The 57,671-nt window shown below is 55.9% G+C and carries 55 protein-coding genes, 1 tRNA gene and 2 riboswitches (2 of these 58 running past the window's edge); of the genes, 16 read left to right on the top strand and 40 right to left on the bottom strand.

Translation table 11 applies throughout. The annotated features are described in order from the left end of the window. On the bottom strand, window positions 1–1,485 hold the 5' portion of the coding sequence (gene secD, locus ACFOWX_RS05170; protein WP_381421981.1) for a protein translocase subunit SecD. 105 nt of this gene lie to the left of the window's left edge; only the first 1,485 of its 1,590 coding nucleotides appear in the window; it begins with the start codon at window positions 1,483–1,485; the stop codon falls past the left edge of the window. A gap of 65 nt (window positions 1,486–1,550) precedes the next feature. Next, window positions 1,551–1,886, bottom strand: a complete 336-nt coding sequence (gene yajC / locus ACFOWX_RS05165) for a preprotein translocase subunit YajC (protein WP_381421979.1) — start codon at window positions 1,884–1,886, stop codon at window positions 1,551–1,553. 202 nt (window positions 1,887–2,088) lie between these two features. On the opposite strand from yajC, the gene ACFOWX_RS05160 reads away from it, so the two are divergent. The 11 genes from ACFOWX_RS05160 (at window position 2,089) to ACFOWX_RS05110 (ending at window position 11,040) form a co-directional block, all read left to right on the top strand. Further along, window positions 2,089–2,165: transfer RNA gene (locus ACFOWX_RS05160), tRNA-Pro, on the top strand. A 146-nt stretch (window positions 2,166–2,311) separates the two neighbouring features. Next, a complete protein-coding gene (locus ACFOWX_RS05155) occupies window positions 2,312–2,860 on the top strand; it encodes a glycoside hydrolase family 108 protein (RefSeq protein WP_381421978.1) in 549 nt (182 codons plus the stop codon). Window positions 2,861–2,880: 20 nt separating this feature from the next. Next, on the top strand, window positions 2,881–3,294 hold the full coding sequence (locus ACFOWX_RS05150) for a holin family protein (protein WP_381421976.1): 414 nt from the start codon (window positions 2,881–2,883) through the stop codon (window positions 3,292–3,294). A 90-nt stretch (window positions 3,295–3,384) separates the two neighbouring features. Further along, window positions 3,385–3,642, top strand: a complete 258-nt coding sequence (locus tag ACFOWX_RS05145; RefSeq protein WP_381421974.1) for a hypothetical protein — start codon at window positions 3,385–3,387, stop codon at window positions 3,640–3,642. Beyond that, window positions 3,593–3,868, top strand: coding sequence for a hypothetical protein (locus ACFOWX_RS05140; RefSeq protein WP_381421972.1), 276 nt, complete (start codon window positions 3,593–3,595; stop codon window positions 3,866–3,868). The genes ACFOWX_RS05145 and ACFOWX_RS05140 overlap by 50 nt, the downstream gene beginning before the upstream one ends. A 7-nt stretch (window positions 3,869–3,875) precedes the next feature. Beyond that, on the top strand, window positions 3,876–5,030 hold the full coding sequence (locus ACFOWX_RS05135; RefSeq protein ID WP_381421970.1) for an O-antigen ligase family protein: 1,155 nt from the start codon (window positions 3,876–3,878) through the stop codon (window positions 5,028–5,030). Beyond that, the gene (locus ACFOWX_RS05130) at window positions 5,027–6,031 is read left to right on the top strand and encodes an SDR family NAD(P)-dependent oxidoreductase (protein ID WP_381421968.1); all 1,005 of its coding nucleotides are present in this window, start codon (window positions 5,027–5,029) and stop codon (window positions 6,029–6,031) included. The genes ACFOWX_RS05135 and ACFOWX_RS05130 overlap by 4 nt, the downstream gene beginning before the upstream one ends. Window positions 6,032–6,102: 71 nt before the next feature. After that, a complete protein-coding gene (locus tag ACFOWX_RS05125; RefSeq protein WP_381421966.1) occupies window positions 6,103–7,404 on the top strand; it encodes a UDP-glucose dehydrogenase family protein in 1,302 nt (433 codons plus the stop codon). Window positions 7,405–7,493: 89 nt separating this feature from the next. Beyond that, window positions 7,494–8,405: a sulfate adenylyltransferase subunit CysD gene (gene cysD / locus ACFOWX_RS05120; protein ID WP_381421964.1), complete on the top strand. Its 912-nt coding sequence runs from the start codon at window positions 7,494–7,496 to the stop codon at window positions 8,403–8,405. Beyond that, window positions 8,405–10,303, top strand: a complete 1,899-nt coding sequence (cysN, locus tag ACFOWX_RS05115; RefSeq protein WP_381421962.1) for a sulfate adenylyltransferase subunit CysN — start codon at window positions 8,405–8,407, stop codon at window positions 10,301–10,303. The genes cysD and cysN overlap by 1 nt, the downstream gene beginning before the upstream one ends. Beyond that, the gene (locus ACFOWX_RS05110) at window positions 10,300–11,040 is read left to right on the top strand and encodes a 3'(2'),5'-bisphosphate nucleotidase CysQ (RefSeq protein ID WP_381421960.1); all 741 of its coding nucleotides are present in this window, start codon (window positions 10,300–10,302) and stop codon (window positions 11,038–11,040) included. Before cysN ends, ACFOWX_RS05110 begins: the two co-directional genes overlap by 4 nt. Window positions 11,041–11,367: 327 nt before the next feature. Here ACFOWX_RS05110 and ACFOWX_RS05105 read toward each other — a convergent pair whose 3' ends face one another. Then, window positions 11,368–13,242: an ABC-F family ATP-binding cassette domain-containing protein gene (locus tag ACFOWX_RS05105; RefSeq protein WP_381421958.1), complete on the bottom strand. Its 1,875-nt coding sequence runs from the start codon at window positions 13,240–13,242 to the stop codon at window positions 11,368–11,370. 93 nt (window positions 13,243–13,335) lie between these two features. Here ACFOWX_RS05105 and ACFOWX_RS05100 point away from each other — a divergent pair, with 93 nt between their 5' ends. Continuing rightward, a complete protein-coding gene (locus tag ACFOWX_RS05100; protein WP_381421956.1) occupies window positions 13,336–14,895 on the top strand; it encodes a fatty acid--CoA ligase in 1,560 nt (519 codons plus the stop codon). Window positions 14,896–14,911: 16 nt separating this feature from the next. On the opposite strand, the gene ACFOWX_RS05095 is transcribed toward ACFOWX_RS05100, so the two are convergent. The 28 genes from ACFOWX_RS05095 to purT form a co-directional block, all read right to left on the bottom strand. Next, window positions 14,912–15,553 (bottom strand): DUF938 domain-containing protein, encoded by a 642-nt coding sequence (locus ACFOWX_RS05095; protein ID WP_381421954.1) that lies wholly within the window; start codon window positions 15,551–15,553, stop codon window positions 14,912–14,914. Further along, window positions 15,550–17,169 (bottom strand): aminomethyl-transferring glycine dehydrogenase subunit GcvPB, encoded by a 1,620-nt coding sequence (gene gcvPB / locus ACFOWX_RS05090; protein WP_381421952.1) that lies wholly within the window; start codon window positions 17,167–17,169, stop codon window positions 15,550–15,552. Before gcvPB ends, ACFOWX_RS05095 begins: the two co-directional genes overlap by 4 nt. Then, the gene (gene gcvPA / locus ACFOWX_RS05085; protein ID WP_381421950.1) at window positions 17,166–18,524 is read right to left on the bottom strand and encodes an aminomethyl-transferring glycine dehydrogenase subunit GcvPA; all 1,359 of its coding nucleotides are present in this window, start codon (window positions 18,522–18,524) and stop codon (window positions 17,166–17,168) included. Before gcvPA ends, gcvPB begins: the two co-directional genes overlap by 4 nt. A 57-nt stretch (window positions 18,525–18,581) precedes the next feature. Next, window positions 18,582–18,953: a glycine cleavage system protein GcvH gene (gene gcvH / locus ACFOWX_RS05080; RefSeq protein WP_381421949.1), complete on the bottom strand. Its 372-nt coding sequence runs from the start codon at window positions 18,951–18,953 to the stop codon at window positions 18,582–18,584. Next, window positions 18,950–20,062, bottom strand: a complete 1,113-nt coding sequence (gene gcvT, locus ACFOWX_RS05075) for a glycine cleavage system aminomethyltransferase GcvT (RefSeq protein ID WP_381424916.1) — start codon at window positions 20,060–20,062, stop codon at window positions 18,950–18,952. Before gcvT ends, gcvH begins: the two co-directional genes overlap by 4 nt. 71 nt (window positions 20,063–20,133) lie before the next feature. Continuing rightward, window positions 20,134–20,234: riboswitch (glycine riboswitch) on the bottom strand. After that, window positions 20,235–20,326, bottom strand: a riboswitch (glycine riboswitch). Between the two features lie 52 nt (window positions 20,327–20,378). Continuing rightward, the gene (locus ACFOWX_RS05070) at window positions 20,379–21,065 is read right to left on the bottom strand and encodes an NAD-dependent epimerase/dehydratase family protein (protein ID WP_381421947.1); all 687 of its coding nucleotides are present in this window, start codon (window positions 21,063–21,065) and stop codon (window positions 20,379–20,381) included. Then, a complete protein-coding gene (locus ACFOWX_RS05065; protein ID WP_381421945.1) occupies window positions 21,062–22,225 on the bottom strand; it encodes a deoxyguanosinetriphosphate triphosphohydrolase in 1,164 nt (387 codons plus the stop codon). The genes ACFOWX_RS05070 and ACFOWX_RS05065 overlap by 4 nt, the downstream gene beginning before the upstream one ends. A 44-nt stretch (window positions 22,226–22,269) precedes the next feature. Next, the gene (locus ACFOWX_RS05060) at window positions 22,270–24,279 is read right to left on the bottom strand and encodes a tetratricopeptide repeat protein (protein WP_381421943.1); all 2,010 of its coding nucleotides are present in this window, start codon (window positions 24,277–24,279) and stop codon (window positions 22,270–22,272) included. Between the two features lie 147 nt (window positions 24,280–24,426). Then, a complete protein-coding gene (gene ftsZ, locus ACFOWX_RS05055; RefSeq protein WP_381421941.1) occupies window positions 24,427–25,905 on the bottom strand; it encodes a cell division protein FtsZ in 1,479 nt (492 codons plus the stop codon). Between the two features lie 107 nt (window positions 25,906–26,012). Beyond that, the gene (gene ftsA / locus ACFOWX_RS05050; RefSeq protein WP_381421939.1) at window positions 26,013–27,278 is read right to left on the bottom strand and encodes a cell division protein FtsA; all 1,266 of its coding nucleotides are present in this window, start codon (window positions 27,276–27,278) and stop codon (window positions 26,013–26,015) included. Continuing rightward, window positions 27,275–28,285: a cell division protein FtsQ/DivIB gene (locus ACFOWX_RS05045; RefSeq protein ID WP_381421937.1), complete on the bottom strand. Its 1,011-nt coding sequence runs from the start codon at window positions 28,283–28,285 to the stop codon at window positions 27,275–27,277. Before ACFOWX_RS05045 ends, ftsA begins: the two co-directional genes overlap by 4 nt. Further along, window positions 28,242–29,174, bottom strand: a complete 933-nt coding sequence (locus ACFOWX_RS05040) for a D-alanine--D-alanine ligase (protein ID WP_381421935.1) — start codon at window positions 29,172–29,174, stop codon at window positions 28,242–28,244. The genes ACFOWX_RS05045 and ACFOWX_RS05040 overlap by 44 nt, the downstream gene beginning before the upstream one ends. Beyond that, the gene (gene murB / locus ACFOWX_RS05035) at window positions 29,171–30,064 is read right to left on the bottom strand and encodes a UDP-N-acetylmuramate dehydrogenase (RefSeq protein ID WP_381421934.1); all 894 of its coding nucleotides are present in this window, start codon (window positions 30,062–30,064) and stop codon (window positions 29,171–29,173) included. The genes ACFOWX_RS05040 and murB overlap by 4 nt, the downstream gene beginning before the upstream one ends. Further along, complete coding sequence (gene murC, locus ACFOWX_RS05030) at window positions 30,061–31,479, bottom strand: UDP-N-acetylmuramate--L-alanine ligase (protein WP_381421932.1); 1,419 nt, start codon at window positions 31,477–31,479, stop codon at window positions 30,061–30,063. Before murC ends, murB begins: the two co-directional genes overlap by 4 nt. After that, the gene (gene murG / locus ACFOWX_RS05025) at window positions 31,476–32,690 is read right to left on the bottom strand and encodes an undecaprenyldiphospho-muramoylpentapeptide beta-N-acetylglucosaminyltransferase (protein ID WP_381421930.1); all 1,215 of its coding nucleotides are present in this window, start codon (window positions 32,688–32,690) and stop codon (window positions 31,476–31,478) included. Before murG ends, murC begins: the two co-directional genes overlap by 4 nt. Window positions 32,691–32,706: 16 nt before the next feature. Further along, on the bottom strand, window positions 32,707–33,924 hold the full coding sequence (locus ACFOWX_RS05020; RefSeq protein WP_381421928.1) for an FtsW/RodA/SpoVE family cell cycle protein: 1,218 nt from the start codon (window positions 33,922–33,924) through the stop codon (window positions 32,707–32,709). Then, complete coding sequence (gene murD / locus ACFOWX_RS05015) at window positions 33,921–35,228, bottom strand: UDP-N-acetylmuramoyl-L-alanine--D-glutamate ligase (protein ID WP_381421926.1); 1,308 nt, start codon at window positions 35,226–35,228, stop codon at window positions 33,921–33,923. Before murD ends, ACFOWX_RS05020 begins: the two co-directional genes overlap by 4 nt. After that, on the bottom strand, window positions 35,225–36,301 hold the full coding sequence (gene mraY / locus ACFOWX_RS05010) for a phospho-N-acetylmuramoyl-pentapeptide-transferase (protein ID WP_381421924.1): 1,077 nt from the start codon (window positions 36,299–36,301) through the stop codon (window positions 35,225–35,227). The genes murD and mraY overlap by 4 nt, the downstream gene beginning before the upstream one ends. Further along, a complete protein-coding gene (locus ACFOWX_RS05005; RefSeq protein ID WP_381421922.1) occupies window positions 36,301–37,686 on the bottom strand; it encodes a UDP-N-acetylmuramoyl-tripeptide--D-alanyl-D-alanine ligase in 1,386 nt (461 codons plus the stop codon). Before ACFOWX_RS05005 ends, mraY begins: the two co-directional genes overlap by 1 nt. Continuing rightward, window positions 37,683–39,116: a UDP-N-acetylmuramoyl-L-alanyl-D-glutamate--2,6-diaminopimelate ligase gene (locus ACFOWX_RS05000; protein ID WP_381421920.1), complete on the bottom strand. Its 1,434-nt coding sequence runs from the start codon at window positions 39,114–39,116 to the stop codon at window positions 37,683–37,685. Before ACFOWX_RS05000 ends, ACFOWX_RS05005 begins: the two co-directional genes overlap by 4 nt. After that, complete coding sequence (locus tag ACFOWX_RS04995; protein ID WP_381421918.1) at window positions 39,116–40,852, bottom strand: peptidoglycan D,D-transpeptidase FtsI family protein; 1,737 nt, start codon at window positions 40,850–40,852, stop codon at window positions 39,116–39,118. Before ACFOWX_RS04995 ends, ACFOWX_RS05000 begins: the two co-directional genes overlap by 1 nt. Continuing rightward, window positions 40,849–41,451, bottom strand: a complete 603-nt coding sequence (locus ACFOWX_RS04990; protein ID WP_381421916.1) for a hypothetical protein — start codon at window positions 41,449–41,451, stop codon at window positions 40,849–40,851. Before ACFOWX_RS04990 ends, ACFOWX_RS04995 begins: the two co-directional genes overlap by 4 nt. Beyond that, window positions 41,448–42,404: a 16S rRNA (cytosine(1402)-N(4))-methyltransferase RsmH gene (gene rsmH, locus ACFOWX_RS04985; RefSeq protein WP_381421914.1), complete on the bottom strand. Its 957-nt coding sequence runs from the start codon at window positions 42,402–42,404 to the stop codon at window positions 41,448–41,450. Before rsmH ends, ACFOWX_RS04990 begins: the two co-directional genes overlap by 4 nt. After that, on the bottom strand, window positions 42,401–42,895 hold the full coding sequence (locus tag ACFOWX_RS04980) for a division/cell wall cluster transcriptional repressor MraZ (protein ID WP_381421913.1): 495 nt from the start codon (window positions 42,893–42,895) through the stop codon (window positions 42,401–42,403). The genes rsmH and ACFOWX_RS04980 overlap by 4 nt, the downstream gene beginning before the upstream one ends. 324 nt (window positions 42,896–43,219) lie before the next feature. After that, the gene (locus ACFOWX_RS04975; protein ID WP_381421911.1) at window positions 43,220–44,035 is read right to left on the bottom strand and encodes a Gldg family protein; all 816 of its coding nucleotides are present in this window, start codon (window positions 44,033–44,035) and stop codon (window positions 43,220–43,222) included. A gap of 43 nt (window positions 44,036–44,078) precedes the next feature. Next, window positions 44,079–44,402, bottom strand: coding sequence for a hypothetical protein (locus ACFOWX_RS04970; protein WP_381421909.1), 324 nt, complete (start codon window positions 44,400–44,402; stop codon window positions 44,079–44,081). Window positions 44,403–44,441: 39 nt separating this feature from the next. Continuing rightward, window positions 44,442–45,431 carry a cysteine synthase A gene (locus tag ACFOWX_RS04965; protein ID WP_381421907.1) on the bottom strand — a complete coding sequence of 330 codons (990 nt, stop codon included), beginning with the start codon at window positions 45,429–45,431 and terminating at the stop codon, window positions 44,442–44,444. Between the two features lie 45 nt (window positions 45,432–45,476). Next, the gene (purT, locus tag ACFOWX_RS04960) at window positions 45,477–46,655 is read right to left on the bottom strand and encodes a formate-dependent phosphoribosylglycinamide formyltransferase (protein WP_381421905.1); all 1,179 of its coding nucleotides are present in this window, start codon (window positions 46,653–46,655) and stop codon (window positions 45,477–45,479) included. A gap of 239 nt (window positions 46,656–46,894) precedes the next feature. Here purT and ACFOWX_RS04955 point away from each other — a divergent pair, with 239 nt between their 5' ends. Both ACFOWX_RS04955 and ACFOWX_RS04950 read left to right on the top strand, forming a co-directional pair. Beyond that, window positions 46,895–49,003, top strand: a complete 2,109-nt coding sequence (locus ACFOWX_RS04955; protein WP_381421903.1) for a TonB-dependent receptor — start codon at window positions 46,895–46,897, stop codon at window positions 49,001–49,003. Window positions 49,004–49,055: 52 nt separating this feature from the next. Beyond that, a complete protein-coding gene (locus ACFOWX_RS04950; RefSeq protein ID WP_381421901.1) occupies window positions 49,056–49,181 on the top strand; it encodes an entericidin A/B family lipoprotein in 126 nt (41 codons plus the stop codon). 34 nt (window positions 49,182–49,215) lie between these two features. Here the strand turns inward: ACFOWX_RS04950 and tatC are convergent, their stop codons facing one another. The 9 genes from tatC to ACFOWX_RS04905 form a co-directional block, all read right to left on the bottom strand. Beyond that, a complete protein-coding gene (tatC, locus tag ACFOWX_RS04945) occupies window positions 49,216–49,986 on the bottom strand; it encodes a twin-arginine translocase subunit TatC (RefSeq protein WP_381421899.1) in 771 nt (256 codons plus the stop codon). Continuing rightward, complete coding sequence (gene tatB, locus ACFOWX_RS04940; protein WP_381421897.1) at window positions 49,983–50,324, bottom strand: Sec-independent protein translocase protein TatB; 342 nt, start codon at window positions 50,322–50,324, stop codon at window positions 49,983–49,985. The genes tatC and tatB overlap by 4 nt, the downstream gene beginning before the upstream one ends. Before the next feature lie 38 nt (window positions 50,325–50,362). Further along, complete coding sequence (locus ACFOWX_RS04935; RefSeq protein ID WP_381421895.1) at window positions 50,363–50,587, bottom strand: twin-arginine translocase TatA/TatE family subunit; 225 nt, start codon at window positions 50,585–50,587, stop codon at window positions 50,363–50,365. A 110-nt stretch (window positions 50,588–50,697) separates the two neighbouring features. Next, a complete protein-coding gene (scpB, locus tag ACFOWX_RS04930) occupies window positions 50,698–51,318 on the bottom strand; it encodes an SMC-Scp complex subunit ScpB (protein ID WP_381421893.1) in 621 nt (206 codons plus the stop codon). Continuing rightward, complete coding sequence (locus ACFOWX_RS04925; RefSeq protein WP_381421891.1) at window positions 51,318–52,121, bottom strand: segregation and condensation protein A; 804 nt, start codon at window positions 52,119–52,121, stop codon at window positions 51,318–51,320. The genes scpB and ACFOWX_RS04925 overlap by 1 nt, the downstream gene beginning before the upstream one ends. Beyond that, window positions 52,114–53,175: a glycoside hydrolase family 3 N-terminal domain-containing protein gene (locus tag ACFOWX_RS04920; protein ID WP_381421889.1), complete on the bottom strand. Its 1,062-nt coding sequence runs from the start codon at window positions 53,173–53,175 to the stop codon at window positions 52,114–52,116. Before ACFOWX_RS04920 ends, ACFOWX_RS04925 begins: the two co-directional genes overlap by 8 nt. Window positions 53,176–53,336: 161 nt before the next feature. Further along, entirely contained in the window at window positions 53,337–53,990 is a 654-nt protein-coding gene (locus ACFOWX_RS04915) for an SPOR domain-containing protein (RefSeq protein ID WP_381421887.1), read from the bottom strand. Between the two features lie 16 nt (window positions 53,991–54,006). After that, a complete protein-coding gene (gene argS / locus ACFOWX_RS04910) occupies window positions 54,007–55,731 on the bottom strand; it encodes an arginine--tRNA ligase (RefSeq protein WP_381421885.1) in 1,725 nt (574 codons plus the stop codon). Between the two features lie 100 nt (window positions 55,732–55,831). Beyond that, a complete protein-coding gene (locus ACFOWX_RS04905) occupies window positions 55,832–56,482 on the bottom strand; it encodes a hypothetical protein (protein WP_381421883.1) in 651 nt (216 codons plus the stop codon). 145 nt (window positions 56,483–56,627) lie between these two features. Between ACFOWX_RS04905 and ispH the strand changes: the two genes are divergently transcribed. Both ispH and thrB read left to right on the top strand, forming a co-directional pair. Next, window positions 56,628–57,617, top strand: coding sequence for a 4-hydroxy-3-methylbut-2-enyl diphosphate reductase (gene ispH / locus ACFOWX_RS04900; RefSeq protein ID WP_381421881.1), 990 nt, complete (start codon window positions 56,628–56,630; stop codon window positions 57,615–57,617). Continuing rightward, on the top strand, window positions 57,617–57,671 hold the beginning of the coding sequence (gene thrB / locus ACFOWX_RS04895) for a homoserine kinase (RefSeq protein ID WP_381421880.1). It continues 899 nt past the right edge of the window; only the first 55 of its 954 coding nucleotides appear in the window; it begins with the start codon at window positions 57,617–57,619; its stop codon lies beyond the right edge, outside the window. Before ispH ends, thrB begins: the two co-directional genes overlap by 1 nt.

Raw genomic sequence — 57,671 nt, 5'->3', positions numbered from 1 at the left:
CACCACGGCAAATCCGCGAATGGGGCCAGAGCCAAAAAGGAACAGCAATACCGCCGCGATCACGTTGGTGATATTGGCATCAAAAATCGCGCGGCTGGCTTCCTTATAACCATTCTCAATCGCCTGAACGATCCGCCTGCCTCGCCTACTTTCCTCCCTGATCCTCTCGTTAATCAGGACGTTCGCGTCCACCGCCGCGCCGATGGTCAGCACAAATCCAGCGATACCGGGTAGAGTTAGGGTCGCATGAGCCAGCGCCATGATTGCTAAAATCATGGCTATATTGATCAGCAAAGCGGCATTGGCATAGAGGCCAAAACGGCCATAGGTGACAAACATCAGTACCAAAACAGCTGTCGTTCCAATGACCGCTGCCAATGCGCCCCGTTCAATAGAATCGCGACCGAGATCAGGACCGACTGATCGCTCTTCTACCACTTTCAGATCAACCGGCAATGCACCGGAGCGGAGCGATATTGCAAGCTGATTGGCTTCGTCCGACGTGAAGCTACCCGAAATTTGCGACACACCTCCCAAAATCGGTTCATTGATGCGCGGCGCAGAAATCACTTGTCCGTCCAATATGATCGCGAACAGCTTGCCCGTATATTGCTGCGTCATACTGGCAAAACGCTTGCCGCCCTCGCTATCAAACTGGATCGTGACGGCAGGTTGGTTATTTTCATCAACGCTGGGATCAGCTTTCAGCAGCTTGTCGCCGCTAATGCCGCCAAGTCGGCGCACCGCAATCGAACCGCCGCCCTCGGGGTAAGGCAATATTTGGCTGCCAACGCGCGCTTTACCGGCCGCTGTTTCTTCGGGATCAGCCTGATCATCAACCAGTTTAAATTCCAGCTTCGCAGTTTTACCAATCAACTCTTTCAATGCTTCGGGATCCTCAATGCCGGGCACCTGCACCACAATCCGATTATCACCTTGGCGAATAATTGTCGGCTCTAGCGTTCCGACCGCGTTGATCCGGCGATCAATTACATCTTTGGCAGTATCCATCGCCTGATCCAACGCGGCCTCATCACCTTCGCTTGCCGGGGACAGAAGGAAACGGTTGCCGTCCACAACTTGAATATTCCAATCGCGGCTGCCGGTGGCATTATTGGCAATGATGGGCAAAAGCTGTTCGCGCGCCAAATCAATCTGCGAGCTGTCTGGAACGATGAAGCTCAAGCGCCCTTCACTGCGAGACATATTTTCAATAGATATTCTGGGTTCCGCTCGGCGCATGGCTTTGCGTACACTGTCCTCCAGCGCCTCCAACCGGGCCACGGCCAATTGCGACCCGTCGGCTTCCAGCAAGATATGGCTACCGCCGGCAAGATCGAGACCCAGATTGATGGTTTCTTTCGGAAGAAAATCGGGAAGCTGGTCGAGATAGGTTTTCGGCAACAGGCTGGGTATCGCCAGCAAGACGCCGAGCACCAACAAGGCGCTCAGCATGAATTTGCGGGCGGGTGAGAAATCAAGCATAGGTTGGTTCCAAGATTAAATCAGGCCGTGATTTGGGGCGCGGCCATTAAATGCACAAGGGCTGGTTAATCATTCGCCGGTTTTTTGATCCGCGACTCAACATGCGACAATGTCGACTTGACCGCCTTGACACGCAAACCCTGCGCCAATTCAACCTCAACATACTCGTCGGTCACTTTGGTGACCTTACCCATCAATCCGCCGCCGGTAATGACCTCATCATTTTTCTGCACAGCGGCGATCCGCGCCTCATGCTCCTTCGCTCGGCGCTGCTGGGGCCGGATGAGCAGGAAGTAAAATACCGCAAAAATCAATAACAGCGGCAGAATATTGCCAACAAAAAATGCGGTGCCATTGGACGCAGCAGGCGCAGCGGCGGCGAACATCAAATCCAAACTCATCGAAAAATCCCTTAAACTCGCGGTTTTTGAGCGCCTAGCGATAGAGCGCTTTCCATTGACCGGCGCGATTATCACGCCATCATATAGGAAGCAACGGCAAAGCGGCTTGCAATATCAATTACACAGCCATATAGGCGCTGTCGCAGTTATCGTGCGGCTGCGGGTTATACCATGAACCCGCCAATATAAGCCGCACACCGGTCGGGACGTAGCGCAGCCTGGTAGCGCATCACACTGGGGGTGTGGGGGTCGCAGGTTCGAATCCTGTCGTCCCGACCAAATTTTCACACATTCTTTATCAATAAATAACCTCGATTTCTGCGCTGACCACATTTGGTCCGCGCCGCATTTCCGGTGCGCGTGTCAGATATCCCTTTCCTACAGATAACCTATTTGGTTATTCCGAATCAGAAAGTGAGGTAAATATGACCAACAAGACGATTGATGAGTTAATTGAGGATGTGATTGAGCGGGAGGGGGGTTATGTCAACCATCCCGATGATCGCGGCGGTGCGACCTGCTGGGGCATTACCGAAGCGGTTGCCCGGCGTAACGGATATCACGGCCCCATGCGGCAATTCCCCGTTCGCGAGGCCGCCGCCATTTACAAAAAGCTATATTGGGCCGCACCGCAATTTGATCAAATCGCCAAAATCGCCCCTCAGGTTGCGGCCGAATTATTCGATACGGGGATTAACATGGGCACCGGAACCGCCACCGGCTTTTTGCAGCGGGCGCTCAATGCACTTAACCGGAACGCCCGCGACTATCCGGATTTAACGGTCGACCGGCGGATTGGCCCCAAAACAATTTTCGCCGTCAGCAGTTTTATACGCAAACGCGGAAGCAATGGTGAAACGGTATTACTCAAAGCGCTCGAGGCACTGCAAGGCAGCCATTATCTTCGCCTAGCAGAAACGCGGCCATCGCAAGAGGCCTTTTTATACGGTTGGCTTGCCAACCGTATTGGTTAAATTTCTATAAGGATACTATCATGTCATTGATCGAAGGATTAATCGGCCCTGTCGCCAAATTGATCGACAAAATCATCCCCGACCCGCGCGCACGCGATGCCGCCAAATTGGAATTGCTGCGCCTGCAGGGTAGCCACGAAATGGAAATATTGCGTACGCAAATGGCCGCTATACTGGCCGAAGCAGGGTCGGCAGACCCATGGACCAGCAGGGCGCGGCCAAGCTTTCTCTATGTCATGTATGCCATCATCCTTTGGGCAATTCCGATGGGGTTCATTGCCGCATTCCAGCCTGATGTCGCAAAGGGCATATCGGATGGCATGACAGGATATCTTGCCAGCATACCCGATGCCTTATGGGGCTTATTTGGAACGGGCTATTTAGGCTATACGGCCGCCCGCCAATGGGGCAAGGTTAAGGGCGTGGATAAATAGCGCGATTTATGTGCCGGGGAAGGTTGCGATGCTATTGCCCTTCCCCGGCGCATTTGATTACATAGCGATCTATTTATATGGAGGGTGATTATGAATTTGGCAAAATCTGGGCTATTCACTGGGGCGATGCTGATGTCTCTTGGCTTTTTGTCTGCCTGCGGGGCGGGTGAAGACAATAGCCAGCGCCAACCCGGCAACGCGCCAGAAGCGAGCACAGCGACGACCGCACCACCCGAGGCAGGATCAGAAATTGACGCTGCCGCCGAAGAAGCGATGAAAGCGGCGGAAACCAAATTGGATGATGAAGCACAAAGCGCCGCCCCCGCAAAATCCGCAACAACGCAGTAATTGCGGGAAGCTCAACCATTTTTCATCAATAATTAACTATAATCCGCCAACGCTGCTCATATTCGCTCTCACAAGGCCCGAAGGACAGCATTTTGCAGCAGTCATCATCCGTGCAGCTTACTCAATCGCCCACAAGGTTTATGAACGCCAACGAGAGCTGGAAAGCCGCAGCATTGTTGAGCGCTTTTCTACCTTTTTTTCAAGCTGTAATAACTTGGGATTATGATGGCCGAATGACCGGCGGCTGGTTCGCGATGCGCCATTTTTCGATACCAGCAATGATCGGGGAAATATGTGTGATCGTCATCGCGCTGCGTTGCGGGATGCTGCCCAGCAAGTTTATCTCGGCGATGGGAAAATCCGCAAAACTCCTGCTAGGCGTATGGGCGATATTAGCAATTTTCAGCAGTTTGGTCATTGCACAGGATCATGCGACTTCCCTCCTGACGCTGTTACGGTTTATGCTCCACGGTTTGTTTCTGGCAGCCCTGATCCACTTGATACGGAACGGCAAGGGATTTGATCCCAACATCTGGTTTTTGATTATAACGGCCGGGATATTGGGTTATATTATGACCTTGACTGCATTTGCTCTAACGGTTCCGGATCCAGCAAATTTCCCTTGGATGTTGCGGCTTCCGTCGGCAACCAACATACGTCAAATTGCCAATATTATCGCCATCCCTGCTCTTGCTCCTTTTGCGTTACTCTTTTTTGGTAATGACAAATATCGTTGGCGCTATGGGGCCGCGATTTTTCTGATTACGATGTTCATCGCTTGGAGCGGCAGCCGTGGCGCATTATTTGGCATGGTAACTGGTATTTTAGCATCGCTTTTCATTATGCGAAAATGTCCCGCTCTGCGGCAATTGGCTGCGGCGGCTATCTGCTTTTTAGGCGGATTGGCGGCATCATTAACTCTACCGTTACCAAACGCCTCGTTCGGGTTATTTCGTTTTGCCGATAAGCTCCAGGCACCCGGAAATGTGACCAGTGGCCGCATGGAAATTTGGATGAACACTATCACAGAGATTGGCAGAGCCCCCTGGGCCGGGCATGGCGCTGGTACCTTTAACGCCAATATGAACGCTGCCTACGGTATTGACTTTAATCATCCTCACAATTTCATCCTTCAGTTCACTTATGATTGGGGCGTGATTGGAGCAGCATCCGCGGGCGGCTTAATGATATTATTTATGTTGGCCATCCTGAAACGCAGCAGTAAGACTCCGCTGTCTGGATATGCCGGATTAGCAGGATTTTTGACGCTGATAACAATCGCAATGGTCGACGGGGCGCTTTTCTATCCATTGACAATAATCATGGCGTTGACGATGGTCGCCCCCATATTTGTAACCGTCAAACAATCGGATTATAGCGGCCAGTGACCAAATCCTCCATCCTTGTCACCGGCTGCGCGGGGTTTATCGGCTATCATATATGCCACCGGCTATTGTCTGATGGACGCGCGGTCGTGGGTATCGACAATCTGAATGATTATTACGATCCCCAGCTGAAGCTGGACCGGTTAACTCAATTGGAAAAATTGGGCGGCGATTTTACGTTTTTGAAATGTGACTTTGCCGATCATGAAGCATTAGAAACAGCGCTTGCACCTCATAAATTCGATCACATCATCCATCTGGGTGCGCAAGCCGGCGTGCGATATTCGCTGGAAAATCCGCGGGCCTATATACAGGCCAATCTGGTCGGTCATTTAAATATACTGGAATTGGCCCGCCACCGGGGGACGGAACACATGGTCTATGCCTCTTCGTCGAGCGTGTATGGCCAAAATGCCAAAATCCCGTTCAGCGTAACGGACCGAGTGGATCAACCCGTTTCCCTCTATGCCGCGACAAAAAAGTCGGATGAACTGATTAGCGAAAGCTACGCCCATCTGTACCGCATCCCGCTCACCGGATTGCGGTTCTTCACCGTCTATGGCCCTTGGGGCCGACCGGAAATGGCGCCTTGGCTGTTTACCGAGGCGATATTGAACAACAAACCGATCAAAGTTTTCAACCATGGCAAAATGCGCCGCGATTTCACCTATATCGACGATATTGTAGGCGGATTGCTGGCGGTATTGGGCAACCACCCGCGCGACGATGGGGTCATCAAGCCTGGAGGCAGCCAATCCCCGCATGCGATCTACAATATCGGCAATAATCAGGCGGAGGAATTGGGACGGTTTATTGAGATTATTGAACAATCATGCGGCAAAATAGCGGAAAAGGTCATGATGGATATGCAAGCCGGTGACGTTCCCGCGACCTATGCCGATATTGAGGATATCAGCCGCGATATGGGTTACCAGCCGCGCACCAGCATCGACACGGGTATTCCGGCTTTCGTCAACTGGTATCGCAGCTATAAAGGCCTTTGATAGGCTTGCCGAAAAGCGCCAAGCTTCCTAAAGCGCAACCACCCTATTATTGAAAAACAGATTGGTACATTATGAAAATCGCAATGATTGGATCGGGATATGTCGGCCTTGTTTCGGGGGCGTGTTTCGCCGACTTTGGACATCAGGTCATTTGCGTCGATAAAGATGAAAGCAAAATCGCTCGGCTGAATGACAATATCATGCCGATATATGAACCGGGCCTCGACAATCTGGTAAAAACCAATGTCGATGCGGGGCGACTGAGTTTCTCAACTGATCTGGCGGCCTCTGTGAAAGGGTGCGACGCCGTCTTTATCGCTGTCGGAACACCGTCGCGCCGGGGGGATGGCCATGCAGATTTAAGCTATGTCTATGCCGCTTCCGAAGAATTGGCCGGGGCCATTGATCCAAAAACCGTCATTGTAACCAAATCGACTGTACCAGTAGGAACAGGCGATGAGGTGGAGCGGATTATTAAAGAAGCCAATCCATCACTGGAATTTGCTGTTGTATCTAATCCCGAATTTTTGCGTGAAGGCGCGGCCATTGGTGATTTCAAACGCCCCGACCGAATTGTCGTCGGCAGCGAAGAAGACTGGGCCAAAGACGTTATGCACGCCATATACAGGCCGCTATTCCTAAATGAATCGCCGATATTATTTACCAGCCGCCGGTCGTCGGAACTGATTAAATATGCGGCGAATGCATTTCTCGCGACCAAGATCACATTCATCAATGAAATGGCAGATTTATGCGAAAAATTGGGTGCTAACGTCCAAGATGTATCGCGCGGAATCGGTCTCGATGGACGGATCGGCGCAAAATTCCTGCATGCGGGCCCCGGCTACGGCGGCAGCTGTTTTCCCAAAGACACGTTGGCGCTTTTGAAAACCGCGCAGGATAATGAAAGTCCGGTACGAATCGTCTCTGCGGTCGTCGAAGCGAATGATTTGCGTAAACGCGCGATGGGCCGAAAAGTCATCGCAGCCATGGGCGGCGATGCCCGCGGTAAAAAAGTCGCGCTGCTTGGTTTGACCTTTAAACCCAATACCGATGACATGCGTGATGCACCGTCGATAGCCATTGTGCAAACCTTGCTGGATGCAGGCGCTCATATTGCCGCACATGACCCCGAAGGCATGGAAGAAGCCGCGAAAATCATGCCTGAAGTCGAAATGGTAAATAGCGCCTATGACGCGGTCGCCGATGCAGATGCAGTAGCGATTGTTACGGAATGGGATGCCTATCGTGCGCTGGATCTTCAAAAATTACGCAGCGTTATGAAAGGCAAGGCCTTGATCGATATGCGTAACATTTACAATCAAGCACAGGCCGAAGAAGCTGGTTTTAGCTATAGCAGCATCGGACGATAGCCTTACCACCGCCCGGCAAAGTTAAACTAACAAGTGGCAAAGCCATTTCTGCTTGTCGCCGATAGCGAGAGGCGGCAATGACCGGGAATATGACTCAGACACTGACCCACTTGCAGCGGCTTGAAGCCGAGAGCATCCATATCATGCGTGAAGTCGTAGCGCAGGCTGAAAAGCCAGTTATGATGTATTCCGTGGGCAAGGATAGCGCGGTTATGCTGCACCTTGCCCGGAAAGCCTTTTATCCCAGCCCGCCGCCATTTCCTTTACTCCATGTCGATACCACTTGGAAATTTCAGGACATGTACCGGTTGCGCGACAAAATGGCTGCGGAATCGGGTATGGAACTGTTGGTCTATCAAAATCCAGAAGCCCACGAGCGCGGTATCAATCCATTCGACCATGGCGCTCTTCACACCGATATGTGGAAAACCGAAGGCTTAAAACAGGCGCTCGATAAATATGGCTTTGATGCGGCCTTTGGCGGAGCACGGCGCGATGAGGAAAAAAGCCGGGCAAAGGAACGCGTTTTCAGCTTTCGGTCGGCCAATCACCGGTGGGATCCCAAAAATCAGCGCCCCGAACTTTGGAACCTGTATAATGCGCGCAAGGCAAAGGGCGAGAGCATACGTGTGTTCCCCATCTCCAATTGGACCGAGCTCGATATTTGGCAATATATTCAGTTAGAAGATATTCCCATTGTACCGCTCTATTTCGCCGCACGGCGTCCAACCTACGTCCATGAAGGACAGCTATTTATGGCGGACGATATTGAACGGTTGGAGCGTGTGATGGGGCAAATGCCTGAGATTACCGAGCGCTCGGTGCGGTTCCGCACGTTGGGATGCTTCCCGCTGACCGGGGCGGTGGAAAGCGAAGCGGCAACTCTATCCGAAGTGATCCAAGAAATGCTGCTGACCACGACATCCGAACGGCAAGGCCGCGTGATTGACCATGACCAGGCCGCAAGTATGGAGAAGAAGAAGCAGGAGGGCTATTTCTGATGTCATCCTCGTATCAAACCGAAGAATTGATTGCGTCCGATATCGATGCCTATCTCGAACAGCATCAGCATAAATCTCTGCTCCGCTTCATCACCTGCGGCAGCGTTGATGACGGCAAATCGACGCTGATTGGACGGTTGCTCTATGACAGCAAAATGATCTTTGAAGACCAGCTGGCGGCATTGGAGGCCGACAGCAAACGGGTCGGTACACAAGGTCAGGAGATTGACTTTGCTCTTCTCGTCGATGGTTTGGCGGCGGAGCGCGAGCAAGGTATCACGATCGATGTCGCTTACCGTTTTTTCTCCACCGAAAAGCGCAAATTTATCGTCGCTGATACGCCGGGGCATGAGCAATATACCCGCAATATGGTCACCGGCGCGTCAACCGCCGATCTTGCTATTATCTTGATTGACGCGCGCAAAGGCGTGCTGACGCAAACCCGGCGGCACAGCTATCTGGCGCATTTGCTCGGTATCCGCAACATCGTGCTGGCGGTCAACAAAATGGATTTGGTCGATTATAGTCAGCAGGTTTTTGACGACATTGTCGCCGATTACCGCGAATTTGCGAATAGCATCGGTATCGCTGATTTTACCGCTATGCCAATTTCGGGTTTTAAGGGCGATAATATCACCGCCCCCTCGCCCAATACCCCTTGGTATTCCGGGCCTTCACTGGTTCCACATCTTGAAAATGTTGAGATTAACGTCGATGCGGATCAGGCGAAGCCTTTTCGGATGGCGGTGCAGTGGGTCAATCGGCCCAATCTGGATTTCCGGGGTTTCTCTGGTCAGATTGCTAGCGGCGAAGTTGCCAAAGGGGACGCGGTGCGTGTGGTGCCTTCGGGCAAGACAAGCCGGATCAGCCGCATCGTCACAATGGACGGCGACCTCGATAAAGCCGTTGCAGGTCAATCAGTTACGCTGTGCTTTGAAGATGAAATCGATTGCAGCAGAGGCGATGTTATCGCCGCCGCTCACAATCCGCCGCAAACCGCCGATCAGTTTGAGGCTAGTATCGTATGGATGTCCGACGATGATTTGATCCCGGGCCGTGCCTATCTGTTGAAGCTAGGCCCACAATTGGTCAGCGCAACCGTGAAAGAACCCAAATATAGTATAAATATCAACACGATGGATCATCTCGCCGCAAAGACACTGGACCTGAATGCCATTGGCGTTGCGGAGATTACCACCGACAAACCCATCGTTTTTGAAAGCTATGCCGCCTCCCGCAGCTTGGGCGGATTTATCCTGATTGATAAGGTTACCAATGCCACCGTTGGTGCCGGTATGCTCAATTTCTCCTTACGCCGCGCGCAAAATGTCCATTGGCAAGCGCTCGACGTTAGCCGCGAAGCCCATGCCAATTTGAAGAATCAGAAGCCCGCTGTGCTATGGTTTACTGGGCTTTCCGGCTCCGGCAAATCGACGATCGCCAATCTGGTTGAGAAAAAACTGCACCGGATGAACCGGCATACATTCTTGCTCGATGGTGACAATATCCGCCATGGACTGAATAAAGATCTGGGCTTTACCGAAGCCGACCGTATCGAAAATATCCGCCGCGTGGGCGAAGTGGCGAAGCTGATGGCCGATGCCGGATTGATCGTCGTCACTGCCTTCATCTCGCCGTTTCGCGCAGAACGGAAAATGGTACGCGACATGATGCAAAGCGGGGAATTTATCGAAATTTTCATCGACACCCCGCTGGCGGAGGCAGAGCGCCGCGATGTGAAGGGACTGTATAAAAAAGCACGGTCGGGCCAGCTGAAAAACTTTACTGGTATCGATAGCCCTTATGAAGTCCCGGAAAACCCAGAATTGCGGATAGACACGATGGCGATGACACCCGAACAAGCGGCGGATATGATCGTCGATCGGCTATTGGCATGACCATCGAAGAATCGGATGTCCGGCTCGCCGAACGGCTGGCGCGCGAGGCGGGCGAAATATTGCTGGCACTGCAAAATCAGGGGGACCTGTCTGGCAAGGAATTGGGCCAAGCCGGCGATGCACGTGCCAATGAATTGTTGATGCGCGAGCTGAAAATCGCTCGGCCCGAAGACGCGATATTATGCGAGGAGGAAAAAGACAGCGACGCGCGGCTATCGGCCAGCCGCGTGTGGATTGTCGATCCGCTGGACGGCACCCGCGAATATAGCGAGGGCCGCAGCGACTGGGCCGTCCATGTCGCGCTTTCCATTGGCGGCATTGCCACGGTGGGCGCGGTGGCCCTGCCCGCTTTGGACCTCACGCTTACCTCGGCTGGTCCGCCCAAGCTGAAAGCGCTGAACACACCCCTCAAAATGCTGGTCAGCCGTACGCGCCCCGCCGCCGAAGCCGTGGCGGTGGCCAAAATACTCGGCGCGGACCTATTGCCGATGGGCAGCGCAGGCGCCAAAGCGATGGCGGTGGTACGCGGTGAAGCGGATGTCTATTTGCATACCGGCGGCCAATATGAATGGGACAATTGCGCCCCCGTCGCCGTGGCCGAAGCCGCCGGCCTATATTGCGCCCGCATCGATGGGTCGCCGATGCGGTATAATGCGCCCGACGGCTACCTGCCCGACCTGGTCATTTGCCACCCAGAATTGGAAGATGCGGTCAAAGCCGCGATAGCAGCGTTGTAGGCTCCGGATCTGTAGCGGTTCGTTTAATTAGATTTTTGTTTAAGAACATAGTCACCCCCGCAAAGGCGGGGGTCCATCACCTAGGCTATAGGTTTATACTATAACCCCGCGCAAAATTCGGCATCTGCTGATGGGCCGACTTCACCGGCCAAATGGACGGCATGATCGTGCGTATGCCCGCCGAAAGCCGCAATATGCACGGGTTTAACCAGGGGGATTGCAGAAGATTGCCATTACCCTCACCCCGTCATTCCGAACTCGTTTCAGGGTGACGGGAGGCGGCAACTCAAACTCTTTGAGCTCAACCGACCGTCAGTCACATCACCTCTATTGGCTCAACACGTCGCTGGCTTCCATCCATCTCGCTTCGGCGGCATCGATTTGTTTTTGCACTTCACCGCGCAGCTGCGACAATTCGCTCATCGTGCGCTTTGCATCATCGCCTACGGCACTGGCAGGATCAAACATGGCGCGGTCAATTTCGGAGCGACGCTTGGTTAGCTTTTCCATTTCCGCTTCCACTGCATTCAATGTCTTGCGGGCGGTTTTTTGCGCCTCCCGTGCGGCAGCGGCCAGCCGCCGCTCCTCTTTCTTGTCGCGCTTAGCTGGTTTTGCCTTATCCCCGCCCGCTGATTTATCAGAACCGCTGAGGATGAAGTCGGTATAATCTTCCAGCGTTCCGGCAAATTCATTCGCTTCCCCGCTTTCGACCAACACCAGCCGGTCGGCGGTCATTTCGATCATATGCCGGTCGTGGCTGACAATCACAACGGCGCCGTCATAGGCATTGAGCGCCTGAACCAATGCTTCACGGGCATCGACGTCCAAATGGTTCGTGGGCTCGTCCAGGATCAGCATATGGGGCGCATCGCGGGTAATCAACGCCAGCGCAAGCCGCGCGCGTTCGCCGCCCGACAGCTTACCAACGAGCGTTTCTGCTTTTTGCCCGGAAAAGCCGAACCGGCCAAGCTGCGCCCGCACCGCACCGGGTGTTGCGCCCTTCATCTCCCGCGTCATATGCTCCAGCGGCGTGTCACCTGTGTCCAGCTCCTCCACCTGATATTGCGTGAAATAGCCGACCCGCATTTTACCCGAAACCGCAATATTGCCCTCCATCGGCGGCAATTGCGCGGCAATTAGCCGGGCCAATGTTGTCTTTCCATTGCCGTTGCGGCCCAACAACGCCACCCGCTCATCCGGGTCGATGCGCAGGTTGAGCCGCTGCAACACCGGCTGACCGGGCGTATAGCCAACCGCCGCAAGGTCCAGCGTCACCAATGGCGGTTTTAATTCGTCCGGGCTGGGAAAATCAAAAGTGAGCGACGGGTCTTCGGCAGCAGCAGCAATCGGCTGCATTTTTGCGAGTGCCTTGGCCCGGCTTTGCGCTTGCTTTGCCGTCGATGCACGGGCGCTGTTGCGTGCGATATAATCCTGCAGCTTTGCGCGCTGCGCCTCTTGCGCGGCCCTTGCCGATTCCAGTTGCGCCAGCCGTTCGGCCCGCTGCTTTTCAAAGGCATCATATCCGCCGACATAAAGCGTCGTCTTGCCGCCCTCCAGATGGCAGATATGATCCACTACATTGTTCAGCAAGTCGCGTTCGTGGCTGATCAAAACCATCGTTGCCCGCGTGCTTTTCAAAAAATTTTCCAGCCACATCGTCGCTTCTAAATCGAGGTGGTTCGAAGGTTCATCGAGCAATAATATATCTGGCTCCGAAAAAAGCAGCGCGGCAAGCGCAACCCGCATTTTCCAACCACCCGAATAGCTGTCGAGCGGCCGGTGCTGCATTTCTTCGTCAAAGCCCAGCCCGACCAATATGCGGGCGGCGCGCGCGGGCGCGGTATGCGCGTCAATCGCAATCAACCGTTCATGAATATCGGCAATGCGGTGATGGTCATCGCTACCTTCTTCCTCGGCCAGCAATGCAGCGCGTTCGGTATCGGCGGCCAGCACGGCTTCAAACGGCGTTTGGTCACCGGCTGGTGCCTCTTGCGCAATATAGCCAATCCGCGCCGTTTTCGGCATTTCGATGCTGCCATCATCGGGTTCAGACAAGCCGGCAATCACTTTCATCAAGGTTGTTTTGCCCGCACCATTGCGCCCGATCAGGCCGACGCGCGCGCCCGTCGGCAGCGCAGCGGTCGCGCGTTCCAATATAGTGCGCCCGCCAAGACGCACGGTGATTCCCGAAATATTCAGCATGGTTTGAGCGCGTAGCCGAGCAGGCTGTGCGTTGCAATGCGCTCTGGCGCTGTAAATGAATTTATGTATGCTCGATTTCCAGAGGAGAAAATCATGATTGCTGAGAAATTGCCATTTCTGTCATTTGACGAATTTATCCGCCATTGGGCCGCCGATCGTCCGAATAGCCCCGCGTTGACCGAAGAAGACAGGGTGTGGACCTTTAGCGATCTCGAACGGCGCACCGCGCAGGTCGCGGGGATGCTTCAGCATTTGGGGTTGGAAAAAGGCGACCGGATTGCCTGGGCCGGGAAAAATAGCGACCTTTACTTCACGTTATTTTACGGCGCGGCGCGGATGGGCGTTGTCATGGTGCCAGTGGGGTGGCGGCTTGCGCCTGCCGAATGGGCCTTCATCATCAATGATACCGGTGCCAAAGCGGTCTTTACCGGACGCGGGTTTGACGGCGCGCTGGACTCCATTCGCGAACAGACGCCCGGTGTCGGCCATATCATCCCGGCGGAGACAGCCGAGCAAATGATCACAAGCATCACGCCCGCAGAATTCGAGCCCAGCGGCCATGATGATCCGGTTTTGCAGCTTTACACCAGCGGCACCACCGGCAATCCGAAAGGAGCCGTGCTGTCCAATCGCAACCTATTTGCGCTCAGGCTCAACGATAATTACGGCGACATCGCCTATTTGCAGCTGGCCGATGATGAAGTAATATTGATCGCCATGCCCTGCGCCCATATTGGCGGAACCGGGCTTGGCGTCATGGCCATTGCGGCGGGATTGCCTGGCCATGTGCTTGATGAATTTACGCCAGATGGATTTTTCGATGCGGTGGAAAATAACGGCATCACCCGGTTATTCATTGTGCCCGCGGCGCTGCAAATGTTGATCAACCATCCGCGCTGCAAGATGGTGGATTATAGCAGGCTGAAATATATCCTATATGGCGCGGCGCCCATCCCGCTCGAACTGCTGCGCCAATGTTTGGCGATATTTGGCAGCGAATTTATTCAAGTTTACGGCATGACCGAAACAACGGGCACGATTATCTGCCTGCCGCCGGAGGACCATGATCCGCAGGGTAATGACCGGATGCGCGCCGCCGGAAAGGCGTTGCCGGGCGTGGAATTGAAAATTGCGGATGACGCAGGCAACGAAGTGCCGCGCGGCACCGTTGGCGAGTTAATGACCCGCTCGTCCAATAATATGCTCGGCTATTGGAACCTGCCCGACGAAACGCGCAGCACCATGGGACAAGATGGATGGATCCGCACCGGCGATGCCGCCTATATGGATGATGACGGCTATGTCTTCATCCACGACAGGGTGAAGGATATGATCATATCGGGCGGCGAAAATGTCTATCCGGCACAGGTCGAAAGCGCGATTTACGGCCATCCAGATATATTGGAGGTCGCCGTAATCGGCATCCCTGATCAAAAATGGGGCGAAGCGGTGAAGGCGGTCTGTGTGCCCAAAGCGGGCCATGAGATCGATCCGGACAGTGTGATCGCGTGGACCCGTGAGCGGCTGGCGGGATTTAAGGTGCCCAAGTCGGTCGATGTGATCGGCGCCCTGCCCCGCAACGCATCGGGCAAAATATTACGCAAAGACCTGCGCGCGCCTTATTGGGCGGGCTATGACCGGCAGGTTAACTGATCGCCCACAGGGGCGGTCAAGCCCCGCGCCGGAAAATCAGGCTGAGATTATTGGCGGGCATTTCGGTCCGCTGATCCAGCGTCAGGCCATGCTCGGCGGCGAGCGCGGTGATTTGCTCCAGCGACCGCAGGCCCCAGCGCGGATCGCGGCTTTTTAACGATTGATCAAATTCGGCATTACTCGGCGCCAGCGGCACAGCCGCTTCGATAAACGGACCATAAAGATAGAGCGGCGCGCCCGGCGGCAATATCCGCCCCGCCCCGCGCATCAGGCCCGCTGCAGCTTCGATGGGCGCGATATGGACCATGTTGATGCAGATGATCGCGTCCGCCCCCACCACTGGCCAATCCTGCGCCGCCGCATCCAATTGCAACGCGGGCGCGATATTGGTCAGCGCCGCTTCCAACTGCCAAGCGGCTATCGACGCGAGCGCCAGCGGATCGGGATCGCTGGGTTGCCATTGCAGGGCGGGAAATAACGCAGCGAAATGGACGATATGCTCGCCCGTTCCGCTCGCAATTTCCAGCACGCGGCCCTTGGCGGGCAATATTGGCCGCAGAATATCGGCTATCGCGTCCCGGTTGCGCAAAGTGGCAGGAGCAAAGCGTTTCGCCTCCCCGCTTTCGTCAAAGACAAAGGGGCGGGGCCCGCCGCTCACTCCGCTGCGACCGCTTGCTCCGGTTCTTGCCATACCAGCACGGGTTTACGCGCAGCCTGTGTTTCGTCGAGCCGGCGGCGCGGGGCAAAATGCGGTGCGGATCTGAGCGATGCATCGCCTTTCTTTGCGCGGCTGACGACGCTGCGCATTGCTCCGATAAACTGATCCATCACCGCCTTGCTTTCCGTTTCGGTCGGCTCCACCAACATTGCGCCGTGCACCACCAGCGGGAAATAGACCGTCATGGGGTGATAGCCCTCGTCGATCAGGCCCTTGGCAATGTCGAGCGTTGAAAAGCCCTCGGCCAGTCCCTTATCGCTAAACAAGGCTTCGTGCATACATGGCCCGGACGCCGCGAACGGCGCGTCCAAAACATCTTCCAGACTGCGCAGCAGATAGTTGGCGTTGAGCACTGCATCTTCCGCCACTTGCCGCAGGCCATCGGCGCCATGGCTCATAATATAGGATAGCGCCCGCGTGAACATGCCCATTTGCCCATGGAATGCGGTCATCCGGCCAAAGCTTTGCCCATGATGCTGTCCGGCAATTTCCTCTTCGATCAGGATATATTGATCGCCCTGCTTTTCGACAAAAGGAAGCGGCGCAAAAGGCGCGAGCGCTTTCGATAAAACGACAGGGCCGCTGCCCGGACCGCCGCCGCCATGCGGGGTGCTGAATGTTTTATGCAGGTTGATATGCATCGCATCGACGCCCAAATCGCCCGGACGCACCCGCCCGACAATCGCATTGAAATTCGCGCCATCGCAATAAACAAAGCCGCCCGCCGCGTGGACAAGATCAGAAATAGTCTTAAGATCACGCTCGAACAGTCCGCAAGTATTGGGATTTGTTATCATCACAGCAGCCACATCAGGCCCCAGCCGCGCCTTCAACGCCTCCAGGTCCACCCGTCCTTCGGGGGTCGCTGGGATATTTTCGGTTTCATATCCGGCAAAGGCCGCAGTCGCTGGATTGGTGCCATGTGCGCTTTCGGGGCACAGGACCACCGAACGCGCATCGCCGCGTGCCTCCAATGCCGCACGTATCGCCAAAATACCGCAAAGCTCGCCATGCGCGCCCGCCTTGGGCGACATCGCGACGCTTTCCATCCCGGTCAGGGTGACGAGCCAATGGGCCAATTGGTGAATCACCGCCAACGCGCCCTGCACGCTTTGCACCGGCGCGAGCGGGTGAACATCGGCAAAACCCTTCATCCGCGCCACTTTTTCATTGAGGCGCGGGTTATGCTTCATCGTGCAGCTGCCCAATGGGAAAAAGCCCAGATCGATGGCGTAATTTTGGCGGCTGAGCCGGGTATAATGGCGCACTGTCTCTGGCTCGGACAGTCCCGGCAGGCCAATGTCGCGATTGCGTTCCAACCCGCCGAGCCTGTTCCCCTCCCGCCTGCGGGAGGGGTTAGGGCTTTCTCGCCCACCCCCGGCCCCTCCCGCAGGCGGGAGGGGAGAAATATCAACGCCGGTCGTTTGCATGCTACCAATCTCAAAAATCAGCGCTTCTTCGAGCATCAGCGCCCGGTTGCCGGTGTAAGTCATCGGCGCTGCCGATCCCGCCTCACCCATTTCAGGACGCCAGCCGCTTTCGTTGATACCGCTCATGCCAACAACTCCTCTAAATTCTGCGCCAACGCCTCGATCCCCTCTTCGGTGGCAAGTTCGGTCACAGCGATCAGCAACCCGTTTTCCAGTGCTGCCTCACCCGGATATAACCGGCCCAGCGACACACCGCCGAGGATTTTTCGGTCGGCCAAATCGCGGACAATGTCCCGAGACGGTTTATTAAGTTTCACCGTAAATTCGTTGAAAAAGCTTTTATTTATGACCTCGACACCATCAATCTGCGCCAAACGGTCGGCGGTTTGCACGGCGAGGCCATGATTGAGCGTCGCAAGATCGCGAAGTCCCTTTTCACCCAGCAAAGTCATATGCACGCTGAAGGCCAATGCGCACAGCCCGCTATTGGTGCAGATATTCGATGTCGCTTTTTCGCGGCGAATATGCTGTTCACGGGTCGATAGCGTCAGGACAAAGCCGCGTTTGCCCTCGGCATCGACCGTTTCCCCGCACAGGCGGCCGGGCATTTGCCGGACAAATTTTTGCTTACAGGCAAATAACCCCACATAAGGTCCACCAAATTGCAGGCCGACACCAATCGATTGCCCTTCACCCACGACAATATCCGCGCCCATTTCGCCCGGCGACTTAATCGCGCCCAAAGCCACTGGCTCCGTCACCACCGCGATCAGCAGAGCGCCATATTCATGCGCTTTTGCGGCGATGGCGGACATATCCTCTATCCGTCCTAATATATCGGGATATTGCACCACGACGCAGCTGGTGTCGCCGTCGATTGCCGCCAATAGCCGGTCTGCATCACCTTGCGCCGTCATTTCGGGCTGGGCCGAAAGCAAGGTATCGCCGGTGAAACGCGCCATGGTGCCCGCGACGCTGACATAATGGGGATGGAGGCCGGATGACAGCACTGCCTTGCTGCGTTTCGTCACGCGTCCCGCCATGCTGATCGCTTCCCAGCATGCCGTCGAACCATCATACATCGATGCGTTGGCCACATCGCAGCCAAATAGCCGCGCGACCTGTGTCTGAAACTCAAACAGCATTTGCAGCGTGCCTTGCGCAATTTCGGGCTGATACGGGGTGTAAGCGGTCAGGAATTCTCCGCGTTGAATGATATGGTCAACGCTGGCCGGAACATGATGCTTATAGGCCCCTGCGCCCAGAAAGAAGGGATGATGCCCCGCCGCCATATTTTGACGGGCCAATGCGGAGAAATGCCGCTCGACCGCCATTTCACTGGCATGCATGGGCAATCCTTCGATCGGCCCAGACAGCCGCGCAGTTTCGGGTACATCCACGAACAGGTCATCTATATTCTTTGCGCCAATCACGCCCAGCATCGCGCTGCGGTCGGTATCGGTCAGGGGTAAATAACGCATTTTCAATTCCTTATGGGTGATTATTCAAACAATATCGAATAATATCCGCCCTTCCTATTACAGCCCGTCAACAAATGCCTTATACGCATCTGCACTCATCAAACCTTCCAGCTCCGACGGATCGCTCAGCGTCAGTTTGAAGAACCAGCCTTCGCCTTCGGGATCGCTATTGACCAGTGCCGGGTCGCCTTCCAGCGCGTCATTCCCCTCCAGCACTTCACCGCTGACCGGCGCGTAGACGTCGGATGCGGCCTTTACCGATTCGACCACTGCAGCATCGCCGCCTTTTTTCAGCTGTGTGCCGGATGCGGGAACCTCTGCAAAAACAATATCGCCTAATTGTTCCTGGGCATAATCGGTAATGCCAACGGTGGCGACATCGCCGTCCACATCAATCCATTCATGTTCTTCGGTAAAATAGCGGCTCATTGGGCTTTTCCTCTTCTGTGATAATTATGAGCGATGAAAGGCATTTTGGCGACGGTCACGGCAATTCGCTTACCTCGCACCTCCGCCTCTAATTCGGTGCCCGCTTGGCTATGCGCGGTTGCGACATAGCCCATGGCGATGGGCGCGCCAACGGAGGGGGCAAAACCGCCCGATGTCATCACGCCGACCTGATTGCCCTCTGCGAATATCGGCGCTCCTTCGCGCACTGGCATACGGCCTTCCACGGCAAAGCCCACGCGTTTCTTGTCAGCACCATCCGTCAACGCTGCCAATATCCGCTCGCACCCGCAAAATCCGCCCTCTGCGCGGCGGGTTTTAGATATCGCAAAGGCCAGATCGCCCTGCACCGGATCAATCGCGGGATCAAGATCATGCCCGTAAAGCGGCAGCCCCGCCTCCAGCCGCAGCGAATCGCGCGCGCCAAGGCCGATGGGCTTAACCTCCGGCTGCTCACACAGCGCCTCGGTCAATTGCTGCACAATATCGGCGGGGACGGAGATTTCAAAACCATCCTCGCCCGTATAGCCCGAACGGCTGATCCACAGGGGGTGCTCGCCCCAAATGAAGCTGTCTGCTTCCATAAAATACAGGCCCGCCGCGCGTGGGATCAGGCGAGCGAGCGCATCCACCGCCTTTGGCCCTTGCAGCGCCAATAGCGCCCGGTCATCCATATAATTGATGGTAACTTCATCGGGTAACTCACTGCGAAGATAGCCCATATCTTCGTGTTTCACTGCGCCGTTGACGACCAGATACAAACCCATCGGCGTGTTGGTCACCATCATATCGTCCAAGATCCCGCCATCCTCGGCCAGCAGCAGCGAGTAGCGCATTCGCCCTTCGCCCAGCGCGCTGATATCGCCAGGGACCAACCGTTCCAGCGCCTGCGCCGCGCCATCGCCCGACAGCATCAACTGCCCCATATGCGATACATCGAACAGTCCAGCATTGGTCCGCGTCCAGCTATGTTCGGCCATGATACCTTCATATTGGATCGGCATATGATAGCCCGCAAACTCGACCATCCGCGCGCCCTGCGCCCGGTGCCAGTCATTTAAGGGCAGATCGAGTATTTCGATGGGAGGCATTTCATCGTAGTCGTGCACATCATTCTCCGGGCATAAGAGTAACAGCCACGCAGGGCGGAAATGCCCAGCGCGCTGCCCCCTCTGTCACTTATACCTGAGAGCTTTCGCTTGCCTTGCGGCGCACTTACCCCTTCGGTGGCCCCAACTTGGAGCGCTTTCCAGAGAATCGCACGTGACAGCAGCGGTCCGTTTGCCTGAGAGATTCCGGGGCGGTTGCTCCTTCGGCGCTGCGGACAAGGCCGCAGGCTCTCCCGCACTGCCTGCGATTGATTCGGCAATGACGCCTGCCGCCGCGAGAGTCAATTAGGCGAAAGCCTTATCCCCCGATTTTTGCTGCGAAGCGCACTATATCGTCATGGGTGTGGATGAAATCGCCTGCGCCTTCTTCCGCCAATAACGCCGCCATCGCCCTGGCCACATCGCGCCCCGCAATGGAACGATATTTGCGCATCGCTCCCCATAGCATCATATCGGACAGCGGGCTGATGATTGCGGCAAAATTTTCGGCATAGCGCACCGGTCCTCGCCGGTCCCCGCGCAGCAGGCCGGGCTGCATTATATCGGTGCGGGCAAAACCGCAGGCGCGGATCGCATCCTCCGCCTCACCCTTGGTGCGCATATAGAATAGCGCCGCCTTGCTATTGGCGCTCAGCGAGGAGACGGACAGGAAATGCCCGCATCCGGCGGTTTTCGCGGCTTGCGCAACATCGGCAACCAGTTCCAGATCAACCGCGCGAAATGCCGCCTGCGACCCTGCATCGCGGATCGTCGTGCCAAGGCAGGATGCCGCGGCGTCCGGTTTAATCTGTGCTATTTGCGCGCTCCATTCTTCGGGCGGGGCGATATGCACGGTGATATTCACCGGAAAAGCGGGCTCATCTGGCCCCAAAGCGCGGCGGATGAGGATATGAATGTCATATTGCGGCCGATATTGCGCCAGGATTTCCGTCAAATGCCGCCCGACCAGGCCAGTTGCACCGACGATCAATATCCTCTTGGTCACGGCTGCTCTCCAAATAGTTCACAATAGCGATTTTCGGCATAACGGTCGGTCATCCCCGCAAGGAAATCCGCGATATAGCGGCTGCGCTTTGGCTCATCCGTGGGCAGGCCAGCTCGCCATTCGGCTGGCAAGCAATCGGCGCGCTCCATATAGGCACCATAAAGCGCCTCTATGATCTTGCGCGCCCGTGCGGCGGCATCGACCTGCGTGGGATGATGATATAGATTTGCATACATAAATTTTTTCAACGACCGCTCCTGCTCGGCCATTTGCGGGGAAAATCCTCCGATCATTTGTCCGGCTTGGCGAATATCATCGGCGTTGATCACGCCGGTTTCGGATATACGCTGCTGCGTCGCGGCGATCACATCATTGACCATCACACCAATTTGTTCGCGCACCAATTCGGGTAGCAACCGGCCTGCTGCAACGCCCGGATAACGGGCCAATATCCCCTGCCACCTCTCTGCAACAAAGGGCAGTTCGCATAGCTGTTCCACCGACAGCAGCCCGGCGCGGATGCCATCGTCAATATCGTGATTATCATAGGCAATATCATCGGCCACCGCCGCAATCTGCGCCTCCAGCGACGACCATTGGGATAGGTTCAGGTCAAAGCTATCATTCGCCTCTTTCAGCGCCCATCCCGGATTGTCCACTGGCCCATTATGCTTGGCCAACCCCTCCAGCAATTCCCAGCTGAGATTTAACCCCGGCCATAACGGATAGGGCGAATCCAGTTTCATCAAGGTGCGCAGCGTCTGCGCATTGTGGTCAAACCCGCCATACGGTTGCAGTGCTGCTTCCAGGGCATCTTCACCCGCATGGCCGAAAGGCGGATGGCCAATATCGTGGGCAAGGCACAGCGCCTCGGTTAAATCCTCGTTCAAACCCAGCGCCCGTGCGATCGTCCGGCCAATCTGCGCGACCTCCAAACTATGGGTCAGGCGCACGCGGTAATGGTCACCATCGGGCGAGACGAACACCTGCGTTTTGTGGCGCAAACGGCGAAAAGAAATGCTGTGAATAATCCGGTCACGGTCGCGTTGGAATATATTGCGAGGGCCGCGCACATCGCTGCCCGCTTCCCGGTGCGGCCGTCCCCGGCTTTCATCGGGGTGACAGGCATAAGGGGCGGTCGCAAGGGTCGTGGGCGTCATAATAGCCAAAGCCTATGCCGCAATGACGGTGTAGCGGCTAGAGCCTATTTCAGCTTTTCGACAACCGTGCCGTCACCGCTTTGCCAGACAAATCCATCGCCGCCCGCCGCCCGGAAATCGGACTCCCATTTGCGAGCCGCTTTCAAATCATCAAACGGACCGATAACGAGCCGATTCAGATTTTTCCAAGGCGACGACCATCCTGCCATACCTTTGAATAAATCCGGATTTTTTCCGGTATGACGGCGCATATCGCCCTTAAATGCCGACACTTCACCAGTCGCAATCTGTACCCAGGTTCGCGCCGGATATGTTTCGGCAGGTGATTTGGTATCTTTGGACTTTGCCGGTTCAGCCGGTTTTACCGCCGGTTTCGGGTTGGGCGGCGGCGCGCTCGCCACTTTAATTTTGCTGAGATCAACCGGAGTTACGCTTGGCTTTTTCTCGCTTGCGGGCACTTCGATGGCATCCACAATCGCGCCCAAGTCAAATGATTTTGGTACGTCCGCCGGCTTTTCGCTCGCAACGGAAGGCGGAGCGGCCAGTGTTGGGGCGTTACCAACGGGTGAGCTTTCAACTGGCGGTGCAGCGGGAAGCTGTGCCGGTGCCGGTGCCGGTATCTCTGCCTGTGCCAATTTCGGCTGAAAATTATCGACCGAAGGAACGCTGTCGGTTGACGGTGCCGATGCGGCGATCGGCGCCGGCGGCGATGCAGCTGTGGATGGCAGCGGCGATGCAGCTATGGACGGCGCTACCTCTGCGGCTTGCGGAAGCGCGTTTTGGGTATTGGCGGCAGGAGCAGCTTGCGGGGCCGCTGGCGCAGCATCATTGGTCCTGACCGCAACGCCATTTTGGATGACCGGCATGCGCGGCAAGATCAACCGGCCATTGCTTGGGCCGACCGCAGCTATATTGCCGCCCTGCGTTCCTGGCGCACTGCCAAATGGCGGCGGCGTTTGAACGAGGCTTAGGCTATTTGCGGCCTGTTCGGCGGCCAATATGCGCGTTCGGGCCACATCATTTTTGAAACTACCGCCCGCCGCCGAAGTGATCGCACCTGAACGGTTATTGGCAGGCAGTGTAGCCACTTTCGGCGCAGCGGCGGCTGGAGATATTGAAGGCACAGTAGCGGCAGCAGCAGGGCTGGTCGCTGCCGCCTGAACCGGCGCAGCTTCATTTTTTCCGAGCGGCTTTCCTGCTGGGATCAAGCGATTATTACCCTTTGGCTGCGGATCGGCTGCGGCATAACGCGACGCTGTATCCCTAATTTCGGGGCTGTCCCGGCCAATATTACGTGCCGGAAAATGGCCAAAATAGATGGCGGCTGCTTGCTGCGCCCCGGTCAGTTCCGGCATTTTGCGCAAAAAGGGCTCAAACCGGCTCGCCGAATTAGGATCCATAAACCCTTGTGTTACCCGTACCGATTCGCGGGTGTCACCGCGCGCCGCCAACATAAATGCCCGCGCCCGCCATGCCTCACCAGAATTATTTTGCAGATAGGGCAGCAGCATGGCGTCGGCTTCTTTGGCCTTGCCTGATAGCGACAAGGAAACCGCCTGCTTAATCGCCAACGCTTCCGAATTATCCGCCGTTCGGGCGAGCGCATAATCCTGCTGCGCCCGGTCAAAATTGCCTAACAGGTCAAAGGCGACGGCGCGGTCGGCAGCGGCGGTGCGGTCGGAAATGCCCAATTTCACGGCCTCATCAAAATAGCGCAGCGCCTCAAACGGGTTTTCGGTCCGCACGCTGGCTGTGGCGAGGCCCAGCTTGATCCGGCCATCATTGGGTTGTAAACCATTGGCACGCGTGAAAAAATTCAGCGCCGCATTCGCATCCTGCAGTGCCAGCGCGGCATTGCCCGCATCAACCAGCGCATCAACATCGGTAGGCCGCGACGCAATGCGGCGCAGCGCGCTGCGCAGCAATTCGGAATTTAACTCGCGCTCATTCGATGCCTTGATCTCAGCAGCCGATGGCCCCGCCTGCGCATATGCGCTCAACGGCGTAAATCCAGCCGCAAGGGCCAAAATCATCAAGGGACGTAATAATATCACATTCATGTCCTGCCTATTGCCTCAATGGATCGCAAAGCGCCAATCCAAGCTTTACCGATAGCGACCAATGGTTCAACAAAAACGACCAGAAGAATCATCTTCTGGCCGCTTTTATCAGATTGAAGCTGAATAGTTGACGATCAAGCGTCAGTTATTCCCCTGACGGTCGAGGAAACGCGGAATGTTCAAACCGCCGGAACCGCCGCCTTTGGGCGCTTCACCGTCATCATCATCCTTATTTGCAATTCCGCGCGACAGGTTCGACATGCGTTCAAACAATGTGCCGCCGCCGCTGGCAATACGCGGCGCTTCCGCATCGACATTGACGGGTTGCTCTGGCTCTGGCGCAGGCTCGGCTTCGGCCATATCTGCCCCGCCCAGTTCAAGCATATCGTCGCCGCCTGCATCGCTCGTTTCCGGTTGCTCGGCCGCCTCGGCGATGTCGGCTTGCCCCAAATCCAGGCTATCATCATCGGCCATTACCGGTTCACTGGCTTCGGTTTCTGCAACATTTTCCTCAACGGCTTCTTCGGCAGGCGACTGGAAAATGCTCGATACAGGTTCCGGCGCAGCAGGCGGAGCGGCCACTGGCTCTGGCGCGGCGGCAGGTGCCGCCCGGTTAAACGCAAAGGAACGCGCGCTGGTGTCTGGTGCCACGGCGTCGCTATCGATACCCGTGGCCACCACGGACACGCGAATTTTACCCTGCAGATTTTCGTTAAACGCGCTGCCCCAAATGATATTGGCATCGGGGTCGACCAGCTCGCGAATATGGTTTGCGGCCTCGTCCACTTCCATCAAACGCATATCTTCGCCGCCGGTGATAGACACGATCACGCCTTTTGCACCTTGCATCGAAACACCATCGAGCAGCGGGTTGGCAATTGCTTTTTCGGCAGCTTCAAGAGCGCGTCCGTCGCCTTCGGCCTCGCCTGTGCCCATCATCGCTTTGCCCATTTCATGCATCACGCTGCGCACGTCGGCAAAATCGAGGTTGATTAGGCCGGGCATCACCATCAAATCGGTGATCCCGCGAACGCCCTGTTGCAACACTTCATCGGCCAGCAAAAAGGCTTCTTTGAAAGTGGTGTTGGGGTTCGCGACAAGGAACAGATTTTGGTTCGGTATGACGATCAATGTGTCGACATGCTGTTGCAACTCATCAATGCCCGCCTCGGCAGAGCGCATCCGCCGCGCGCCTTCAAACAGGAACGGTTTGGTGATGACGCCCACGGTCAATATGTTCATTTCGCGTGCGGCCTGCGCAATGACGGGGGCAGCGCCCGTGCCGGTGCCGCCGCCCATACCGGCCGCAATAAAGCACATATGCGCGCCCTGAATTGCCGATTTGACTTGCTCAATCGTTTCTTCTGCTGCGGCGCGGCCAACTTCGGGACGCGAACCTGCGCCCAATCCCTGCGTAATATCGGGGCCAAGTTGGATGCGGTGCTCCGCCGCCGACGCGTTCAGCGCCTGCGCATCGGTATTCGCAACGATGAAATCGACGCCCTCCACATTGGCGTTGATCATATTGGCAACGGCATTGCCGCCCGCGCCGCCGACACCGATAACGGCAATTTTCGGGCGCAATTCATCTACCAATGGTGGACCGATATTGATGCTCATATTCAAAACCCCCTTGCCATTATGGCCAGTTCTTAAAAAAGTTAACGTCTATTGGCACAAAACTGCCATTTGCACACCCGAAAATTAACCAAAAATCGCGGTTTCTGTCAAAAATTCTCTCTTATCGCCCGCTTTATTCGTTCTATTATTCCCAATGCCGCGCCATCGGCATAATCGTCACCGGGATCCAATGGTCCTTTCAAGTCTATCCGGTCCGATGCCATATAACGCACCAAACCGATCAGCGTTGAAAAAGCAGGGCCGCTATGCGCCTCTGGCACTCCCGAGACGCCTTTCGGCTTCCCAATGCGCACTGCCCGGCCCAATGCAGCCTGAAAATGTTCGGCAATGCCTTTCAACTCCGCACCTCCGCCGGTCAAGACGATTTGATGTCCGGTCGTGCCCGAAAACCCAAGGTGCTTTAGCACAAGGCCAATTTCAGACACGATTTTGTCGATACGCTGAAATATTACCGCGTTGAGCTGCGCCTTGGTGATGCGCGGGGTACCGCCATCATCGACATTGCCGCCATCTTCCTTATCAAGGTCAAGCACATCCTGATGATCGCGCGGCGTGGACAGCGCTGACCCATAATAGCATTTCAACCGCTCGGCCTGCGCCCGGCGCATACCAAAGGTGGATGCAATATCGTCGGTAATATCGGCTGCACCCTGCTGTATCGTTTGCAACCCCACAAGCATCCCGCCGATAAATACCGACACATTGGTGATGGATGCCCCCATTTCGACGAGCGCAACGCCAAGCTCGCGCTCTTCCGCCGTCAAGCAGGCAAGCCCTGTGGCGATGGGTGAGACAACGACATTATCCACCTCCAAATGCGCGGCGCGGGCCGTCAAATCCAGATTGCGCACCGGCGATGGATCGGCGAGCACGACGTGGATATCGACCCCCAATCGGTCGGCATGCAGTCCGATGGGATTGGCCACCCCGCCAACACCGTCGAGCGAATAGAGCGTCGGCTGCACATGGAGCGCGGATTTACCCTGCATATCCAGATTGGCACGGCCAGCGGCGAGCAGGTCGTCAATATCCTCTTGCTCAATCCGGTCACCGCCCAGCTCAATCTCCACCGGTGCTAGCATACTGTCCAGTCCGCCCGCCGATATGCCCACCGTTACCCGGTCAATATTGATACCGGCGATGCGTTCGGCCTGCTCCACCGCATGGCGCACCGACAATTCGGCCTGCTCCATATCGGCGATGCAGCCGCGCACAACGCCCCGGCTTTCGCGCTGTCCTGTGCCCAAAACGATCAAGTCACCCGTGTCGGTTTTACCCGCAATAAGGGCGCAGACTTTCGACGATCCGATATCCAAAGCGGAAATGATTTTTTCAACGCGCGCCGCCGTCATGCTTTTTCATCGCTCCCTATTTTTGCCGTATCGCCGTCTGACCGGCCTTCATCTTTTTTGGCACTATCATCTTTTACAGGCTTTGGCTCTTCTTTCGGTTTTTTACGAATATAGGCCCGGTCGGGATCGCGCAGGTCGAAATAGATCATATCCTGACCCAACAAGCGACTGACCCCGTCCATCCGCGCAAAATCAATCAACGCCTTGGTCGCGGGCTTTTCGCCTTCGGGCAAGGCGACGGTTTCGCCAGTTTTGAAGGTCAAATCCCACCGGCGGTTGCCGATCCAGCTGGCCGCCACAATTTGCGGCTTTAACGATGGCGCTTCATCCAATAATTCAGCCAGCATAACCGCTTGTTTATTGGCATTTTCGCCGTTCAGGATCATCAATCCGCCGACACTGCCCACCGGCACATTTTGCAGGACAACGCCCGCCTCATCAATCAACGTCTGTTTGCCGCCCTGATTCCAGATCGCCGCTGGTTTGCGTTCGATTATCTCAACCACTAGAGTATCGGGCAAACGGCGGCTAACGCGGACATCCTTTATCCAGCCATATTGCATTAAATCGCTGCGAATTTTTTCCAGATCGACAAGCGGCATCGCGCGGTCTTTTTCGGCGAGCACAATGTCATAGACCTTTAATTGATCCACGCGCTCCATCCCCGACGTTTCCACACGGGTCACAACAAAACCGGCCTTCGCCGCCAATTCCGCATATTGATTATGAACGATAGCGCCCAGCCCGAAATAGCGCGCAACAAAAAACAGGATAACCAGGAATGTGCCAATCGCGATCCAGTTAAAGATGCGCTGTATCTCTGCCTCGGCCAGCGGCAATGTCCGCAGGAACCGGTCGAACATCGACAAGCGGCGCACCTTTTGCCGGTTGGATGATTGCCGGGCCGATGCGCCGCGCGCCGCTGTTTTGCGTTTTGTTGTGGCCTTCATCGCGCCTTGGTCGTCATTCCAACGCCTCCTGCACGATCCGGTGGACCAGCTCTTCATAGCTAATGCCAACCTGCTTTGCCTGTTCAGGCACCAGGCTGAGCGGAGTCATTCCCGGCTGCGTATTGGTTTCCAGCACGAACACGCCGTCCATACCCAATTCATCGTCCCAGCGAAAATCGGTCCGCGATGCCCCTTTACAGCCCAATAGCTGATGACAGCGTAGCGCCAGGTCCATCATATAAGCCTCAATATCCGCAGGAATTTCGGCGGGGCAAATATGATCGGTCAAGCCGTCCGTATATTTGGCGTCAAAATCATAAAAGCCGCTTTTGGGTTTTAGCTCGGTGACGCACAGCGCCTTTCCGCCCAGCACGGCGCAGGTCAGCTCGCGCCCTTTGATAAAAGGTTCGGCGAGCAGGACGTCAAAATCCTGCCAAGGTCCGGCGGCATCGCGGGAAATGGGCATGCCATAATTGCCATCCTGGGTGACGATTGCCACGCCAACCGACGAACCTTCGTTCAGCGGTTTCAGCACATAGGGACGCGGCACGGGGTCGGCGGCGAACAGGCTGTCTGTGTCCACCACCACACCTTTTGGCATAGGGATCCCAGCGGGAACGAGCCGCTGCTTGGTCAGCTCCTTGTCAATCGCGATGACCGACGTGACCATGTCGCTATGCGTATAAGGAATGCCCATCAGGTCGAGCATACCCTGCACGCGGCCATCTTCGCCCGGCACGCCGTGCAGCGCATTAAACACCACGTTGGGTTTCAATTCCGACAGGACGGCGGCGATATCGCGCCCCATATCCACGCGGGTGACGCGGTATCCCCCTTTTTCCAGCGCATCGGCGACGCCATTGCCGCTCATCAACGATACCGGCCGTTCATTCGACCAGCCGCCCATCAACACTGCGACATGGATATTGCCGTTGCTATTGCTCATATTTTCCCCACGCGCTGTATTTCCCATTGCAGGTCGATGCCTGATTTTTCCTTGACCCTTTTGCGCACTTCTTCGCCCAGCGCTTCAATATCCGCGCTGGTCGCATCGCCCAGATTGAGCAGGAAATTGGTGTGTTTTTCCGAAACTTGTGCCCCGCCAATCTGCAGGCCGCGGCATCCGGCCTCATCGACCAGCTGCCATGCTTTATGGCCATCGGGGTTTTTGAAAGTTGATCCGCCCGTCTTGCTGCGCAGCGGCTGCGACGCTTCGCGCGATGCGCTGATCCTATCCATTTCCGCTTGAATATCGGCAGGTTCACCTGGCCGCCCCTGAAACCGAGCGGCCACAACAATTGCACCATCGGGCAATTCGGAATGGCGATAGCTGTAACCCAGTTCCTGAACGCTTAATGTTACCAGCTCGCCTGATCGCAACAGGACATCGCAATCGGTCAAAATATCCTTCACTTCGCCGCCATACGCGCCGCCGTTCATCCGCACGAAACCGCCAACGGTTCCCGGGATAGAGCGCAAAAATTCAACGCCAGCGATTCCCGCATCGCGCGCGGTGGAGGATACCAATATACCCGAAGCCCCGCCGCCGCAGCCGAGTATCTCGCCTGCTGCAGGCTCCACCTTGGCAAAGGCTTTGCCCAGCCGGACCACCACGCCCGGAACGCCGCCGTCCCGCACGATCATATTCGATCCAAGGCCGAGCGCCATCACCGGAACATCGGCGGGTAATTCCCGCATAAAGCCTTGCAAATCGTCAAGGTCAGCAGGCTCAAAAAGCCATTCAGCCGCGCCGCCGCTTTTGAACCAGACGAGCGGCGCAAGCGGCGCGGCGGCCTTTAACTTGCCGCGCACAGATGGAAGCGTTGCCGCCATCATGCCAGCTTGCCCTGCACTTCACCGGCAAGCGCCGCAGCCATTTTGGTAATGTCGCCTGCGCCCAGACACACGATAATGTCGCCGGCCTGAATCTGTTCCGACAGCTTCGCCGACAAATCATCCAGGCCGGTTACCGTCGCGGCGGAACGATGCCCGCGCCGTTTCATTCCGGCGACAAGCGCGGCGCTATCGATGCCCTCAATCGGTGCTTCGCCCGCAGCATAGACGGGAGTGACATAGGCGATATCGGCATCGTTAAATGCTTGTTGAAAATCATCCATATGATCGCGCAGCCGGGTGAAACGGTGCGGCTGTGCCACGGCAATGACCCGGCCCGATGTGCCTTCGCGCGCCGCCGCCAGAACCGCGCGGATCTCCACCGGGTGATGACCATAATCGTCAATCACTTGCACCGCGCCGCCGCCAATGGCAATCTCTCCCACTTTCGTAAAGCGGCGTTTGACACCGCCAAATTTCGAGAAACCCTGCGCCAATTGGGCGTCATTCATGCCCATTTCGATACCCACAGCGATAGCGGCCAGCGCATTTTGGACATTATGCCGTCCGGGCATCGGCATTTCGATACCCTCGATCACGCGTTTATTGCCGCTGCGGTCCTTGATCGCGACATTGAAGCGATTGCCGCCTGCAATCGGCGTTACATTTTCGCCGCACACATCCGCCTGCGCGCTAAAGCCATAGGTTACAATCCGGCGGTCGCGGATTTTCGGGATGATGGACTGCACCTCCGGATGGTCGATGCACATGATTGCCGCGCCGTAAAAAGGGACATTTTCAACAAATTCGACAAAGCCTTTTTTGATCGCGTCAAAATCGCCCCAATGGTCCAGATGCTCAGGGTCGATATTGGTCACCACCGCGATCGTGCCGTCTAGCCGCAGCAAGCTGCCATCGCTTTCGTCGGCCTCCACCACCATCCAATCGCTCGCGCCAAGCCGGGCGTTGCTGCCATAGCTGTTGATGATGCCGCCGTTGATCACGGTAGGATCAATCCCGCCATGGTCGAGCATCGCCGCGATCATCGACGTCGTTGTCGTTTTGCCATGCGTTCCGGCAACGGCAACCGTGTTTTTCAGCCGCATCAGCTCCGCCAGCATCTCCGCACGGCGCACCAGCGGTATACGTTTTTCGAGCGCCGCATCGCGTTCGGGATTGCCCGCCTTCACCGCCGTTGATGTGACAACAACCGCCGCGCCATCGACATTTTCCGCCGCATGGCCGATCATCACCTTAATGCCTTTTTTGCGCAAGCCTTCGACCACATAGCTGTCGGCAATATCGCTGCCTTGGACGCTATAGCCCAAATTGTGCATCACCTCGGCAATGCCCGACATGCCGATGCCGCCAATGCCGACGAAGTGAACCGTGCCGATATCTGTTGGTACGCCCTTCATCGGCCGCCTTCTCCTGCGAAAGTATCTTTGGCCATCGCATCCTTCGCCATGGCGGGAGACGCCGCGCCAAAGCCGCCATGATGCTGCGCCTTCGCCTTCAGCGGTTTTTGCGTGGGAGCCTTGCCATAGCTTTCGACCAAATTCGCAAGGTCGGTCACGGCATTGGGCCGTCCGCATTTTTTCGCGGCCTTCGCGGCATTTTCCAGTGCACCGGGCTGCATGGCGATTTTCTGTATCTGTTTGGCCAGCTCCGTCGGCGTGAATTGCGGCTGTGCAATCGCCCTGCCCCCGCCCGCCTGCACCATTTCGGACACGTTATATGCCTGATGATTGTCCATCGCCGATGGCAGGGGGATCAGGATCGCAGGGCGCCCTGCGGCGGTCAGCTCAGCGATAGTCGAAGCGCCCGCGCGGCTGATCACCAGATGCGCCCAGCCAAGCCGTTCGGGCATATCGGGCAGATATGTCGCCAGCTCCGCCGGGATTTGATGTTCGGAATATTTTTGGCGCACCGCGTCAATATCTTCCTCGCGGCATTGCTGGGTCACCTGCAAACGGCGGCGCAGGTTAAGCGGCAATCGCGCCAGGCCATCGGGAACCACTTCGGACAGGATGGTCGCACCCTGACTACCGCCGGTTACCAGCACGCGGAAAATGCCGTCTTCATCCAGCGGCGGGTAGCTTTGATCGCGCAAGCCCAGAACCTCTTCGCGCACCGGATTGCCGAGCAAGTGCACCTTGTCCTTATCGCGCGGTTTCAACCGCTGCACATCGGGATAGGCGGTGACGATCGCGTTGACCTTGCTCGCGGTCAGGCGGTTGACCCGGCCCAGCACCGCATTTTGTTCGTGAATGATGGTTGGCACTTTACACGCAAATGCGCCCAGCAACGCGGGAAAAGCCGGATAGCCGCCAAAGCCGACGACGCAGCTAGGTTCAAAATTGCGGTAGAGCATTTTGGCCATTTCGCGCCCCTGACCAATGGCCCGCGCCCCGCGCAGCCAGCCAATCGGCCCGCCGCTCATCCGCCCAGCAGGCAGGATATGGCGCGCAATTTTTTCGGGGCAGCCCGGAATTTTCGTGCCGCGTTCGTCGGTGACCAGCGCGACATGATGCCCGCGCTTCAACAATTCCTCACCCAACGCAAAGGCGGGGATCATATGCCCGCCGGTGCCGCCTGCTGCCAATACATAATGCCTTGAAATCGTCATGGCTTTATTCCCTTCCTCACCGGCCCTTCACCATATAGCGCGACCGGTCAAGATACGGGTTGCGTTTCGTCAGTGCCAATAAGAGACCACAGGTCACGCACAAGCCCAAAATCGACGTGCCGCCATAGCTGATGAAGGGCAAGGTCATCCCCTTTGACGGAAATATGCCAAGGTTCACCGCGATATTGATCATCGCCTGTCCGCAAAATGCAGCGGTCAATGCGGTGGCAGCCATGATGGTAAACTGGTCCTTTTCATCCAGCAGGCGGATCACCACTCGCGCCATTATCGCGAAATATAAAATCGCAATAATCATACAGGCAAGCAGGCCAAACTCCTCACCAATCACGGAAAAAATATAGTCGGTATGTCCTTCGGGAAGCGAATATTTTTTGGTGCCGAGGCCAGGCCCCACACCAATAAATCCGCCAGCGGTCAGCGTCGCCATCGCCATTTTGTCATGGGTCAATCCTTCGGTCCCGAAGATCCATGCGTCGATACGCTGCGTCGCTACGGGGTAGAAATTATAGGCTGCGACTAAAGCGGCAATCGCCGAAATAGCCGATCCCCACAGCTGCCAAGCCGGAACGCCGGATACCATCATCAACGCAAACCAAATGCCGCAGATCAAAATGGTTTGCCCCAGATCCGGCTGCAACAAAAATAAGATGGCGGAAAGGCCGGTGACACCGCTGACGATCATACGCACCGGCAGCGTGTCATCCTTCACCCGCCAAGATATGATCCATGCCATAGTCACCGCGAAAAAAGGTTTGAAAAATTCGGTGGGTTGAAACCGCGCTGGGCCATAGCCAAGCCAGCGGCGCGATCCGTTTACCTCGACACCGATAACAGGAATCAAAACCAGCATCGCCAATATCACAGCGAAAAGCACGATGGACAAACGCTTCGCCTGTTCCTTTGGGTACATCGAAATGAACAACATCAACGGAATGCCCGCAAACAAAAAAGCAAGGTGGCGAAATAGGAAATGAAATTCGGGCAATTTGACCGTCGCGCTAGACAAACGCTGCGCGCCCGCAGGTGATGCAGCCGCGACCGACAAAACACCGATAGCCATCAGCATGAATATGAGGCCGAGCAGCACCCGGTCCAATTCCCAAAACCATATGCCCAAAGGCGAACGGTCCCCCCGGCCCAATCGATTGGCGAAGCTGGTCTTGCCGGTTTTGGCAGCTAAGACCCAGGGGACCTCTTTGCCGTCCTCATTCATCTGCCGGTTCCTGAGCCAAGGCTGGCAAAGGCCGCCTTGAACGCATTGCCCCTCGCTTCAAAATCCTTGAATTGATCAAAGGATGCGCAGGCAGGCGATAGCATGACAACCTCGCCGGGCTGCGCCTCTGATGCCGCTTTGGCGACTGCAGTAACAAGCATTTCGCAAGATTCGACCGGCATATGCGGTTGCAACAGCCGTTCAAAATCACCGCCCGCCTCACCAATGGTATAGGCTTTGACCACATTGCCGAAATTGGGCGCACATTCGTCCAGATTGTCGCTTTTGGGCACGCCGCCCAATATCCACCTGATCCGGGGATAGGCGGCAAGCGCAGGTGCGGTCGACGCAGCATTCGTGGCTTTGCTATCGTTTACGAATAACACACCATCATGTTCGCCCACAATTTCCATCCGGTGTTCCAGCCCGCGAAACGCCGCGAAGGATCGCCGCCACTGTGTCTCATTGATACCGAGCGCCTTGGCAACCTCAATCGCTATCGCTGCATTTTCCAGATTATGCGGGCCTTGCAGGCTTGGCCAATCCGCTTGCCCCTTGATATCGCCGGTTGAGGCTAAATGGCAAAATGCCTTATCCTTTTGTGCCGCATGTTTCAGGTAGATACTGCGCGTATCATCATCGCTGTCGCCGAAAATACTATGATGCTTTTCGCTCTGCATCGCAAAGAGCCGCGCCTTTGACGCCATATAGCCTTCATAGCCATGATAACGGTCCAGATGGTCCGGCGACAGGTTAATCAACGCCGCCACGTCGCAATCAAGTGAGCGCGTCAGATCGATTTGATAGCTGGACAATTCCAATACATAGACACCGCCCGCAGGCAGGGGTTTTTGCGACAATATGGGAAGGCCAATATTGCCCGCCATCCGCACCGGCCTCGCCGCGCTTTTTATCATATGATGGACCAGCGCAGTGGTTGTCGATTTGCCGTTGGTTCCGGTAATGCCAACCACTTTATGCGCCGGAAGGGTCGGCCGCGCCATTGCGAATAATTCTATATCGCCAATAACGGGCACGCCGTCAGCATAAGCTTTGCGAGCGATCGGGTGGCTGATCAGCGGGACGCCGGGCGATACAACCACACCGTCAAAACCGGACAGATCAATTTCGAGGGGGTCGGCGATAGTCGCAATATCGGCGGCCGCATTACGGGCATCCTCTTGGCTGTCCCATGCGGTAATTTGGGCGCCGCTGGCCGCCAATGCCTGCGCCGCGGCCAAGCCGGATCGTGCCAATCCCAATATGGCAAATTTCCGGTCGGCAAAGGCAGGGCTGATAATCATCTGAGCTTCAGTGTCGATAGCCCCGCAAGCGCCAAGACAAAAGCAATAATCCAAAACCGAATGACAACTTTTGTCTCGCTCCACCCCAATTGTTCAAAATGATGATGGATGGGCGCCATTTTGAATACCCGCTTTCCGGTCCGCTTAAACCAGAAAACCTGAATGATCACCGATAAGGCTTCGACCACAAACAAGCCGCCTATGATGCCGAGCACAAATTCGTGATGGGCGACAACCGCGATCGTGCCCAATACCCCGCCCAAGGCAAGGCTGCCGGTATCGCCCATAAATACCGCAGCTGGCGGAGCGTTATACCATAGAAATGCCAAACCTGCGCCCACAATCGCCCCGCATAATATCGTCAAGTCGGCCGCACCGACGAAAAATGGCAGGCCCAGATATTTGGAATAGTTTACATGTCCAACCAGATAGACGATCAACATAAACGCAACCGACGCAATAATAACCGGCATGGTTGCCAGCCCATCTAGCCCATCGGTTAAATTCACCGCATTGCCAAAAGCCACGATCACGAAGGCGCCAAAAACAATATAAAACAGACCCAGATCGATGACCGGTCCATTAAAAAACGGCAGATACAACTCGGTGCTCGATCCTTTTTGCGCGATTATCAATGTCACTGCGACACCGGCGATCAGAAATTCAAACAGCAACCGAACCTTGCCCGATACGCCCTTATGGCTGTTCTTCTTGACCTTGTCATAATCGTCCAGAAACCCGACAAGACCAAAGCCGAGCATCACTATGATACAGGCCCAGACGTATAAATTGGTCAGGTCCATCCATAAAAACACGGCGACCGAAATCGCCGTTAGCATCATCAACCCGCCCATGGTGGGGGTGCCGACTTTTTGCTTGTGGCTTTGCGGGCCATCATCGCGGATGGGTTGCCCTTTGCCTTGGCGCACGCGCAGCATATTAATGAAGCGCGGGCCGATGACCAATCCTATGACGAGCGCAGTAGCGACCGCAGCGCCTGTCCGGAAAGTGATGTATCGGATAAGATTGAACGCGCTTTCAAACCCCAAATATTCTGCCAACCAATAAAGCATTAATCTCCCCCGCCGGCATAAGCATTTATGATTGCCGACAATCCCATCGAATTTGATCCCTTTACGAGCACTATGTCATCTGGCTGCAATTGTCCTTGCAACAGTGTCAGCGCTTCTTGTGCAGAGCCGCAATGGTCGAATTTGGCCGGTCCCTCAACCCCCTGTTTAAGCGATTGGACAAGATTTTGCATCTCTTCACCGACTAAAATCGCATAATCGACCTTGGCCGATGCCAAATGAGCGGCAAGGCCAGTGTGGAAATGCGCCGATTGCGTGCCCAATTCCTTCATATCGGCAAGCACCGCGATCCGCCGCCCGCCGGGCTGATTTGCAAGGTCCGATAGAGTCGCCGCCATCGACGCAGGGTTGGCATTATAGCTTTCATCAATCAGCAGCACGTCACCGCCATCCACCGAAACCTGATGCCGTGCACCGCGCCCGGCAAGCCCGCCCAATTCGGCCATAGCCAGCCCAGCAGCGGCAAGGTCACCGCCCACCGCTTCAACAGCGGCCAGCACAGCAAGTGAGTTCGCGATCCAATGTTTGCCCGGCTGCGACAATGTGTAGCAAAGCCCGCCGCTCGGCAGCTGCGCCGTGATCATCGTGCCGCCGCTAACCGCGACATGATCGGCGGCGCGGACATCGGCATGTTCCGAAAATCCAAAAGATACAATATTTTGAGTATATTTTTCCGCTGCCTCTCTCAGCAGCTGATAATGCGCATTATCCGCCGGAATGATCGCGGTTCCTTCGGGTGATAAACCTTCGAAAATTTCTGCTTTGGCTTTTGCGATTTCCGTTTCATCATTGAAAAATTCGATATGCGCAGGCGCGATTGTGGTGACGATCGCGACATCAGGACGCACCAATGCGGTTAGCTCGCGCAGCTCGCCTGCATGGTTCATGCCCATTTCGAACACGCCAAATTGCGTCTCGGCGGGCATACGCGACAGGCTGAGCGGGACGCCTACATGGTTGTTATAGCTTTTTACCGAACGGTGGGCATAACCGCGAGAGGACCGGTCAAGCGCAGCAAATAGCGCTTCTTTCGTGCCGGTTTTTCCGGCAGATCCGGTTACGCCAATAATCTTCGCATCCACGCGCGCCCGGGAGGCTTTGGCGAGATCGTTCAGCGCCTTGGCCGTGTCGGCGACCAATATATGCGGACGATCAATGGCCCGGTCCACCACCGCACCCGCCGCGCCATTGGCATAGACCTGGTCCAAATAATTATGTCCGTCGCTGGCCTCACCCTTCAGCGCAAAAAACAAATCACCTGCGCCAATTTCCCGCGAATCAAATGCCACCCCGCTGCAGGTAAAGCTGCCTGATTCAGTTCCGCCCGTGGCCGCCGCCAATTCGTCCGAGGTCCAGTTTAATTTCATGCTGCACACTCCCGCGCCACCTGCACATCATCAAAGGGCAAGATTTTATCGCCAATAATCTGCCCCAGCTCATGCCCTTTTCCAGCGATCAGGACAATATCATCGGCCTTGGCCAGCGAAATGGCGTGGGCGATGGCTTCACGCCGATCGGCAATTTCAATAAGCGTATCTGCGGGCGCACCGGCCAATATTGCGGCCCGAATGGCGGCTGGGTCTTCGCTGCGCGGATTATCGTCGGTGACGATGGCAATGTCGGATGCTTCGGCGGCCACGCGGCCCATTTCCGGGCGTTTGCCCGTGTCGCGGTCCCCGCCCGCGCCAAAAACAGTGATTAACCGGCCCATAGTATGCGGCCGCATTGCCGCTATCGCTGCGATCAGCGCATCGGGGGTATGGGCATAATCGACATAAACAGGTGCGCCGCTGCGGCAAATGACGGCTCGTTCAAGACGGCCTCTTACCGGTTGCAACCGGCCCAAATGGCCCACCACATCTTCAACCCGCCCGCCGCTGGCCAGAACAATCCCCGCCGCAACCAGGGCATTATAAGCCTGATACGCGCCGATCAGCGGCAATTTCACCTTTATCTCTTCGCCTTGTATGACGAGCAGCATATCCTGACCCAGCTGCGTGGGCTGGCGCGATTTCAGTTTTATGCCCTGCCCTTTTTCTCCGACAGTAATCAAGCGCAAGGCACGCGCCTTTACATGCTCAACGACCTTGTCCGACCATGCATCATCCGCCCAAATAACCGCTGTGCCATCATCCGAAAGCAGTTCATCAAACAAGCGCATTTTTGCGGCGAAATAATTTTCCATTGTGCCATGATAATCGAGATGGTCACGGCTCAAATTGGTGAAGGCAGCAACCGTTATCTCCATGCCCTCGCTGCGATGTTGCGACAGGCCGTGGCTCGATGCTTCATAAGCCAGATGGGTCACGCCTTCGCGGGCAAGACCCGAAATATTCGACAGGAACGTAACGATATCGGGTGTGGTGAGGCCCGTCGCCACCTGTTCGTCCGCTGTGGTGACGCCCAATGTGCCGATGGAGGCCGACACATGGCCCGCCATGCGCCATAATTGCCGCGTCAATTCCACCGTAGAGGTTTTGCCGTTGGTACCCGTAACGGCGACAATGACTTCGGGAACAGGGCGGAAAAACAGCGCTGCCAACCGGGCAAATTCGGCGCGCGGATTTTCGGCGGCGATATGCAGCGCGCCTGTGACCTTTGCCGACGGGCGGGCCACAATAGCGAGCGCACCATTTTGCACCGCTTCGTCAATGAAATCTTCGCCATTGAATTTGGCTCCGGCAAAAGCACCGAAAATTGTGCCGGGCGCGACCTTTCTATGGTCGATGGCAAAGCCGGTAACATTCTGCTCCGCCGCTGTGCTATCGGCATCGGGCAGCAAATTTCCAAGACGCATTAGTGATCTCCTTTAGGAGACCATAGCAAAGGCATGAGTTCAGATACATCCACATCGCGCTTTGTGTCGGGGATAATTCCCAAAAGCGGCCCGATGCGGGTGACGGTTTTATTCACAATCGGCGCAGCGGTCCAACCGGCGGTCCGTTGGAAACTGGTGGCGGCGTTGCCCTGCGGCTCGTCCAGCATGGCGACCATAACATAGCGCGGATTGTCCATCGGAAACGCAGCCGCAAAGGTCGATACGACCAGATTGCGAGCATAGCTGCCGCCATTGGGCTTTTCGGCTGACCCGGTTTTGCCGCCGACGCGGTATCCTTGCGCATCGGCATTTTTACCGGTGCCATCGACGACGATCATGCGCAGCAGTTGCCGCATACGGGCACTGGTCGCTGCGCTGAACACGCGTTTTTCTTCGCGCTTCTGATCTGGCGTTACTTTCAACAATGTCGCGGGCCGGTAAATACCACCATTGACCATCGCGGCATAGGCATTGGCCAAATGCATCGGGGTCACCGAAATACCGTGGCCATAGCCGACAGTCATATTGGTTATCCGTCCCCAATTGCTTGGCCAAATTGGCGCGGCGCGTTCGCCGATTTCAATCGCAGGACGCTCGTGGAAACCAATATTGCGCAGCATTAAGTCCATTTTTGGCTTGCCCAAATTATCGGCAATGCGGGCGGTAACGATATTGGAGCTATGCACCAGTGCCTCTGGCACGTTCAGGTAACGGCCTGCCGGATGGCTATCGCGAATCTTGAACCCACCAATTTCGAGCGGCGCAGTCGCGTCATACCGGATCGCAAGGTCACGCACCGTGCCCGCATCGAGCGCCGCCGCGACGGTCAGCGGCTTAAAGGTGGAGCCCAGTTCATATACCTGATTGGTAACGCTATTGATCTGACGGCTGAGCGGAACATAACCCGCCGGCACCAACTGGCCCGGAGCGGGGTCATTGGCAAATAACGGCTTATTGGGATCAAAGGAGGGCAGCGTCGACATTGCCAGCACTTCGCCTGTTTGCGCGTCCAATATCACCCCCGCCGCACCTTTTGCGCCGGTGGTTGCCATGCCCGCCGCCAACTCGCTTTCCAGCGCGGCTTGCACGCGGACATCGACCGACAATTCAACCGGCTTACCCCGCGTTTTGGGATCCCGCAATTTGGCGTCCATCATCCGTTCAACGCCCAGCGCCCCTTTGCCGTCACGGTTGACAAAGCCCAACATATGCGCGGCCAGATCATGCTGCGGATAAAGCCGTTCGGCCTCACGCGGAAATTCAATCGCGATTTGGCCCAGATCATGGACGCGGCGAACCTCGGCGGGAAGCGCGCGGCGGCGCAGATAACCCTGCTTTTTGGAGGTTAGCTTGGCATAAAATTCCTCCGCCGGCGTATCGGGGAAAATTTGCGCCAGCTGCGCCGCCAATTCTTTTTTGTCGCCAAAAATCTGATCAGGCCGCACCCAGATGGAATAGGCTTGTATGGTGCGGGCCAGAGGGACGCCGTTGCGGTCGATAATATCGCCGCGTTCGGGCACATATTCTGTCGTCGTTGCGCCAAAGGCCCGGCTGGCCTCAAACAGCGCCAATGTTGTCAACCTGCCGATAATCAGCATCAGGAACAGGCCAAACATCGCCGACAAAACCAGCAAGCGCCACAATGTATGGGCGGCCACGGCTTTTGCGCCCAAACCTTGTTTTCGAGTGACAGTCCGGGCAACGAATATTGTCATCTTTTTTCCCGCTCTCGTTTGGCCGCTTTTTCAATGTCCTTCAAAACGGTATCGGACAACAGCTTATCATCCATATTGGCCAGCTTTTTGGTCCGGGCCGTTGTTTCCCCTTTTGTGGGATCGGGGGCTTTTGGCGCTACGTTTTCTTGCGTCCTCTCCGCTGCATCAGGGGCATCACGACCGGATATGTCCGCTGCTTTTTTATCGCCGCTTTCCATCGGAGCGAAAGGGGAACCGATAACACCGGCTGGCGCTACGCCATTGTCCGCGGCCGCAATCATCACTGGCTTCACATCAGGCCGCGGGCCGCCCAAACCTGCCAAAGCATGTTCTCCGGCAAGAAACTGATCGGCGGTTGGCGGCTGATAACCATATAGCAGGTTATTCCACTCCTCCAATTGATGCAGGCTGGCACGGGTTCGCAATTCCGCCTGAAGAAAACTGATTTCGCGTTTTGTTTCCAATATTTTCTGGTCAACCCGCACCAGATCGCTGTGCAGCGCCGCGACATTTAGCGACAATGGATAAAGCAATATCGCGACCAGAAAGACCAATGCCAACCACCCGATATTCTTTAATCGCTTCATCGCTAAGCTCATGCTGCAATCTCCTGCATATTCCATGGCAAGGCGGCGGTTCGGGTCGCCGCGCGCAGCGTCGCCGAACGCGAGCGCGGGTTGCGGGCCAATTCCGCCTTTGACGGGCGGATGGCTTTATCGGCCTTGGCAAAAGTCGGTTCAGGCCCTTTCGTGGCAATTAAAGGCATATGGCGCGATGCATTGCCGCCTGCCCCGCTCCGTTCGCGGAAAAATTGCTTCACAATCCGGTCTTCAAGGCTGTGAAAAGTCACAACAACGAGCCGCCCGCCGGGCCGAAGCAGCCGTTCGGCAGCATCAAGACCGTTTACCAGCTCATCCAGCTCGCCGTTAATATAAATGCGAATTGCCTGAAATGTGCGGGTCGCCGGATCCTTTGGCGCGCCGGGTTTATGGCCCACCGCTTTGCGCACAACAGCAGCAAGTTCAGCGGTGGTGGATAGCGGCCGCGCAGCGACAATTGACCGTGCGATACGGCGGGAACGATGCTCCTCACCATAGCGGAAAATGACATTGGCGATCACTTCCTCATCCGCCTCATTTACAAAATCAGCGGCGCTTTCGCCATCTTGCGACATGCGCATGTCAAGCGGGCCGTCCTTTTGAAAGGAAAAACCGCGCTCGGCCCGGTCCAGCTGCATTGATGAGACACCAATATCGAGGACCACGCCATCGACCGCGTCAACATTGTCCTCGGCCAGCGCATGATCCATAATAGAAAAGCAGGCCGCATAAAGACGCAAGGCGCCCTCATGCTGGCCTGCAAGGTCAGCACCTTCTGACAGGGCGTCGGGATCGCGGTCAAACGCGAATACACGCGCGCCGCTGCGAAGCATGGCTTCGCTATATCCACCGGCCCCAAAGGTACCATCCACAATCTCCGCGCCAGGGGTGATGGCCAGAGAGCGAATTACTTCATCGAGAAGCACGGGAATATGGTCAGCATTGCCGGTCATTTTGAACCCTTTCCGGCAGTTGCGAGCAGATATTCCAGTTCTTCCCTTGCATGCTTAAACTTGGTCGGCGCACTCGCCATAAAGACTTCGGGGTCCCACATCAGGAAACGGGTATTTACCCCGTGGAAAAACACGCGGTCATTCAATCGCCCGAAATGCCGTTCGCGCTGACTGAGCACGAAACGCCCGCTTGCCTCAAAATTGGTTTCGTTGATCGACGCCGCAATATCGCCGATCATTTCATCGTCAAAATCGGTTTGACCATTGGCAATCGCGACGCGGCGCATTTCATCTATATCGCGGCGCGCCTGCTCGCGCTCCGTGCGGCCATAACCGATCAAGCAAGGCAGGTCGGGGTGACGCGCGATGCAGACATGGTTTCCGCCGCTCGATTTTTGCACAACGTCACGCAGCTCTGCGGGTATGGTCGCGCGGCCCTTGCCGTCGATTATCGACAGCCCCGCCCCACCATATGAAAAACCCTCAGACACTGATCCCAATTCCCCGGTAGCGGGGCGCAGATCCTCAGCCGCAGAAACACACGGTTCCTGCGCGACCGCACCGAACGGTCATAGCAATAGGAAATCCACCCCTAGATTGAGATGGGCCTAACATGGGATTTCATGGATGAAAAGGGGGAAATTATGGGAAAGTTATAACGACAAGTGTTATATCCCTGTTTTTATTGTTTTATTTTTATATCCCCTGTTCAAATTAATTAGTGTCACCATCCGTACCGCCGCTTTAGATAATATATTTTATGTATGAATTTCATATATTTGGTGATTGAGAGCCAGTGCAGACCCATGAATTCCCTAACCCGCGTCATGATGCCAAAGCTGATCCAGCAGCGACTCGGTCCACGTCATATTGTCAAAATCATCATCGCCCGAAAGCAATCTCATGCCGCTGCCCGACCAGGTATCTGCATTCAGAAAATCGGCATCGGCGACCAATATCGCGCTTCCTTTGCCAATGTTGCAGCGTGCGACAAATGCATCATCGGAGACAATACATTTGGCCGAGGAGTTTTTGCCCGATTTTGCCCATATGCCAGGAGTGACCGTGCGGATTTGGAATGAGCCTTGTTTCTTAATCACATCCTCTTCGCTGCCTTCATCGATCGGAAGCGCCAATTCCAAGCCCCAATGCGAGAATAATGGTGACAGCAAGGATGTGAAAAGCGGCCGGCGTTTATCGCCAAGCGGAAAGCCGCTTTCCCATTGCAGCGCTGGATCGGCGAGGATGAGCACGTGGCCGCCGCTGCGCACCCATTGATCGAGATCGACAAATTCCATCGGAGATAAAGCCCGCGATTGCGCCAGCAGCAGCATGTGGACCGATTTCAAACTGTCTTTATCCGCCGCATCAAGCAGCTTAATCTGATATTTAGCGTCCAACCGTTCATAGGCGGGCGCGGGTGCAGACGAGGATTGCACCATATCCTGAAAACCCGCCCCGCTCCAATAGAGCGGCAATGTGGTCATCAGGCCTAATTTGTGTTGCTTTTCTTCACCATTTTCCTCGCCCGTCGCCATCAGGATCAATGCTGGAACGAGCAACAATAACAATATTGCGGCAGTCAGGACCCTGCGGTCATGCAAACGCAAGAAATCGGATAATATTTTCATATTTCATATTCGGTTTATCGTGGCCGGACCGCAATGTTGCCAATTATTGCGGCTGTGTAATCTCAACATTTTTCTGCTCCGGCGCCTTATTCTTCACCTTCGCTGCGGCTTTTTCCTTGGCGTCTGCATCGCTTTCGACGACAGGCGCAGCGCCCAATTCCGCCAATGGTTCGTCAGGAATTTTTTTCTCCTGCGCTGCCACCTCTAATAATGCCGGATCCGCCCCGTCACCATCGGCCGCCTCGGTTGCCGTTGCCCGGTCCTGAACCATATTAGCTAGGGTAACGAACAGCAGGACAACGACCAACCCGATAATACCAACCTGAATACGCTGGATCGCGATTGCTTTGCTTTGGACCAATTTCACTCTCCTCTTACACGGCTGTGCCTTGGGCCCGTTATGATACTAACTATCCAATTGCCATGGCATCGGCGGCAGCGACTTGCTGGTCATCCAATCGGGATTATATATTGTCGACAAATACCGAAATCCCGTATCGCACAATATCGTGGCAATCCGGCTTCCTGCGCCCAATTGCTTGCCCAGTGCCACTGCGCCCGCAACATTGATACCAGAAGACAGGCCAAGGCACAAACCTTCCTCTGCCAACATCTGTCGCACCCAATATAGACCCTCGTCATCCGAGATGCGAAATTGGGTGTCAATCGGCGCACCGTCCAGATTTGCGGTGATCCGCCCCTGACCAATTCCCTCCGCCACCGAATTGCCCTCTGCCTTTAATTCGCCATGCGCGAAATAATGATAGAGCGCGGCGCCATAGGGGTCGGTCAGCGCAATTTGCACTTTTTCATCCTTCGCCTTCAAACCCATGCCAACCCCTGCGATCGTCCCGCCGGTTCCCGCAGCGCACGTAAAACCATCAACCCGGCCGTCCATCTGCGCCCATATTTCCTCGGCCGTCGTTTCAATATGCGCCCGGCGATTGGCGATATTGTCAAATTGATTGGCCCAGACCGCATTCTCGGTTTCTTCGGCAATACGGCGTGATGTGTGCACAAAATGCCCCGGATTGGCATAGGGCGCAGCAGGGACAGTAACCAGTCGTGCCCCCAGTGCGCGCAGCGTATCCATTTTTTCCCGGCTTTGCGTTTCCGGCATCACAATGATGGTTTTATAGCCCAGCGCATTGGCCACCAGCGCCAGTCCGATGCCAGTGTTCCCGGCGGTTCCCTCAACAATCGTCCCGCCGGGCTTCAGCAGCCCCTGAGCCTCGGCATCGCGCACAATGAAGAGCGCTGCCCGGTCCTTTACCGACGCGCCGGGATTATAAAATTCACATTTGCCATAAATTTCGCAGCCCGCCGCTTCGCTCGCGCCCTTTAACAGGACAAGCGGGGTATTGCCGATCAGATCGAGTGTAGAAGCTGTTGTCATGGCTCTCATCTAGGCATCCGCCCGCTGATCCGCAAACAAGAATAACTAAGCATAGATAATTTTCACCTTGGCAGCCGCCGCCCGGGCAATAGCGCGCGCCGCATCGCAATCCTGCGCTGTCGCCAGCGCAACCCCCATGCGCCGGTAGGGCCGCGTCGTTGGCTTGCCAAATATCCGAATATCAACAGCGGCCTCTGCGCTTCCCAATGCCAGCGCGTCCGCCACTCCTTCATAACCAAATTCGGCCGAATCCCTGTCCGCCAATATGACTGCGCTGGCCGATGCGGGCGCGCGCAGGGCGATGCCGGGTATCGGCAAGCCCATAATCGCGCGAGCATGCAGATCAAATTCGGTCAAGTCCTGACCAATTAACGTCACCATTCCCGTGTCATGCGGTCGCGGGCTCAGTTCAGAGAAAATCACCTCACCTTGCCGTGTCACGAAAAACTCAACCCCGAACAGGCCGTAACCGCCCAGATTGTCAACCACCGTGCGGGCCATATCCTGCGCGGCGGCGAGTGCGCTTTCGCTCATCGCAGCTGGTTGCCAGCTTTCCTGATAATCGCCGCGTTCTTGCCTATGGCCAATCGGCGGACAGAAGATCACGCCCTCGCGCGTCCGCACGGTCAGCAAGGTAATCTCATAATCAAAATCGATAAATTGTTCGGCAATGACACGGGCCCTATCGCCGCGCATATTGGCCACGGCATAGTCCCATGCCTTGCCCAAAGCCTCCAAATCATCTGCCTTGCTTTGCCCCTTGCCCGACGATGACATCACGGGTTTAACGACCAGAGGAAAACCCAAAGCCTCCCCCGCCGCCAGCGCCTCTTCCCGCGTTTCGGCATAGCGATATAACGACGTGCGTAGCCCCAATTGGGTTGCCGCAAGGTCGCGGATAGCATCGCGGTTCATCGTCAAATTCGCGGCCCGCGCGGTGGGAATGACGGTCCGGCCCTCCGCTTCTAAGTCGAGCAGCATTTCGGTCCTTATTGCTTCAATTTCCGGCACAATAAAATCAGGATCATGCCGCGCCACGGCGCTGCGCAATGCGTCGCCATCGAGCATGGAAAAAATCTCTACCGCATCGGCAAGCTGCATGGCGGGCGCTCCGGCATAGCTGTCGCAGGCGATGACATACGCGCCCAGCCGCTTTGCTGAAATGGTGAATTCACGGCCCAATTCGCCGCTGCCCAATAATAAAATTTTCGCTGTAAAAGTCATAACCGATTGCTAACCAGTAGGGAGCGGCTCGTCATCCAAAATCATACATAAGCTGTTCACCATCGCACAGATATGGCGTCGCCATTAGGGCCCGGACCGTAATTTTGGCGGGCACCCATGTTGGCGTTTATCGATACGAAATCTCCATTCGCCGAAAAAACAAATTGCTCGCTTGTAATGTTGTATCATTATATCTATTGGCCCCGCATCACCAGTTTATTGTGAAAGAAAAAGTCTCTATGCGCTCTCTCCCCCTCGCTGCTTCGCTCATCGCCATTTCCATCGCCGCACCGGTTCATGCTCAGGAAACGGCGAAGCAGCAGGATGATGATTTCCACGTCGACAAGGAAATTGTTGTCACCGCCCCTTATTTTGAACGACTTGACCTGCTTGCCGGAACATCGGCAATTGCAGGCGAAGATTTGGCGGAAAAAACGCGCGGGCAAATTGGCGATATATTGCTCAGCATTCCCGGCGTTTCGGCAACCAGCTTCTCCCCCGGCGCATCGCGTCCCGTTCTGCGCGGGTATCAGGGTAACCGCGTCGCTGTGTTAACCGACGGCATTGGCAATATCGACGTTTCCAACACCTCCGCCGACCATGCCGTCACCATCGACAGTTTAACCGCAGAACGCATTGAGGTGCTTCGCGGACCGGCTGTGCTGCTTTTCGGCGGGCAGGCAGTGGGCGGCGCGGTCAATGTGATCGACAAACGTATTCCGCGCAGTGTCCCGGACAAGCCGGTGCATATCGACGCGATATTGGGTTATGGCAGCGCGGCCAACGAATATTCAACCGGCGCATCGGCTGATTTCAAACTGACCGACCGTGTCGCATTTCACGTCGATGGCAGCTACCGCAACAGCGATGATTTGCGCAGCGGCGGTTTCGTCCTATCGCCCGGCTTACGTGCCGAAGCCCTCGCCTTTGCCGCTGAAGAGCGTGAAGAAGGCAATATTGAAGAAGCCGAAGAAGCCGAAGCCACCGCCGCCCTTCGCGGTGACATTCCCAATAGCGCCGTGGAAACATGGACAGTCGGCAGCGGTATAGCCTTCATCGACGATGGCGGAAGCCTCGGGGTTTCCTTCAACATTTATGACACCAATTATGGCGTCCCTGCTCGTCCCGGAGCAGAACATCATGGTGAAGAAGAGGGCGGCGAAGAAGAAGAAGGCGAAGCACCGGTGAGTATCGACCTGCGCCAATATCGGTTTGACCTGCGCGGTAGCGTCAATACTGGCGGCGGATTTTTCGACAAAATCAACATCCGCGCTGGCTATGCCGATTATGAACATACTGAATTTGAAGGCGCCGAAGTGGGAACCCGTTTCTTAAGCCAAGGAATCGAGGGCCGCGCCGAGTTGGTTCAATCGGACAATGGCGGCTGGAAAGGTGCCAGCGGTATCCAATATCAGGTCCGCGATTTCGAAGCCATTGGCGCAGAAGCATTTGTTCCGCCCAACACGTCATCGCAATTGGGCCTATTCACGCTGCAGGAAATTGCGCTGGGCGGTTTTGAGATCGAACTGGCCGCACGGTATGACCGGGCAAATTTGGCAGCGGACACGTTGGATGTTGATCGCAGTTTCAACAATGTGTCGGCGGCCTTAGGCTTGTCTTATTTGATTGGCGATTTGAAGCTTGGCACGAATATATCGCGCACCGGGCGCGCGCCATCGGCCGAAGAATTATTTTCAAATGGTCCCCATATTGCAACCCAAGCCTTTGAAATAGGTGATGTCAATCTGGACAGCGAACGGTCCTGGAATGGCGAAATTTACGCGCGTTATGACAGCCAAACCATCGGGTTGAGCGCGACATTATATACCAACCGTTTTGATGGTTTTATATTTGAAACCGAAACCGGCGAAGAAGAAGACGGCTTGCCCGTTTTTCAATTTCAGCAAGCAGACGCGAATGTCTGGGGCGTTGAGCTGGAAGCCTCCGCCCGGATTGCCAATATTCGCGAGTTTGACGTCGCCCTGACCGGCGTGGCCGATTACACCCGGGCGAAGATTAAAGACGGCGGCGGCAATGTGCCGCGCATTCCCCCGCTGCGCTTGCTGGGCGGTTTTGAATTGAACAGCCGCCAGCTCGATTTGCGCGCCGAAGTTGAATGGAGCGATGATCAGAATAAGACCGCATCTTTTGAAACGGCGACCGAGGGTTTCACTCTGGTCAATACGAGCGCAACCTGGCGTCCATTTGGTGCCAACCGTAATATCGCGCTGATCGCATCGGCCAATAATTTATTCGATGTGACCGCCCGGCGTGCCGCTTCTTTTACCAAGGATTTCGTGCCGCTCGGCGGACGCGACTTCCGCTTGACCGCGCGGTTCAGTTTCTAGTCAGGTCAAACGCTTGATGATAATCTCTTAACCCCAAAAGGAGATTATCATCATGCAAAAAAGAGCGATATTATTGCTGGTTGCGGCATCATTGCTGGCATCGGCCTGCGCCACGGTAAAGGGATTAGGCCGCGATATAGAATCGGTCGGCCAAGCGGGCGAGGATGCCATCAATTAAACAGAAACTTGGGCTAAGATCAGCGCCTAACGGCCTAAACAAGCTTGCCTGACTCTTCACGGGCTTTTTTGCGCCGCTGGGTAAACCAGATGGCGACGATCGAAAGCTCATAGAGCAGGCATAGCGGTATGCCGAGAAGCAGCTGTGACACGATGTCCGGCGGTGTGAGTACGGCCGCAACCGCGAAGGAGCCCACAATCGCATAACGGCGTCCGCCAATCAGCTGATCGCGCGAGACAATCCCCGCTCTTTCGAGCAGCATCAGCAACACCGGCAATTGAAACGCAACGCCAAAGCCGAAGATGAATGTCGTGACGAAATTGAGGTAATTGCCGACCCCAGGCAACGCTTCCTGCGTCAATTCCCCGGACATATCAGTAAAACCGAGCAGGAAATTCAAGGCAACCGGGATCGCCACAAAAAAAGCCATTGAGGCACCTATAGCGAATAGCACCGGAGTCATAAACAGGAAGGGCAAAAATGCCTTTTGCTCATTCCGGTATAAACCCGGCGCGACAAATTTCCATATTTGTGTGGCAAATACCGGGAAGGCAAGCATCATCGCGGCGAATAGCGCGACCTTTATCTCCACAAAAAACGCTTCGAACAAATCGGTATAAATCAGCTTTTCCTGACCGGCGAGCCGCAAGGGTTCTTTCAAAATATCCCATATGGGCTTTGCGAAATAGAAACAGACGGCAAAAGCAACGGCAAGCGCAACAAAGCTCCACAGCAATCGGCGGCGCAGTTCAATCAAATGATCGAGCAGCGGCATTTTGCTATCGTCCAGTTCCGATTCTGTCATGGCACGCCCTGCTCTTTTGTCTGCGGCGCACCTGCAGCATCAAGGGGAAGCTCAGGCTCTTTTTTCATTTCCTGATCTTCGGATGGCTCGGGCGGAACGCTTTGAGGATATTCGCGCATAATATCCTCATTCTGCTTCTTCCATTTTTCCTCTAGTTCTTTCAGCTCGCTTTCGCGGACCATATCGTCAATGCCTGCCCGGAATTGGGCGACAATTGCACGGCCTTTGGCGACCCATTTGCCGACGACCCGAAGGACTTTAGGCAGATCTTTGGGGCCGATCACCACCAAAGCGATCAGCAACACGAGCAGAAATTCGGATGACGCAATGTCAAACATGGACAGCTATTCCGGTTTAATGGCTGCTACAGCGAAGGTCAGGCTTGCTTATCGCTCTGCTTTTCAGCATCCGAAGCTGGCGCGGCCGGCGCTTCAATCTTCGCAGCGGGCTTTTCCGCCTCATCTTCCTCGGCCATGCCTTTTTTGAACTCTTTAATGCCCTTGGCAACGTCGCCCATCATGCCGGAAAATTTGCCTTTGCCGAACAGCAGCAGCACCAAAATTCCGACGACCAGCCAATGCCAAATGCTAAAACCACCCATGATAAACTCCTTACCGGTCCTAACCGGCGAAAATAAACCGCCATGATCGGCGAAAATTCTTACCCTTATAACATGATTTAAGGGCCGATGTCTTAATTTTCCAGTTCCGTTTAATTTTCTTCGTCGCTTTCGGCTCTGGCTAAGGCATCGTGCGCCTCTTCCTCGTCATCGCCAAAATCCATCCCGTCCAGCACATCATCAACGGGGTCCAGCAATCCCGCCGCCCTCAAATCTTGTAATCCCGGCAAATCGCGCCGCGTCTCCAAACCGAAATGGGTAAGAAAGCCCGGCGTCGTCGCATAAATCAGCGGCCTGCCCGGAACGTCGCGGCGGCCGGCGGGACGCACCCAATCGGCCTCCATAAGGACATCGAGCGTGCCCTTGCTGATCTGAACGCCGCGTATCGCCTCAATCTCCGCTCGGCTAACCGGCTCATGATAGGCAATGATCGCCAATGTCTCGACCGCCGCGCGCGATAATTTGCGCATTTCGGCTTTTTCCCGGCGCAGCAAATGGGACAGGTCAGGCGCAGTTTGGAAATGCCAAGCCTTTGCGCGGCAAACAAGCTCAATCCCGCGCCCCTGATAATGGTCCGCCAGCGTGCGGAGCGCAGCGCCGACATCAACCGATTCGCCGACATACAGCTTTATCTGCTCCGCTGTCATCGGTGCCTCAGCGGCAAACAAAGCCGCCTCAACCGCGCGCACATCCGGATCATGCTCAATCAACATCAAACCCGCTCCTCGGCTCGCACGCCCGCTCGCCGCCGTAGCATGAGAGGCGCGAAACTGCCTTCCTGTTCAATCTCCAGCGCGCCACGCTTGGCCAATTCCAATGCCGCCAGAAAACTAGAGGCCAGCGCGGATTTTCGAAGAGCTTTGTCGGCGCCTACGGGCAGGAATGCTTCAATCGCGGTCCATTCAACTGCGCGGCCAATCATCGCGGACACCCGCTCTAACGCCTCTTCCAATGTCATCACCGCTCGTTTTTTGACGACGTGGAGCACTGGCTGCGTGCGGGCATTCACCTGCCCATAGGCGGTGATAAGATCGAAATAATTACATTGCCAGCTGCGCGATTTCACCACCCGCAACCCTTCCGGATTACCGCGCAGGAACACATCACGCCCAATTCGGTCGCGGGCCATTAACCGCGCCCCGCTCTCCCGCATCGCATTCAGCCTTTCGAGCCGCAATTGCAGGCGCAGCGCCAATTCCTCTGGCGACGGGTCAATCGCCGGGTCCTTTGGTAAGAGCAGCCCCGATTTCAAATAGGTCAGCCACGCCGCCATCACCAGATAATCGGCCGCCAATTCCAATTTTAACGAACGCGCATTTTCAATGAAATGCAGATATTGTTCGACCAGCTCCAATATCGATATTTCGCGCAAATCCACTTTCTGGCTGCGCGCAAGCGTTAAGAGAAGGTCGAGCGGCCCTTCCCAGCCGTCCACATCGATGGTCAATATATCGGGGTCAACAGGCGGCTTCGCCCGAAGCTGTGCGTCATCCTCGATAAACAGATCATCATCCATGCGATGCGCCCGTTGCCGCTTTGGTCAGCTTGGCCTCTGCATTGCCGCCTGCCATCGCGATCAATTGATCCCGTTTGTCGAGCAATCCAGCAAGCCGTTCGCCCTGCGCCGCTTTGCTGCGGCTTGCCATCGCGCGGTTCAGCCGGGCCAGCGACAATTCGCTTATCTCGGGCAATTTGTCCGCGATCCGGATCATCTCATCCATCCGGCCCCAGCAATTAAGCGCAATGTCGCATCCCGCCGCAACGCATCCGGCTGCACGGTCGCTGACATCGCCCGATAATGCCTCCATATCGAGATCATCGCTCATCAACAGGCCGTCAAAGCCCATTTGGCCGCGAATGACATTTTCAATGATGACCGGCGACATGGTGGAGCACAGCTCGCTATCCCACGCGTCGAACATGATATGGCCAGTCATTCCCATAGGCGCATTATGCAGGCTGCGAAAAGGTGCAATATCTTGCTCCAATTCCTCTGCTATTGCCGTGACGCGGGGCAGGTCATAATGGCTGTCGACCGCTGCACGGCCCTGACCTGGCATATGTTTGACCACACCCACCACGCCGCCTTTCGATAGGCCATCCAATATCGCGCGGCCCAATGCGGCCACCCGAACGGGGTCGCTACCCAGCGCGCGGTCGCCAATGGCGGCATGGGTTTCGGGCACCCGTACATCGAGCACCGGCAGGCAATTGACGGTCACGCCCACCTCTTCCAACGTCAGCGCAATCGCCTCTGCATTCACCCGCGCCGCTTCAATCGCGGTCATGGGCGCAATATCATAGAGCGCGTCAAACACGCCGCCTGCCGGAAATTGCGGCCAGATGGGCGGTTTCATCCGCGCCACTCGTCCGCCTTCCTGATCGATCAATATCGGCAGATCCTCATCCCCGTGCAGCGCCCGCAAATCATCGGTTAACGCCCGCATTTGATCGCGGCTTTCGATGTTGCGGCCAAACAGAATGTAACCGGCGGGCCGAACATCGCGGAAAAAATCCCGTTCGCCCTCGGTTATGGTCAAGCCGGAGAGGCCAAATATAACGGGCTTCATAATGTGATCAGCCAAATGTTCATCATGGGGTAAAGGCTATCGCCGGACCAGCGGCAAAACAAGGGTAGGAAGCAACAAAGGCGCAGGAAATCTGTGCATAAAAAGAGCCGTAGCTGCATTTTGCAGCTACAGCCCTTGCTCTCCCCGGCGCTTCATTAAACCTATTTGACGATCAAGCAGCCCTCACCCGCAGCTTTCAGCTTGGCGCAAAGCTGCTGCGCGGCGGCGGCATCGCTCGCTACGGCTTGCAATCGGAATACCTTGCGCCCGCCCTCGCCTGAACCTTCGGCAATGCGCTTATTCACGCCCGACAGAAACGCGAAACGCTTGCCGAGCGCTGCCCATGCTTTGTCGGCGCTGGCGGCATCGCTGAATGCGCCCATTTGAACGAAGCTGCTGCCCGCCGCGATCGGCGCATTGGCGCCAGGAGCTGCAGGCGCGGGAACGGGCGCAGCGGCTTCCGGCTTTGCGGTCGAAACGGTCGAAGCGGTTTTCTTGCCCTCACTCGCAGCAAAGGCGGCATCGCCCTCCCCTTCGAAGCTTTTACCGCCGGCATCCTCAGGACGCACTTTATAATCGCCCTCTTGCGCGGCAATTAACTCACCATTGCCGCCGTCAACGCCGCCGGTTTGATTACGCTGCATCCAGTAAATGCCGCCAACAATCAAAGCGAGCAACGCCAGACCGCCGAGCACCAAGCCTGCGACCTTTAACGGTGATGCGCCATCATCATATTCATATCCATCGGCGGTTTCCAGCCAAGGTAAGCGATCCGGATCGTCAAGATTCAGTCCATCATTATTGGTATCGCTCATGAATATTCCCCTTCAATCACATTGTATCGGCCGCTTCGACGCCCATGAGGCGCAGCCCGTTTCGCAATATCTGCCCGATATTTACTGCCAAGAAAAGCCTTGCCGATGTCAATTCGGGCTTTTGTGCCAATATGAAGCGTTTGTCGGCATTATCATTACCAAGATTCCAATAGCTATGAAAGGCCGCAGCCAAATCATTGAGGTAAAAGGCAATCCGGTGCGGCTCCCGCGCCTTTGCTGCGGCTTCGACGATGCGCGGGAAATTTGCGGCTTCGCGGATAAGCGCTAATTCTTCGCCACCCAGCAGATCAATGTGCGCTGCATCTGGCGACAGTCCCTCTTCCGCCGCCGCTTTACGCAGGGTCGACTGGATCCGGGCATGGGCATATTGCACGTAGAATACGGGATTGTCCTTCGATGCCTCCACCACTTTGGCAAAATCGAAATCCATCTGCGCGTCGGCTTTACGGGTCAACATGGTAAAGCGGACGACATCTTTGCCCACTTCCTCCACCACATCGGCCAACGTCACAAAGCTGCCTGACCGTTTCGACATTTTAACAGGTTCGCCGCCGCGCAACAGGCGCACCATTTGCACCAGTTTAATGTCAAACTTGGCCTTGCCCTGCGTCAAAGCCTCCACCGCCGCCTTGATCCGCTTTACCGTCCCGGCATGGTCCGCGCCCCAGATATTGATCAGCTCATCGGCATTTTGTGCCTTTTGGAAATGATAGGCCAAATCGGCACCAAAATAGGTCCACGCGCCGCCGGATTTTTTGATCGGCCGGTCCTGATCATCGCCAAATTGGGTGGACCGGAACAGCGGCAGAGTCACCGGCTCCCAATCCTCTATTTCCTTGCCCTTTGGCTTTTCCAATACGCCATCATAGACCAAATCACGTGCGCGCAATTCGGCCTCCGCGGCGTCGGCCTTGCCCTCAACATGAAGCTGCGCCTCGGACGCGAATATATCATGCTCGATGCCCAGCAGCTTCAAATCAGCCCGGATCATGTCCATCATGTCGGCGACAGCTTCGGTGCGAAATAGCGCAAGCCATTCGGCTTCATCGCGCCCGCGATACTGGTCGCCATATTGGCCGGCCAGCCGCTGCCCAACCGGGATCAGATAGTCGCCGGGATACAGTCCTTCGGCAATTTCAATGTCGTCGCCCAGCGCCTGTAAATAGCGCAGATAAACAGACCGGGCGAGCACATCCACCTGCCCGCCTGCGTCATTGATATAATATTCACGGACAACCTTATTGCCCGCAAATTCCAGCAAATCGGCCAGCGCATCGCCCACAACCGCGCCGCGGCAATGGCCCATATGCATGGGGCCTGTGGGATTGGCGGAGACATATTCGACATTGACGATATGCCCCTGCCCCATATCGGAGCGGCCATAATCATCGCCTAGCTTCGCAATCTGATTCAACTCATCCAGCCACACCGACGAAGCCAGCCGCAAATTCAAGAAACCCGGTCCGGCAATCTCGACCGATTCGACCGCAGCATGAGCCCGTAATTGTTCAGACAGCAATTCGGCAAGCGCGCGCGGGTTCATTTTTGCAGGCTTGGCCAGCACCATGGCCGCATTGATGGCGAGATCCCCATGCGACGCATCGCGCGGCGGTTCGACTGCGATATTGGAGCGGTCCAACCCGGGCTCGATTGTGCCATCATTCTCCAGCACGTCCAGAGCCTGCCCAACAAGTCCGGCAAAGTGGGTAAAAATAGTCACGACAATAATCCTTACAGCTGGGCGGCACAGCTATCCGCGCCGCCACAAGGGAAATTGAGGCGGCGCATATGATCAGCCTGCCCCTGCAAAAAAACCTCGATTAACGCGTTACGTTATATCGCAGTTGATCCTCGGTCAGCTGAAACCCGATGAGCAGTTCAAAACTGGACCGGACCACGGCGGCCTTCACTTCGGGATCGGCCAGCGGGTCAAGCGCGGCATCGGGGTCGCCCGGTTTACGCTTCTTTGTGATTTTCGCCACAATATCGGCGGGCAGACGCGCACTTTCGGCGTCAATATAGCTTGCGGCCTTGCCCGTTGCGGTCGCTTTCGACTGACCATCGGCAAATTGCACCGTCACTTCGCCCACGCGTTTGGCAACAACCGCGCTGCCGCCCTGAACCACGGTTGAGAAATAGGGCAAGGTCACCGACCGTGCGCCCTGTGTATCGCGGCGACTTGCCTGCACTTCAAAACTGGTTTCGGTATAGATTTTCTCACCTGAATCATTGCAGGCGGGGCGGAGCTTGGTCAATGTCGCAACCACGTCGATGGCGTCGGCATCCTGACGGTTTTCCGGATTAAACAAGGTAATGTCGCCCGTGCCATCGGGAACCGCCACAGCAGGACAGCCCGAGCGCGTAATGCTGACCCCAACGCCGGATGATATGTCCAATTCGCCGTCGCGTGAACAAGCGGACACAAGCATCGCGGCCATAGAAGTCATTATAATCAAGGCGCTTTTTTTCATTACCGGTCTATCCTTGCAGCTGTTATCTTAGTTTTCGCGGCTTGCTGGCGAAAAATTGTTATTGGTCCTTATCCGCCAGAGTGTTTCGGTGCAACAGCCGAAAGCGCTTGGCGTTCGCGGTGACATTACTTAAAGGACATTGCCGATGACTGAACAACTCTCTCTTCATGGCGAAAGCAAGCCTCCATTGCAGCTATTATTGGCTGCCCCCCGTGGATTTTGTGCCGGCGTCGACCGCGCGATCAAAATTGTTGAATTGGCCCTCGAACAGCATGGTGCACCCGTTTATGTACGGCATGAAATTGTTCATAACCGGTTCGTGGTCGACAGCCTGAAAGCAAAAGGGGCGATCTTCGTTGAGGAATTGGACGAAGTCCCTGATGATGCTCACGTGGTATTTTCCGCACATGGCGTGCCAAAATCCGTTCCTCAAAATGCGCAGGACCGCGGCCTTGCCTATCTGGACGCTACCTGTCCTTTGGTCTCCAAAGTGCACCGGCAAGCCGAACGTCAGGTCGAGGCCGGGCGTCATATTGTTTTTGTCGGCCATAAAGGTCATCCAGAGGTCGTGGGCACTTTTGGTCAGGTTCCTGCCGGCACCATGTCGCTCGTCGAAACTGCGGAGGACGCCCGCAATTTTCAGCCCGATGATCCTGAAAATCTGTCCTTCCTGACGCAGACCACATTGTCGGTGGATGATACCGCCGAAATCGTCCAAATCCTGCAAGAGCGCTTCCCGTCAATCGTCGGTCCAAAGGGCGAAGATATTTGCTACGCCACATCTAATCGCCAGGAATCGGTTAAGGCTATTGCCAATAGATGCCAGTTGGTGATCGTGATCGGCGCGCCCAATAGCTCCAATTCGCTGCGCCTTGTCGAAGTTGCAAAACGCGGCGGTGCACAATCCTACCTGGTGCAACGGGCGAGCGAAATAAATCTGAGCTGGTTGGACGGCGTAACAACCATGGGACTGACCGCTGGGGCATCGGCTCCGGAAATATTGGTGCGCGAAATTGTCGATCATTTGGGCCGATTCTTCGATGTTAAAGAAGAACAGGTGACGACTGCCGAAGAAAGCATCATTTTCAAACTGCCACGCGAATTGGCGAATGAGACCTCCGGCGCAGCAAGTTAATGGCCGTTTACACACAAGTCGGTGCAGAAGAGGCGGCAGAGCTGCTGGCTCGTT

This window comes from Sphingorhabdus arenilitoris (genome assembly GCF_042651485.1).
GTDB classification, from domain to species: Bacteria; Pseudomonadota; Alphaproteobacteria; order Sphingomonadales; family Sphingomonadaceae; genus Sphingorhabdus_B; species Sphingorhabdus_B arenilitoris.
The sequence above is the reverse complement of the archived record's forward strand: the minus strand, read 5'-3'. Positions and strand labels throughout refer to the sequence as shown.

Coding starts and splice junctions, on each gene's coding strand:
- ACFOWX_RS04935 (WP_381421895.1), bottom strand. CDS start 50,587: ATGGGTGGTTTTAGCATTTGGCATTGGCTGGTCGTCGGAATTTTGGTG.
- gcvT (WP_381424916.1), bottom strand. CDS start 20,062: ATGCCTCCCATCGAAATACTCGATCTGCCCTTAAATGACTGGCACCGG.
- ACFOWX_RS05135 (WP_381421970.1), top strand. CDS start 3,876: ATGACCGGCGGCTGGTTCGCGATGCGCCATTTTTCGATACCAGCAATG.
- ACFOWX_RS05000 (WP_381421920.1), bottom strand. CDS start 39,116: ATGCGTCTTGGAAATTTGCTGCCCGATGCCGATAGCACAGCGGCGGAG.
- ACFOWX_RS04950 (WP_381421901.1), top strand. CDS start 49,056: ATGCAAAAAAGAGCGATATTATTGCTGGTTGCGGCATCATTGCTGGCA.
- ACFOWX_RS04925 (WP_381421891.1), bottom strand. CDS start 52,121: ATGGATGATGATCTGTTTATCGAGGATGACGCACAGCTTCGGGCGAAG.
- ACFOWX_RS04975 (WP_381421911.1), bottom strand. CDS start 44,035: ATGAAAATATTATCCGATTTCTTGCGTTTGCATGACCGCAGGGTCCTG.
- ACFOWX_RS04955 (WP_381421903.1), top strand. CDS start 46,895: ATGCGCTCTCTCCCCCTCGCTGCTTCGCTCATCGCCATTTCCATCGCC.
- gcvPA (WP_381421950.1), bottom strand. CDS start 18,524: ATGCGTTATTTACCCCTGACCGATACCGACCGCAGCGCGATGCTGGGC.
- scpB (WP_381421893.1), bottom strand. CDS start 51,318: ATGTTGATTGAGCATGATCCGGATGTGCGCGCGGTTGAGGCGGCTTTG.
- gcvPB (WP_381421952.1), bottom strand. CDS start 17,169: ATGAGCGGTATCAACGAAAGCGGCTGGCGTCCTGAAATGGGTGAGGCG.
- ACFOWX_RS05105 (WP_381421958.1), bottom strand. CDS start 13,242: ATGCTGAATATTTCGGGAATCACCGTGCGTCTTGGCGGGCGCACTATA.
- ACFOWX_RS05100 (WP_381421956.1), top strand. CDS start 13,336: ATGATTGCTGAGAAATTGCCATTTCTGTCATTTGACGAATTTATCCGC.
- ACFOWX_RS05125 (WP_381421966.1), top strand. CDS start 6,103: ATGAAAATCGCAATGATTGGATCGGGATATGTCGGCCTTGTTTCGGGG.
- ACFOWX_RS05140 (WP_381421972.1), top strand. CDS start 3,593: ATGATGAAGCACAAAGCGCCGCCCCCGCAAAATCCGCAACAACGCAGT.
- ACFOWX_RS05005 (WP_381421922.1), bottom strand. CDS start 37,686: ATGAAATTAAACTGGACCTCGGACGAATTGGCGGCGGCCACGGGCGGA.
- murG (WP_381421930.1), bottom strand. CDS start 32,690: ATGACGATTTCAAGGCATTATGTATTGGCAGCAGGCGGCACCGGCGGG.
- ftsZ (WP_381421941.1), bottom strand. CDS start 25,905: ATGAGCATCAATATCGGTCCACCATTGGTAGATGAATTGCGCCCGAAA.
- ACFOWX_RS05065 (WP_381421945.1), bottom strand. CDS start 22,225: ATGACGCCCACGACCCTTGCGACCGCCCCTTATGCCTGTCACCCCGAT.
- tatB (WP_381421897.1), bottom strand. CDS start 50,324: ATGTTTGACATTGCGTCATCCGAATTTCTGCTCGTGTTGCTGATCGCT.
- ACFOWX_RS05020 (WP_381421928.1), bottom strand. CDS start 33,924: ATGAATGAGGACGGCAAAGAGGTCCCCTGGGTCTTAGCTGCCAAAACC.
- ACFOWX_RS04920 (WP_381421889.1), bottom strand. CDS start 53,175: ATGAAGCCCGTTATATTTGGCCTCTCCGGCTTGACCATAACCGAGGGC.
- ACFOWX_RS05040 (WP_381421935.1), bottom strand. CDS start 29,174: ATGAGCAATAGCAACGGCAATATCCATGTCGCAGTGTTGATGGGCGGC.
- ACFOWX_RS04995 (WP_381421918.1), bottom strand. CDS start 40,852: ATGACAATATTCGTTGCCCGGACTGTCACTCGAAAACAAGGTTTGGGC.
- ACFOWX_RS04965 (WP_381421907.1), bottom strand. CDS start 45,431: ATGACAACAGCTTCTACACTCGATCTGATCGGCAATACCCCGCTTGTC.
- cysD (WP_381421964.1), top strand. CDS start 7,494: ATGACTCAGACACTGACCCACTTGCAGCGGCTTGAAGCCGAGAGCATC.
- purT (WP_381421905.1), bottom strand. CDS start 46,655: ATGACTTTTACAGCGAAAATTTTATTATTGGGCAGCGGCGAATTGGGC.
- ACFOWX_RS04905 (WP_381421883.1), bottom strand. CDS start 56,482: ATGAAAAAAAGCGCCTTGATTATAATGACTTCTATGGCCGCGATGCTT.
- tatC (WP_381421899.1), bottom strand. CDS start 49,986: ATGACAGAATCGGAACTGGACGATAGCAAAATGCCGCTGCTCGATCAT.
- ACFOWX_RS05045 (WP_381421937.1), bottom strand. CDS start 28,285: ATGAAGAGCTGGTCCACCGGATCGTGCAGGAGGCGTTGGAATGACGAC.
- ftsA (WP_381421939.1), bottom strand. CDS start 27,278: ATGACGGCGGCGCGCGTTGAAAAAATCATTTCCGCTTTGGATATCGGA.
- ACFOWX_RS04915 (WP_381421887.1), bottom strand. CDS start 53,990: ATGAGCGATACCAATAATGATGGACTGAATCTTGACGATCCGGATCGC.
- ACFOWX_RS05155 (WP_381421978.1), top strand. CDS start 2,312: ATGACCAACAAGACGATTGATGAGTTAATTGAGGATGTGATTGAGCGG.
- ACFOWX_RS05150 (WP_381421976.1), top strand. CDS start 2,881: ATGTCATTGATCGAAGGATTAATCGGCCCTGTCGCCAAATTGATCGAC.
- gcvH (WP_381421949.1), bottom strand. CDS start 18,953: ATGAGCCGCTATTTTACCGAAGAACATGAATGGATTGATGTGGACGGC.
- ispH (WP_381421881.1), top strand. CDS start 56,628: ATGACTGAACAACTCTCTCTTCATGGCGAAAGCAAGCCTCCATTGCAG.
- ACFOWX_RS04990 (WP_381421916.1), bottom strand. CDS start 41,451: ATGAGCTTAGCGATGAAGCGATTAAAGAATATCGGGTGGTTGGCATTG.
- mraY (WP_381421924.1), bottom strand. CDS start 36,301: ATGCTTTATTGGTTGGCAGAATATTTGGGGTTTGAAAGCGCGTTCAAT.
- ACFOWX_RS05145 (WP_381421974.1), top strand. CDS start 3,385: ATGAATTTGGCAAAATCTGGGCTATTCACTGGGGCGATGCTGATGTCT.
- rsmH (WP_381421914.1), bottom strand. CDS start 42,404: ATGACCGGCAATGCTGACCATATTCCCGTGCTTCTCGATGAAGTAATT.
- murB (WP_381421934.1), bottom strand. CDS start 30,064: ATGATGGCGGCAACGCTTCCATCTGTGCGCGGCAAGTTAAAGGCCGCC.
- murC (WP_381421932.1), bottom strand. CDS start 31,479: ATGAAGGGCGTACCAACAGATATCGGCACGGTTCACTTCGTCGGCATT.
- cysN (WP_381421962.1), top strand. CDS start 8,405: ATGTCATCCTCGTATCAAACCGAAGAATTGATTGCGTCCGATATCGAT.
- yajC (WP_381421979.1), bottom strand. CDS start 1,886: ATGAGTTTGGATTTGATGTTCGCCGCCGCTGCGCCTGCTGCGTCCAAT.
- murD (WP_381421926.1), bottom strand. CDS start 35,228: ATGATTATCAGCCCTGCCTTTGCCGACCGGAAATTTGCCATATTGGGA.
- ACFOWX_RS05110 (WP_381421960.1), top strand. CDS start 10,300: ATGACCATCGAAGAATCGGATGTCCGGCTCGCCGAACGGCTGGCGCGC.